This is a genomic window from Brevibacillus sp. HB1.1 (assembly GCF_013332445.1).
GTDB classification, from domain to species: Bacteria; Bacillota; Bacilli; order Brevibacillales; family Brevibacillaceae; genus Brevibacillus; species Brevibacillus porteri.
The window spans coordinates 1-57671 of sequence record NZ_JABMIV010000008.1; the positions used below are offsets into that span (position 1 = coordinate 1).

At 47.3% G+C, this 57671-nt stretch carries 58 protein-coding genes (1 of these 58 running past the window's edge); 6 read left to right on the forward strand and 52 right to left on the reverse strand.

Going from position 1 to position 57671, the window contains the following annotated elements:
* Window positions 1-197 precede the first annotated feature (197 nt).
* Window positions 198-878 carry an endonuclease/exonuclease/phosphatase family protein gene (locus HPY27_RS19645; RefSeq protein WP_173622534.1) on the forward strand — a complete coding sequence of 227 codons (681 nt, stop codon included), beginning with the start codon at window positions 198-200 and terminating at the stop codon, window positions 876-878.
* Here the strand turns inward: HPY27_RS19645 and HPY27_RS19650 are convergent.
* From HPY27_RS19650 to HPY27_RS19670, 5 genes are all read right to left on the reverse strand, one after another.
* On the reverse strand, window positions 832-2316 hold the full coding sequence (locus HPY27_RS19650) for an alkaline phosphatase family protein (RefSeq protein WP_174225769.1): 1485 nt from the start codon (window positions 2314-2316) through the stop codon (window positions 832-834). The two genes, HPY27_RS19645 and HPY27_RS19650, sit on opposite strands and share 47 nt — an antisense overlap.
* A gap of 134 nt (window positions 2317-2450) precedes the next feature.
* Window positions 2451-3947: a S41 family peptidase gene (locus HPY27_RS19655; protein WP_174225770.1), complete on the reverse strand. Its 1497-nt coding sequence runs from the start codon at window positions 3945-3947 to the stop codon at window positions 2451-2453.
* Window positions 3944-5944, reverse strand: coding sequence for an S-layer homology domain-containing protein (locus tag HPY27_RS19660; RefSeq protein ID WP_174225771.1), 2001 nt, complete (start codon window positions 5942-5944; stop codon window positions 3944-3946). Before HPY27_RS19660 ends, HPY27_RS19655 begins: the two co-directional genes overlap by 4 nt.
* Before the next feature lie 56 nt (window positions 5945-6000).
* Entirely contained in the window at window positions 6001-7116 is a 1116-nt protein-coding gene (locus tag HPY27_RS19665; RefSeq protein ID WP_174225772.1) for a Nif3-like dinuclear metal center hexameric protein, read from the reverse strand.
* On the reverse strand, window positions 7092-7826 hold the full coding sequence (locus HPY27_RS19670; protein ID WP_069850238.1) for a tRNA (adenine(22)-N(1))-methyltransferase: 735 nt from the start codon (window positions 7824-7826) through the stop codon (window positions 7092-7094). Before HPY27_RS19670 ends, HPY27_RS19665 begins: the two co-directional genes overlap by 25 nt.
* A gap of 383 nt (window positions 7827-8209) precedes the next feature.
* On the opposite strand from HPY27_RS19670, the gene HPY27_RS19675 reads away from it, so the two are divergent.
* On the forward strand, window positions 8210-9499 hold the full coding sequence (locus HPY27_RS19675; protein WP_017247758.1) for a S8 family peptidase: 1290 nt from the start codon (window positions 8210-8212) through the stop codon (window positions 9497-9499).
* Between the two features lie 79 nt (window positions 9500-9578).
* Here HPY27_RS19675 and HPY27_RS19680 read toward each other — a convergent pair whose 3' ends face one another.
* The 25 genes from HPY27_RS19680 to HPY27_RS19800 all read right to left on the reverse strand — a co-directional run bounded on the left by HPY27_RS19680 (window position 9579) and on the right by HPY27_RS19800 (window position 30871).
* Entirely contained in the window at window positions 9579-10718 is a 1140-nt protein-coding gene (locus tag HPY27_RS19680) for an acyl-CoA dehydrogenase family protein (protein ID WP_017247757.1), read from the reverse strand.
* A 137-nt stretch (window positions 10719-10855) separates the two neighbouring features.
* A complete protein-coding gene (locus HPY27_RS19685; protein ID WP_174225773.1) occupies window positions 10856-11020 on the reverse strand; it encodes a hypothetical protein in 165 nt (54 codons plus the stop codon).
* Window positions 11021-11096: 76 nt separating this feature from the next.
* Window positions 11097-12011, reverse strand: coding sequence for a hypothetical protein (locus tag HPY27_RS19690; protein ID WP_174225774.1), 915 nt, complete (start codon window positions 12009-12011; stop codon window positions 11097-11099).
* Window positions 12012-12104: 93 nt separating this feature from the next.
* Complete coding sequence (rpoD, locus tag HPY27_RS19695; protein WP_007727582.1) at window positions 12105-13235, reverse strand: RNA polymerase sigma factor RpoD; 1131 nt, start codon at window positions 13233-13235, stop codon at window positions 12105-12107.
* Window positions 13236-13269: 34 nt separating this feature from the next.
* Window positions 13270-15144, reverse strand: coding sequence for a DNA primase (gene dnaG / locus HPY27_RS19700; RefSeq protein WP_174225775.1), 1875 nt, complete (start codon window positions 15142-15144; stop codon window positions 13270-13272).
* Between the two features lie 204 nt (window positions 15145-15348).
* Complete coding sequence (locus HPY27_RS19705) at window positions 15349-16185, reverse strand: pyruvate, water dikinase regulatory protein (protein WP_017247752.1); 837 nt, start codon at window positions 16183-16185, stop codon at window positions 15349-15351.
* An 11-nt stretch (window positions 16186-16196) separates the two neighbouring features.
* Window positions 16197-16841, reverse strand: a complete 645-nt coding sequence (ccpN, locus tag HPY27_RS19710; protein ID WP_012685777.1) for a transcriptional regulator CcpN — start codon at window positions 16839-16841, stop codon at window positions 16197-16199.
* Between the two features lie 122 nt (window positions 16842-16963).
* On the reverse strand, window positions 16964-19033 hold the full coding sequence (gene glyS, locus HPY27_RS19715) for a glycine--tRNA ligase subunit beta (RefSeq protein WP_173622529.1): 2070 nt from the start codon (window positions 19031-19033) through the stop codon (window positions 16964-16966).
* A complete protein-coding gene (gene glyQ, locus HPY27_RS19720; RefSeq protein ID WP_371814348.1) occupies window positions 19026-19952 on the reverse strand; it encodes a glycine--tRNA ligase subunit alpha in 927 nt (308 codons plus the stop codon). Before glyQ ends, glyS begins: the two co-directional genes overlap by 8 nt.
* A gap of 317 nt (window positions 19953-20269) precedes the next feature.
* Entirely contained in the window at window positions 20270-21043 is a 774-nt protein-coding gene (recO, locus tag HPY27_RS19725) for a DNA repair protein RecO (protein WP_017247749.1), read from the reverse strand.
* A complete protein-coding gene (locus tag HPY27_RS19730) occupies window positions 21034-21189 on the reverse strand; it encodes a YqzL family protein (RefSeq protein WP_012685773.1) in 156 nt (51 codons plus the stop codon). The genes recO and HPY27_RS19730 overlap by 10 nt, the downstream gene beginning before the upstream one ends.
* A gap of 104 nt (window positions 21190-21293) precedes the next feature.
* Window positions 21294-22211 carry a GTPase Era gene (gene era / locus HPY27_RS19735; protein ID WP_069850248.1) on the reverse strand — a complete coding sequence of 306 codons (918 nt, stop codon included), beginning with the start codon at window positions 22209-22211 and terminating at the stop codon, window positions 21294-21296.
* The gene (locus HPY27_RS19740) at window positions 22204-22602 is read right to left on the reverse strand and encodes a cytidine deaminase (protein ID WP_174225777.1); all 399 of its coding nucleotides are present in this window, start codon (window positions 22600-22602) and stop codon (window positions 22204-22206) included. Before HPY27_RS19740 ends, era begins: the two co-directional genes overlap by 8 nt.
* Window positions 22603-22757: 155 nt before the next feature.
* Window positions 22758-23129: a diacylglycerol kinase family protein gene (locus HPY27_RS19745; RefSeq protein ID WP_174225778.1), complete on the reverse strand. Its 372-nt coding sequence runs from the start codon at window positions 23127-23129 to the stop codon at window positions 22758-22760.
* A 10-nt stretch (window positions 23130-23139) separates the two neighbouring features.
* A complete protein-coding gene (ybeY, locus tag HPY27_RS19750; RefSeq protein ID WP_173622527.1) occupies window positions 23140-23649 on the reverse strand; it encodes an rRNA maturation RNase YbeY in 510 nt (169 codons plus the stop codon).
* A 3-nt stretch (window positions 23650-23652) separates the two neighbouring features.
* Window positions 23653-24624 (reverse strand): PhoH family protein, encoded by a 972-nt coding sequence (locus HPY27_RS19755; protein ID WP_017247744.1) that lies wholly within the window; start codon window positions 24622-24624, stop codon window positions 23653-23655.
* Window positions 24625-24680: 56 nt separating this feature from the next.
* Entirely contained in the window at window positions 24681-25865 is a 1185-nt protein-coding gene (gene yqfD, locus HPY27_RS19760) for a sporulation protein YqfD (RefSeq protein ID WP_174225779.1), read from the reverse strand.
* A 28-nt stretch (window positions 25866-25893) separates the two neighbouring features.
* Window positions 25894-26190, reverse strand: a complete 297-nt coding sequence (yqfC, locus tag HPY27_RS19765) for a sporulation protein YqfC (protein WP_007727617.1) — start codon at window positions 26188-26190, stop codon at window positions 25894-25896.
* Between the two features lie 205 nt (window positions 26191-26395).
* Entirely contained in the window at window positions 26396-26593 is a 198-nt protein-coding gene (locus tag HPY27_RS19770) for a hypothetical protein (RefSeq protein WP_069850261.1), read from the reverse strand.
* Between the two features lie 162 nt (window positions 26594-26755).
* Entirely contained in the window at window positions 26756-27262 is a 507-nt protein-coding gene (locus tag HPY27_RS19775) for a hypothetical protein (RefSeq protein ID WP_017247741.1), read from the reverse strand.
* 11 nt (window positions 27263-27273) lie between these two features.
* Window positions 27274-28278: a flotillin-like protein FloA gene (gene floA, locus HPY27_RS19780; protein ID WP_017247740.1), complete on the reverse strand. Its 1005-nt coding sequence runs from the start codon at window positions 28276-28278 to the stop codon at window positions 27274-27276.
* 7 nt (window positions 28279-28285) lie between these two features.
* Window positions 28286-29629, reverse strand: coding sequence for an NfeD family protein (locus HPY27_RS19785; protein ID WP_174225780.1), 1344 nt, complete (start codon window positions 29627-29629; stop codon window positions 28286-28288).
* A gap of 167 nt (window positions 29630-29796) precedes the next feature.
* Window positions 29797-30243 (reverse strand): GatB/YqeY domain-containing protein, encoded by a 447-nt coding sequence (locus HPY27_RS19790; protein ID WP_017247738.1) that lies wholly within the window; start codon window positions 30241-30243, stop codon window positions 29797-29799.
* Window positions 30244-30260: 17 nt separating this feature from the next.
* Entirely contained in the window at window positions 30261-30434 is a 174-nt protein-coding gene (gene rpsU / locus HPY27_RS19795; protein ID WP_007727630.1) for a 30S ribosomal protein S21, read from the reverse strand.
* A gap of 113 nt (window positions 30435-30547) precedes the next feature.
* Complete coding sequence (locus HPY27_RS19800) at window positions 30548-30871, reverse strand: histidine triad nucleotide-binding protein (RefSeq protein WP_012685763.1); 324 nt, start codon at window positions 30869-30871, stop codon at window positions 30548-30550.
* Window positions 30872-31020: 149 nt separating this feature from the next.
* On the opposite strand from HPY27_RS19800, the gene HPY27_RS19805 reads away from it, so the two are divergent.
* A complete protein-coding gene (locus HPY27_RS19805) occupies window positions 31021-32403 on the forward strand; it encodes a UDP-N-acetylmuramoyl-tripeptide--D-alanyl-D-alanine ligase (protein ID WP_174225781.1) in 1383 nt (460 codons plus the stop codon).
* 51 nt (window positions 32404-32454) lie between these two features.
* Here HPY27_RS19805 and HPY27_RS19810 read toward each other — a convergent pair whose 3' ends face one another.
* The 9 genes from HPY27_RS19810 to HPY27_RS19850 all read right to left on the reverse strand — a co-directional run bounded on the left by HPY27_RS19810 (window position 32455) and on the right by HPY27_RS19850 (window position 43435).
* On the reverse strand, window positions 32455-33585 hold the full coding sequence (locus HPY27_RS19810; RefSeq protein WP_174225782.1) for a TolB-like translocation protein: 1131 nt from the start codon (window positions 33583-33585) through the stop codon (window positions 32455-32457).
* A gap of 108 nt (window positions 33586-33693) precedes the next feature.
* Entirely contained in the window at window positions 33694-34533 is an 840-nt protein-coding gene (locus HPY27_RS19815; RefSeq protein ID WP_174225783.1) for a sugar phosphate isomerase/epimerase family protein, read from the reverse strand.
* Window positions 34534-34540: 7 nt separating this feature from the next.
* A complete protein-coding gene (locus HPY27_RS19820) occupies window positions 34541-35524 on the reverse strand; it encodes a DUF6005 family protein (protein ID WP_069850273.1) in 984 nt (327 codons plus the stop codon).
* A gap of 32 nt (window positions 35525-35556) precedes the next feature.
* The gene (gene asbD, locus HPY27_RS19825) at window positions 35557-35823 is read right to left on the reverse strand and encodes a petrobactin biosynthesis protein AsbD (RefSeq protein WP_174225784.1); all 267 of its coding nucleotides are present in this window, start codon (window positions 35821-35823) and stop codon (window positions 35557-35559) included.
* Complete coding sequence (locus tag HPY27_RS19830) at window positions 35820-37064, reverse strand: AMP-binding protein (RefSeq protein ID WP_174225785.1); 1245 nt, start codon at window positions 37062-37064, stop codon at window positions 35820-35822. Before HPY27_RS19830 ends, asbD begins: the two co-directional genes overlap by 4 nt.
* 1 nt (window position 37065) lies before the next feature.
* Window positions 37066-38931 (reverse strand): IucA/IucC family protein, encoded by a 1866-nt coding sequence (locus HPY27_RS19835; protein WP_174225786.1) that lies wholly within the window; start codon window positions 38929-38931, stop codon window positions 37066-37068.
* Between the two features lie 40 nt (window positions 38932-38971).
* On the reverse strand, window positions 38972-40777 hold the full coding sequence (locus HPY27_RS19840) for an IucA/IucC family protein (protein ID WP_174225787.1): 1806 nt from the start codon (window positions 40775-40777) through the stop codon (window positions 38972-38974).
* 270 nt (window positions 40778-41047) lie between these two features.
* Entirely contained in the window at window positions 41048-42193 is a 1146-nt protein-coding gene (locus tag HPY27_RS19845; RefSeq protein WP_174225788.1) for a hypothetical protein, read from the reverse strand.
* A gap of 114 nt (window positions 42194-42307) precedes the next feature.
* On the reverse strand, window positions 42308-43435 hold the full coding sequence (locus HPY27_RS19850) for a D-alanine--D-alanine ligase (protein WP_174225875.1): 1128 nt from the start codon (window positions 43433-43435) through the stop codon (window positions 42308-42310).
* Window positions 43436-43668: 233 nt separating this feature from the next.
* Between HPY27_RS19850 and HPY27_RS19855 the strand changes: the two genes are divergently transcribed.
* Both HPY27_RS19855 and HPY27_RS19860 read left to right on the forward strand, forming a co-directional pair.
* The gene (locus HPY27_RS19855; protein WP_017247727.1) at window positions 43669-44160 is read left to right on the forward strand and encodes a hypothetical protein; all 492 of its coding nucleotides are present in this window, start codon (window positions 43669-43671) and stop codon (window positions 44158-44160) included.
* A gap of 102 nt (window positions 44161-44262) precedes the next feature.
* Complete coding sequence (locus HPY27_RS19860; protein WP_007727654.1) at window positions 44263-44451, forward strand: DUF4177 domain-containing protein; 189 nt, start codon at window positions 44263-44265, stop codon at window positions 44449-44451.
* 58 nt (window positions 44452-44509) lie between these two features.
* On the opposite strand, the gene HPY27_RS19865 is transcribed toward HPY27_RS19860, so the two are convergent.
* Window positions 44510-45805 carry a class I SAM-dependent rRNA methyltransferase gene (locus HPY27_RS19865; RefSeq protein WP_173622522.1) on the reverse strand — a complete coding sequence of 432 codons (1296 nt, stop codon included), beginning with the start codon at window positions 45803-45805 and terminating at the stop codon, window positions 44510-44512.
* An 89-nt stretch (window positions 45806-45894) separates the two neighbouring features.
* Between HPY27_RS19865 and HPY27_RS19870 the strand changes: the two genes are divergently transcribed.
* Complete coding sequence (locus HPY27_RS19870) at window positions 45895-46878, forward strand: Na/Pi cotransporter family protein (RefSeq protein WP_173622521.1); 984 nt, start codon at window positions 45895-45897, stop codon at window positions 46876-46878.
* On the opposite strand, the gene HPY27_RS19875 is transcribed toward HPY27_RS19870, so the two are convergent.
* From HPY27_RS19875 to hemW, 12 genes are all read right to left on the reverse strand, one after another.
* Window positions 46844-47509 (reverse strand): LrgB family protein, encoded by a 666-nt coding sequence (locus HPY27_RS19875; RefSeq protein ID WP_173622520.1) that lies wholly within the window; start codon window positions 47507-47509, stop codon window positions 46844-46846. The two genes, HPY27_RS19870 and HPY27_RS19875, sit on opposite strands and share 35 nt — an antisense overlap.
* A complete protein-coding gene (locus HPY27_RS19880; RefSeq protein ID WP_017247723.1) occupies window positions 47502-47897 on the reverse strand; it encodes a CidA/LrgA family protein in 396 nt (131 codons plus the stop codon). Before HPY27_RS19880 ends, HPY27_RS19875 begins: the two co-directional genes overlap by 8 nt.
* A 101-nt stretch (window positions 47898-47998) precedes the next feature.
* On the reverse strand, window positions 47999-48664 hold the full coding sequence (gene deoC, locus HPY27_RS19885; protein WP_174225789.1) for a deoxyribose-phosphate aldolase: 666 nt from the start codon (window positions 48662-48664) through the stop codon (window positions 47999-48001).
* 4 nt (window positions 48665-48668) lie between these two features.
* Window positions 48669-49097, reverse strand: a complete 429-nt coding sequence (locus tag HPY27_RS19890; RefSeq protein WP_017247721.1) for an NUDIX hydrolase — start codon at window positions 49095-49097, stop codon at window positions 48669-48671.
* Entirely contained in the window at window positions 49094-50452 is a 1359-nt protein-coding gene (gene mtaB, locus HPY27_RS19895; RefSeq protein WP_017247720.1) for a tRNA (N(6)-L-threonylcarbamoyladenosine(37)-C(2))-methylthiotransferase MtaB, read from the reverse strand. The genes HPY27_RS19890 and mtaB overlap by 4 nt, the downstream gene beginning before the upstream one ends.
* A gap of 101 nt (window positions 50453-50553) precedes the next feature.
* Window positions 50554-51312, reverse strand: a complete 759-nt coding sequence (locus HPY27_RS19900) for a 16S rRNA (uracil(1498)-N(3))-methyltransferase (protein WP_174225790.1) — start codon at window positions 51310-51312, stop codon at window positions 50554-50556.
* An 18-nt stretch (window positions 51313-51330) separates the two neighbouring features.
* Entirely contained in the window at window positions 51331-52272 is a 942-nt protein-coding gene (prmA, locus tag HPY27_RS19905; RefSeq protein WP_017247718.1) for a 50S ribosomal protein L11 methyltransferase, read from the reverse strand.
* 99 nt (window positions 52273-52371) lie between these two features.
* Complete coding sequence (dnaJ, locus tag HPY27_RS19910) at window positions 52372-53499, reverse strand: molecular chaperone DnaJ (RefSeq protein WP_017247717.1); 1128 nt, start codon at window positions 53497-53499, stop codon at window positions 52372-52374.
* Window positions 53500-53649: 150 nt separating this feature from the next.
* Complete coding sequence (gene dnaK / locus HPY27_RS19915) at window positions 53650-55476, reverse strand: molecular chaperone DnaK (RefSeq protein ID WP_017247716.1); 1827 nt, start codon at window positions 55474-55476, stop codon at window positions 53650-53652.
* A gap of 52 nt (window positions 55477-55528) precedes the next feature.
* Complete coding sequence (gene grpE, locus HPY27_RS19920; protein ID WP_173622517.1) at window positions 55529-56071, reverse strand: nucleotide exchange factor GrpE; 543 nt, start codon at window positions 56069-56071, stop codon at window positions 55529-55531.
* Between the two features lie 58 nt (window positions 56072-56129).
* The gene (gene hrcA / locus HPY27_RS19925; protein WP_017247715.1) at window positions 56130-57155 is read right to left on the reverse strand and encodes a heat-inducible transcriptional repressor HrcA; all 1026 of its coding nucleotides are present in this window, start codon (window positions 57153-57155) and stop codon (window positions 56130-56132) included.
* Between the two features lie 153 nt (window positions 57156-57308).
* Window positions 57309-57671 carry the 3' end of a radical SAM family heme chaperone HemW gene (gene hemW, locus HPY27_RS19930; protein ID WP_017247714.1) on the reverse strand. It continues 780 nt past the right edge of the window, so the window shows 363 of its 1143 coding nt (coding positions 781-1143); its start codon lies beyond the right edge, outside the window — the gene reads right to left on this strand; the stop codon is at window positions 57309-57311.

Here is a 57671-nt window from a genome sequence, read left to right on the forward strand (position 1 = left end):
AAGATGAATCTGACTTCAAGTAAAACACAAGCTTATTTTCACAGATTAATTCTATTCCGGTTTTCAAGGAGCATTTTATTCCATCTGTGCCTCAAGCAGAGGCGACGTTTTTTAATATAGCATAGACTAAAACCTAATGCAATAGGGAAAACTAAATAAGTTAAAAAAATGACGTCTAACAAAGGAAGTGAACGAGGGTGCGTGTAGTCAGCTACAACATTCATAGCGGCCGTGACCTCTGGTGGCGAAAACGTTTGAACGAAATGACTCTGACTTTAAAGGACTTGCAACCAGACATCATCGGTCTTCAGGAAGTCCACCAAAACGGGAAGTATGGGTATCAAGCGAGCTACATCGCCGATCAATTACAGTATCACCTAGCCTTCTCCCCTTCAATTGCGATAGGAGATGGGTATTACGGCAATGCACTGCTATCGAAGTACGCGCTTGAAAATGTCGACGCCATCGTTTTGCCAGCCAGAAAAGAGCAACGAACCCTCCTGTATGCATCCTTCCAAGGGTACGGTCGTACGATTACGCTTTGCGTTACACACTGCAGCTTGAATCAAGTAAGCAGACTGGCCCAGCTACAGCTCATGTCGACATTAATACAGCAACACGCAAAAGCCCCATTACTCCTAATGGGGGATTTCAACGCGAGTAATGTGTCCTTTACTCCACACCTGATGGACTGTGCTCTTGTCTCAGGTCAGGAAAAAATACCAACTCTTCCAGCCTTCCGCCGACGTCTGGACTATATTTTTGCTTCTCATCACTGGAATATTGAGCACTACGAGCTGCTTCCTGTCAATTGGTCCGATCATGTCCCGCTCATTGCCGATTTGAGACTGACGGAATCCCCAGCTCTCGAAGAATAAAATCTTTGACATCAACCAGTCTTGCTGGGAGTGGAAACATCTCCGAAGCACCTGCAATCACTAACGGAATCAGCGAATCTTGCTTATGCAGTGAGCCGTGACTTCCTCCACCTAAATGCGTGGGAGCACATTCCGATAAAAATTCATAGCTCTTGGCAGCAGTAACGACTACCACGTCAACGGTCTGCGAGAACAGCGACCCGTATAGTCGAGAAAAAGCATCCGGGTATGTATCAAAAGAAAGACACTCTCCATCATATTGCACATCCAGCACGGAAACGTCCCCTTCAACAGACCAAGAAGAACCATACGCATCTTGATACTCCCCATTGCGCCAAAAACACATTTCCTGTTGTGTTCCACCACGACGCACCTTTACCTTCTCTCCCTCTTTCCAAGCAATCAAATCAATTCTTTCTTCCACACTAACCGCTTCTACAATAGAAAGTGGATTCGTTCCATTCACTGGGTACAAAAAAGTCATACGCTCATTATTGCAAATGACCACTTCCACTTCTGGTGTCACCTCGGCACCAAGCGCATGGATCGAAAAATTCGCCAGGAGATGATTCAGTGGAATATTGTGGTCTTCACTTGCACCGATAACGGTTTGCCCATGATCACTAATCAAAATACATACGTTTCTTTCCAGCATTTGCTCCCATGACGCGAAGCTATCCAGCAAACGAGCCAATTGCTTGTCCACATCTGCCAAGTGCTGTACGGCATCCTCCGGGGAATTGTGGAGTTTATGATCATTCTCTGGCAAATAGACCAGCGTAAAATGCGGCTGCTGACCGCTGCGTATCACTTCGATCAAAACATCGATTGCATAGGCATCGTTAATCCCGTAGCCTTCTAAAGCGGATTGGGCGAAATCCCAAGGGACAGAGCGAAACAGTGCAGGACGGACTAACGTCCCCATGCTCATGATCGTTGGACCACTCACCTTTTCTCGCAAGGAAAAAGATGTGATTGTATCCAGCAAGGTTGGCATTTTCACCTTATGCTGCTTATGTCCGCGATGGGCAATCACATTGATGGAACCCGATACGAAATTGTTTTCTTCTAGTACCTCATGAATGGTTTTGACATCCTTGCTAAGATGACGTTCATTCAAATCAAAAAGGACATTTTCTGCACAGCTTAAGACTCCTATTTTTCGGATGGGATTGGCCCCATTTATATAATTCACCATCTTTTTCTGCTCTGCATCATACCAAACTAGCCCCGGTACTTTGTGCTGATCGGGGTATACCCCCGTTATGAGGGAGCAGTCTATCGAAGCCGTCATCGTAGGGAAAACAGTCACACAATCTGGTATGTACTGGCTATGCTCCATGAAAAACCGAAGTGCCGGTGCTTTATTGGCAGCAATGCATCGCTCCAGAACATCAGGCATCATGGAGTCGATCAGGAAAAGTATGACCTTTTTCATCCGGCTGCCACCCTTCTTGTCGTAGTAGACGTAGTAGTCATAGTCGCACCTGATAGTGTTCGATTTTCCATTACCGAGTATACGCCTGAAAAAGAAAAAGCCCCTGCTCGCCAAAAAGCGATAGGGGATCTTGCTTACGAAGTAAATGTGAGGGTGTTGACACCATTTTTCGTTTGCAGTTTGAGTGCAGGGTACTTTTTCAAATACGGAGCGAGTACCACATAATCTTTTTCACCAATGGACGGATCACCCAGCAAATGTGAGAGTATAGCAGCTCGGATTTGCAGCCCTTGAGGCGTTTGTTTAAAGAGAGGATCCACTGTCGGGAAAGGAATTCCATTGATGACTGTGTCGCCTTCTGCGTCACTCAGTTCCCACGTCCTGACGTTCAATGAGTGGAGAGCTTCTACTACTTGTGCTCCATAATCCTCCACAACCATATCTGGTTGAAGCCCTACGTGATTTACCACGGTATGCTTAGGAGTAAAATATTCATTCAGTGTAAGCTTGAGTGCGTCACCGTCTGACAACGGAATAACTTGTTGAGCACTCCCTTTTCCAAATGTTTTGGTACCCACAAGTTTGGCGATACCATGATCACGCAGCGCACCTGACAACAGCTCAGATGCAGAAGCTGTTCCGCCGTTTACCAAAATTCGCACTGGAATGCCGATATCCTGCCCATTTCGTACCCACGTCTCTACCTCTACCCCATTGCGATTCGTGGTGTACATAAGCAAGCCTTCTTCCATAAAGAGACTCGCGATGTCCCGCGCTGTGACCAAGTATCCCCCGCCATTATCACGCAGGTCTAACACCAATCCGGACAACGGTTTTTGCACACGGGAAAGTTCTGCGAGCTTATCCCTTACCTGGATAGCTCCTTCTGATCCGAATGTTTCAAGACTGATATAGCCAACCGCGCCTTTCGTAAACATCTGTCCTTCCGCTTCCGGCAAGGTCATGAAGGCACGCTTCAGCTTCACTTGGTGCTCCCGTTTGTCGGATGGACGATACACAGTAAGAACGGCTTCGGTCCCTTCGTTGCCCTTCAAATAAGCATACGCTTCTTCAAAAGTCTTTCCGACCAACGAGGTCTCATTGACATTGATCAATTGATCGCCTCGTTGCAAGGAAGATGCTGCTGCTGGAGAATTCGGAACGATTTCACGGATGATAATATGATCATTTTGCAGCCGCAGACGAAAGCCAAATCCAACAAATTGATTTTCAACGTCAGATTGGAACAGACGCAATTCGTCTTGGGTAAAAAATACGCTGTGCGGGTCATTGAGCGTGGAGAGCATTCCATCAATCGCCCAAATGTTCATCGTCGGCGTATCAAACCCGCCTTTCTTCTGCCATTCTGCAAGCCTCAATTCCAACTCGTCCCAAGTATCATCTTCTTCAGAAACTTCGAACTGAAGCTGTTTTTTCAGTTTGGCCTGCTCGCTGACCACCTCTAGAGCCCCTTTTACCAATTGTTTGGCTGCCGGCTTGCTCAAGTGGCTCTCCATGACGTGCAGGAACACTTCTTCCGTTTCTTCGTAAGGATACTCTGCCGCTTGCACAGGAAGAACAGTTGTAAATAGTAGGACAATTGCTATTGCCCATTGACTAATTCGCTTCATGGAGCCACCCCTTTTCGAACATCATCAGGTATCGAAAATACAACATTGCTTGTAAAGTCGTAATTGTCGGTACCCGAATAGGCTACATATCCGTCGCCCTCATAAATTTCTTCATAACGCCACGTATGTTTAACAATTTGGTCGCTGGCCCGATCAATATAATACTTGTTCATGAACAAAGGAACGTCTTTCACTTTTCCTTGTCCGAGCGTAACCTTCTTTGATTTCTCTACTAGCATAGAGCCCGGAATCCATTCCGTAATGACATCGTATTTCCCGTAAGATTGCTTGTAGTAGCGAGCATGAAGCTCCTTAGCACGATCGGTTACCTTGACAGCACCAACCCACTCGTGCAAAAAGTCAACTTTGTCCGTTCTATTCTTGTCCCATGTCTGCCGATCCGTATCGTACGAGTATTGCGTGTTTGTTTTCCCATCTGTATAAGAGAGCAGCTTGTCTGATATTAGTTTTTGAGGAGATTGATAAAAGCCGGATATTCTGCTTATTTGTTTTTCCTTGTTAATATCCTGCGTGTATGAGAACGTCAATCCACTCAACACCGCTTCGCCCTTCACTTGGTAGGTGTCGGCATTGTCCAACTGACGCAAAGAGTATCCCAAATCAGAAATAATAGCTGGCTGATCTTTTAAAGAGGCAAACTCTTGACGCAACATTTTGTCCAGTTGTTTCATTCTGCTGTCTGACGCTTTCGGTTTCATCGCAGCAAGAACTTCTTCTGCTTCCTGAATACGTCCTTCCTGCAAATAATAATAGGAAGTATTCAACAATGCTTCTGGGCTTCTGTCAGCAATTTGCTTGTAACGTGCCAACGCCAGGTCTATCTGACCACCCCTGATTTCTAGTGCCCCCAAATACACGGCAACCGATTCCCATTCTTTGGGATTTCGCTTGAATTTTTGTTCATAGACACTGAAGCGGTCGAGCACTTTTTGATACTGGCTTTGATCCGTGTTCCCTAGCTGCAAGGCAATATCGTACACATTGGCAGTTAATAGCCCGAGTGTGCCTGGGAGAATGATTCTGTCCTCGAGGTAAGCGTCGATAGCAAGAAAAGCTTCATCCAGATTGGTTTCAAGCGGTGTTTCAGGATTCCAGCTCAATAAATAGTGAACACCGACTTGATTGGGGAAGGAGGAATCGGCCAGCTTGCGTAACTGCGCAAATGTCTCTTCACTATCATTTCTACTGCGAATAGCGGCAGCCGCATCTACATAAATCTGTTCTTCGGTTGTTTTGGGATCTACATAGGTAGCGAATAACGGCAATACCTCTTCGATATCCGGGACCATCGGGAACTTTTTCCCATCATAATCCAACAGAGGCATGATTCCATCCTGAAGGAAATAATTCACCATGCGATCAGCTGCGACTGCAGCATCTCCCCGCTTCACCCGATCCGTTTTTTCTCCGTCTAGCCATCCCCATGAACGCACTTCTTCCCAAGCATTTTTACTATCTGGAGACATCGTGAACATTTGCAATATCTTGGCAGCTTCTTCGTTGGAGATCGGCTGATTCGGCTTCATCATCTCACCTGGAAAAATGTACTGAATCGCATTTGGCCCGTACAGTCTGTCCAAGATCGTGGAAATGCGCAACGTTGGTTTGTACATCCAGGTCAGGCGATCAACATCTTTATACGGCAAATACGGTTCCTGAAAACCTTCTGCTCTCGCCCACTCTGAATGCTCGGATAAGAAAGTAAGCGGATAGATCTGATACTGCCCACCGTAATAAAGACGATCGATCATCACGAGAAATTCCGCACGTGTCATGTCACGATTTGGGTAAAACTTCGGAACATTTGGACCAGCCTCAAACAAACCGAGCTGCACACCTTGAATGATTGCGTTTCTCGCCCAGTGCTTGTTGATGTCATTGTATGGCAATAAGCCCCCAGCCGCTGATGCGACGCCGGGGGTGAGTAAGCTTAACGTTAATAATCCACAAGAAATCGTTCGGATTAGTTTTTGCACATAAAATCCTCCTACACTTCATCTGGCAGGCAATCAAAGGTTGATCCTGCTACGTCTTATACAAACTGGAACGGATCTGTGTGCACGCGCGAAGGAATAACCTCTGTTTCGTAACCATTTGCCTGCAATTGTTCAAGCAAGATGGCCGCCAGCTTTTCCTTCATGATTTTTTCGATATTGTGACCAGCATCTACGATCGACAAGCCTTCTGCTTGTGCATCGTGTGCGGTGTGATACCCAATGTCTCCGGTTAAATAAACATCCGCGCCTTTAAAAATGGCTTTGGAAACAAAAGAGCTACCGTCTCCACCTACTACCGCTACTTTTTGGACTATCGCATCCAAGTCACCAACTACGCGAAGACCATGGAGGGAAAAACGTTCTTTGACGAGCAAAGCAAACTCACGCAGCGTCAGTGGTGCAGGAAGACTGCCAATACGTCCAATTCCATATGCAGTTCCGGACTGCTCCAAAGGAATGATGTCATAGGCGACTTCTTCGTAGGGATGAGCAGCAAGCATGGCTTTGACCACAGCCGACTGTCTGGAAGCAGGAACAATCATCTCGATGCGAACTTCCTCTGCTTTTTCCAACTGGCCTGTCGAACCGATATGGGGATTCGTTCCTTCTCCTGGTAAAAAGGTTCCAGTCCCTTCTGTCTGAAAAGAACAGTGGCTATAGTTGCCTACATGCCCTGCACCCGCTTCAGCAAGAGCGGAAAATACCGCTTCTCTATGGGTAGCGGGTACAAATACGACGAGCTTCTTCCAAGCCTCTCGTGAAAGAACATCCAGTACTTCTATGTCAGTGAGTCCAACCGCTTCTGCAAGCCAATCGTTCATCCCCCCGTACGCAACATCCAAATTAGTATGGGCTGTGTATACAGCAATGTCGTGCTTGATCAGCTTTTCGAACACACGTCCTGCGGCGAGATCCGTCCGGAGGTGTTTGAGTGGTCGATAAATGACGGCATGGTGAGCCACAATCAGGTCTACACCCTCTGCAATTGCTTCATCCACCACAGATTCCAACACGTCTAGTGCGATCATTACTTTTTTTACCTTTTTTTGCAAGGTGCCTACATGAAGGCCAATCTTGTCGCCTTCCATCGCCAACGATTTTGGCGCCAGACGTTCTACATACTGGATTACTGTTTGTCCGTGCGCAAGCATGCAATCACCTCATCGATCCATTTTACTTCTGCTTCGATTTCTTTAATTCGTTCTGCTGCTTCCGGCTTGTCCGAACGCTTTAATTGAACGATGACCTTTTGCCATTTTTCTTGCTCGCTCAGCCACTTCTCTTGTAATACGTCTGATTTTTCCTCCCAAAGAAATGGACCAATGCGCAGAAGCTCTTGCTGTGTACGATCTTTGCCCTCATAAGGCAAGGTAGGATTGCCTCGTTCTGCAACGAGAATCTCATAAATCACGCCGTCCTCCTGCAAAATGGACTCTGCGATTAACTGCCAACCATTCTCTATCATCCACAGGCGAACCGCTTCTTCCCCTACGTTTGGTTGCAGAATCAGGCGTTGTACACCTTCGAGTTTGTCTTTTCCTGCTTCCAAAATGGAAACGATCAGTTGTCCGCCCATCCCCGCAATGCAGATTACATCTGCTTCGCCAGGCTGTAATACTGCGAGTCCGTTTCCTTTACGCACCGAAGCGCGATCTTTTACCTGCAATGTATGTATTTGTTTTTGCGCCGCTTGAAAAGGCCCTTCATTCAATTCGCCTGCGATCACGAAGGAAGCCATTCCTTTTACAAGCAAATAAGAAGCCAACAACGCATGATCCGACCCGATGTCGGCGACGCGGGCTCCTTCTGGACAATAGCGGGCAATCGTTTGTAGCCGCTTGGATATTGATACTGATGTCATCTGTATATTCACCTTCCGTTGCCTCTATTCTACCCTATTTGGCAGCAATTGCGAAATGCTAATTCCCTAACAGATGATCAGCAAAGAACGACAAAATCCTCGCTGTTGCATCCAAGCAGGGACAATGCAACTAAGAGGGGCTCTTGGGTAGTAGTCGGGAGGCTTACAGGTAGCCATTCTGTTGGATGTAATGTTCGGAATAACAAGGAAAGTTTTTAAACATGACAATATTTTTGGTATTTTATGTAATTTAACTTAATTTTTACCAAATTGTGAACTTTATTTTAATAAATAAATATTTACAAATTTTTTACAGATATGTATATTAACGCCATGCACATCATGAACTACACAGACTAAATTTCTTTAAGGAGGAGAACAGTTTGAAAAAAAGAACCGGCAAGTGGTGGGCAATGGGTTTACTCTCTTCGGCGCTAGTGATGAGTGTCTTCACAGGTGCGGGGGCAGCCAGTAATGATTCAACCAGTGAATTCAGTGAACTTGGTACTGCACGGGTATTAATTCAGTCAGATTCGGATGTGAGAACTGGTTATTTTGCTGAACCACTGGATGTACGCCATGATTTTGGTCAAGAGGGCTTTACTCTCGATGTAAATAGCGATCAACTTAACCAGCTGAAAAGCGATCCCAATGTAAAAATTACCGTGTTGAAAAAATTTAAGATCGCTGAGTATATAGAAGAAGATCAGGCAAGCGAGCCAGAGTTCTCTCCTGCAGCAGTCGTTCCGTGGGGAATTAAAGCCATCTATAAGAACCAGTCCCTCTCTGCTGCGACTGGCGGTGCAGATGTTCGTGTTGCAGTCCTGGATACTGGCGTGTATACGCAGCACCCAGACCTAACCGCTAACGCAGAGCAGTGCAACGATTTCACACAAGCTTCTTCTCCTGTTGTTACCGGTGCTTGCAATGATGCGCATGGTCATGGAACACACGTCGCTGGAACTGTTCTCGCTGACGGCGGCGGTGGCGCAGGTATTTATGGTGTAGCACCAGATGCTAAGCTATGGGCATATAAAGTATTGGATGACTCAGGCTCCGGCTATGAGGATGACATTGCCTATGCCATTCGTTACGCTGCTGACCAGTCCGCTCAATTAGGCGTGAAAACGATCGTCTCTATGTCCCTTGGCTCTAGCAGTAAGAGCACCCTTATGGCAAATGCCATCACGTATGCAAACCAAAACGGTGTATTAGTCGTCGCTGCAGCCGGTAACTCTGGACCGACAGTGAATAGCATTGGCTATCCTGGCGCATTAGTGAATACAGTAGCCGTAGCAGCGTTAGAGAATGTTCAACAAAACGGTACCTACCGTGTAGCTGACTTCTCTTCTCGTGGCAAGAGCGGGCAAGCGGGAGACTACGTGATTCAAGAGCGCGATGTGGAAGTATCAGCACCAGGACGCGCTATTCAGTCTACATGGAATAACGGAGGCTATAACTCCATTAGCGGAACCTCCATGGCAACACCACACATTTCAGGTTTGGCTGCAAAAATCTGGGCATCCAATCCATCTTGGAGCAATCAAGATGTTCGCGTAGAATTGCAAAAACGTGCGACAGGAAATGACATCAAAGGTGGCTCCAACGCTGCTGTAGGTGACGATATCGCTAGTGGCTTTGGATTCCCAACTGTACAACCTGGCGATCAATAAAATAATAAGAAACAAAAAAAGAGCCATGGCTGTCAGTTTTCACTGGCAGTCATGCTCTTTCATTGTAAACATCGAAAGTCTAGCACCCGATTTCTCTAGCGATCACATTACGTAAAATCTCTGAAGTCCCCTCGCCGATCTCTAACAGACGGGCATCGCGGAAAAATCGTTCCACCTGATACTCCCGCATATAACCATAGCCACCGTGAATCTGAATGGCCTGATGAGTAGCAGACATGGCAATCTCTGAAGCATACAATTTTGCCATTGCTGCTTCTTTCGTAAATTTGCGACCATGATCCTTCAGCCAAGCTGCTTTATACACCATCGTTCTCGCCAGCTCTATTTGCATCGCCATATCCGCCAGCTTGTGCTGGATCGCTTGAAAATGACTTAAGGAATTACCAAATGCCGTACGCTGCTTGGAGTATTGCAGCGCTTTGTCGTAGGCAGCCTGTGCAATTCCTACTGCCATAGCGCCGATCCCGATTCGCCCACCATCAAGAGTAATGAGGAACTGCTTGAAGCCTTCGCCCCTTTTCCCAAGGATGTTTTCCTCAGGCACCCGGACATTTTCAAGAACGAGCTCGGTCGTATTGGAGCTGTGCAAGCCGAGCTTTTCATAGTTAGCCAGCACTTGAAAACCAGATGCATCAGTCGGAACGATAAAAGCAGTAATACCGCGTGAGCCCTGCTCTTTGTCCGTTACAGCTGTCAAGGCGAGAAACGAAGCATAGGAGGCATTGGTAATGAAGCACTTGGAGCCATTAATCGTCCACTCCCCATCAGCCAAGACCGCATTCGTCCTCGTACCACCTGCGTCAGACCCTGCATTCGGTTCCGTCAAGCCAAACGCACCAAAGCTTTCGCCCGAACAGATTTTGGTTAAATAGTTCAGCTTCTGCTCTTCTGTTCCAAACAAAGCAAGTGGAGCGCCACCTAACGAAATATGCGCCGAATACGTGATTCCTGTAGAACCGCATGCACGACTAAGCTCTTCTACCACGATCGCAAAACTCGTGGAATCGGCTCCGGCTCCCCCGTATTTCTCAGAGAAAGGAAGACCCATCAGGTTCAATTCGCTCATCTGCTTGAATATTTCGACAGGGAATTGTTTGGTTTGATCGCGTTCATCTGCTCCTGGTGCCACTACCTCATCAGCAAATTCGCGGATCATTTTTTTTAACATTTGCTGTTCTGAAGTCAAATCGAAGTTCATATCGCTGCCCCCTTGAAAACGCTTTAGTAAAGAACCATCAAGAAACACACAATTTTGACTGAGCGTTTGTTCAGAATACTCTTACCATTATACACCACGATTTGGATTCATGTGGTAATTTCTCAAAAAAAACACGCCTATGATCGGCGTGCTCCTAATAAAATCGCTCCCAAAAAAGATACAGTTGCTGCTATGAATCCGAGACTGTATGTATTTACACCCATAAACTTGGCAACTGTTTCTCCACCCAGAAAAATAGCCGCCAGCAAAATACCGATTAATACTTTCCACTTGTTGTTCATCTATTCACCCCGTTTGCTCTCTTCTGAAATTGTAACAGATAAGCAGGGAGAGGAAAACGAGAAGTCATGCAGAGTCCTATAGTCGCAACCACGCATACCAATATCCTCGCGTGAAGAAGAACAAAGTTGACGCGATGAACACCTTTATGAACAACAGTAATTGAATCATATCCCGCTTCGCTTCTGGAATATACAAAGCCTGTATCTCTGCACCAAAGAAAAAGGCAAGTCCACATACAGCAAATACTCCCGCCCATTTCGCATTGGCCTTATTCATCAAGAAGCCCATACCCGTGAGCAAGCACGCAAGCGGTACCCAGTACAACTCCGATGTCCACCATGTATAGTCCATCCCTACCCGATGAACGGTTGTAATGCCATACAAGATGGCCAAACCCAGTAACCCTGCATAGAGCAAATAAGCGTAGCCGAATACAATTGCGCTAATGCACAGTAACATGCAAACGAAGCCTAAGTAGAACAGGACAAACGGCATGCTACCATCCAGTTTTTGGATACAATACACGCCTCCCGCGATCAAGATCAAAAATGACAAAGCCAGGAATAAATGCGTCAATGGCGGGGCCGACCTTCGATAAACGAGTCCCAGAATATAGAAAACAAGAGCGAAACAGGCAAAGATGGTAATTTGCATTGGGGTTTGAAAACGGTTAAAATGAAAAGCAAGTAAGATCAAACCAGCAATAACAAAGGCACCAAGAAGCCATGCCACTACCATTTTCCCCGTCACTGGAGAGACAGTTCTAGGTGCATATGTATTTGTGACAGATGATGTTGAATTGACTTTTCCTGACAGCACACCCGGTGCCGTTCCCATTCGCTCATTCCCGCCTGCGGATGCCGGTGTATTTGGCCGATCCCCTTCTGTATACAGATTTAACAAGAAGATGCAGTAATGTTCAGGCAGTAAATGGTTGCGCCGCCAGTTTTCAATTTCGGCGATAATCGTGCGCTTGCGCTGGTCGTCCAACGCGGCCCCTCCTAACTACGACAAAAAGTGTTTACTTTCATGAATAAGAAAAGCCTACGTCGGCTAACGTAGGCCACATACTTCTTATATCGGTTATTCCAAGAAATCTTTTAAGCGTTTACTTCTACTCGGATGACGCAATTTGCGAAGCGCTTTTGCTTCGATCTGACGAATCCGTTCACGGGTTACGCCAAACACTTTCCCTACTTCTTCTAACGTCCGTGTACGACCGTCATCTAATCCAAAACGCAAACGCAGTACATTTTCTTCCCGGTCTGTTAATGTATCCAAAACGTCTTCCAACTGTTCTTTCAAGAGTTCATAGGCAGCTGCATCAGATGGCTCCAATGCATCCTGATCCTCAATGAAATCACCTAGGTGGGAATCGTCTTCCTCCCCAATTGGAGTCTCCAGGGATACTGGTTCTTGAGCAATCTTCATGATTTCCCGAACTTTTTCCGGAGTGAGATCCATTTTTTCAGCGATTTCTTCTGGCATAGGTTCACGACCTAGCTCTTGCAGAAGCTGACGGGAAACGCGGATTAACTTATTGATCGTTTCCACCATATGAACCGGAATACGGATCGTTCTAGCCTGGTCCGCAATGGCACGGGTAATCGCTTGGCGAATCCACCAGGTCGCATACGTACTGAACTTGTAGCCTTTGCGATAGTCAAACTTTTCCACCGCTTTAATCAGACCCATGTTCCCTTCTTGAATCAAGTCAAGGAATAGCATGCCGCGTCCTACATAACGCTTCGCAATCGATACAACCAATCGCAAGTTCGCCTCAGCCAGACGTCTTTTGGCTTCCTCATCACCTTGTTCAATTCGCTGTGCCAGTTTAATCTCCTCTTCTGCGGAGAGCAGAGGAACTCGACCAATTTCCTTCAGATACATCCGTACAGGGTCATTGATCTTGATTCCAGGCGGAACGGAGAGATCGTCATAATCGAATTCTTCGTTGTCCTCGTCCTTGATGATCATTTGATCGACTTCATCATCGTCATCTTCATTCTCATTGTTGTTAATCTCAATGCCTTGATCACCAAGATATTCAAAAAACTCATCCATTTGATCAGAATCCTGTTCGAAACCTGCCAGGCGAGCAGTAATCTCCTTATACGACAGTGCGCCGCGTTTCTTACCTAATTCGACCAGCTGTTCCTTCACTTGTTCGATGGACGTTGCTTCCATGTCGGAAGTGATATTTTGCTTGTTCATCTACTTTCCCTCCTTCCCCGGGAATGATCTGAAGCTACCCTTCTTTTAAAGCATTTTCCAATTCAAGAATCTTCATCCCTGTAACGGCTGCTTGAAGTTCAAGTTGTTTGCGCGCATCCTCGCTGTCCGCTGCGGCCGCTTGGAGGTGTAAGCTCCGCTGCTCATCGCGCAATCGTTCCAACTCGGCACGCTTCGGGTAGTTATTCACTTGTTTGATGTAGTCACCGATCTCTAATTCAGATACATCGTTGTTACACTCCATCATGGCCAATCCCGAGGCTAATTGCTTTAACAAATCGTCTTGCACGTAATGTATAAACTTTCCAGGGTCTTCCGGGTTTCCCTCTGCATAGTAGGCGTACAGGTAGGCAGCCAGCGCATCGTGTTCATCCACCTGAAAGTGGGCGCTGCATTCCTGTTGGACGCGGGCGGCTATTTCTTCGTTCCGCATCATGTAGTAAAGCAGCATGCGCTCAGCCGTGTGATAAGCGGGTGGCAGTGTTTTCGCGAGCGTAACTTTGCCATTATTTATACTATTATTCCATGCTGGCGTCACTTTATCCCTTTGGCGCTCACTTTTTTGCTGATTGTACGCGCGTTTGGACTCCCATTTGAGATCACCGAGAGTAAGGGAGTATTCTTCTGCCAATTGCCGTTGATACATGTCCCGTTCCACCGGGCTGCCCAACTCGTTGATGATCTCGACCGCCCTCGCGATTAAGCGAGCTTTGTCCGTCTCATCTTTTATTACGAACTGACTGCGTAAATGTTTCAGACGGAAAGCCGTAATTGGCATCGCCTGTAACAATACCTGCTGGGAAAATGCTTCAGCCCCATGCTGGCGGATGTAATCATCCGGGTCTACTCCTTGTGGAAGTGGAGCAACTCGAACGATCAAACCGGCTTGCTGCAAAACATGAATCGCTTTGCTCGTTGCTTCTTGTCCTGCAGCATCTCCGTCATAACAGAGTACGACAGACTCTGTATTGCGACGAAGAATTCTGGCCTGCTGCTCCGTCAAGGCTGTTCCCAAAGTGGCAATACCTTGCATAAAACCCGCCTGCCATGCCGATATGACATCGACATATCCTTCAAACAATAGCGCCTCTTTTCTCTTTCTAATAATGGGGCGCGCACGATGAAGATTAAACAGCGTAGCGCTTTTGTTGAACAAAAGGCTTTCCGGGCTATTCAGATACTTGGGTTGAGACTTTTGGTTGGAATTGGGCTTTGATCCTTGCAGTAAGCGTCCTCCAAATCCGATGACGTTACCTTGGGAATCCTGGATTGGAAACATGATACGACCTCGAAAGCGATCAAAGATTTTTCCTGAATCGCTTCTGGCCAAAAGCCCTGCTTCCACCATCAATTCCTGTGAAAATCCCCGCTTTGTCAACTGCTGCGTTACGAAATCCCAGGAATCCGGGGCGAATCCGATTTGATATTCGGCTATTGTCGCCTCAGACATTCCGCGCTTTGCGAGATACTTCATCGCTTCTGCGCCATAAGGGGTTTTCGTAAGCACGTAGTGGTAGAGGCGTGAAACGAACGTATGCGCTTCCTGCATCGCATGTTTCATCCGTTTTTCAGGTGAATCCTCTACTTGCTGCGGCTGGGGCACAGCTATCCCGGCACGCTCCGCCAATTTGTGCAGTGCCTCTGGAAAAGTCAATTGCTCCAGTTTCATTAAAAAGGAAAAGATATCCCCACCTGCTCCACAGCCAAAGCAATGAAAAAACTGTCGCTCTGCATTTACGTTGAAGGAAGGGCTCTTTTCAGAGTGAAACGGACATAGACCGAGAAAGGCACGACCGCTTTTTCTCAGTTGAACGTACTCTCCTACAACGTCTACGATGTCGACAGCGGCACGCACTTGATTTACAAATTCATCTGAAGTGGGACCAGTCATGTCTTTCCACCTTTATAAGGAGAATCGCACGTGAGAATATTTAGTTCGTCAAAATTCGTCAATTTCCTTCTTTACATCAAACTTCTTTTCTTCTTTTATTACTTTTCCACATTTCTAAGTGCAATAAACGCTGAGAAACTCACCTATGATAAGTACCCCGGCTAATTGATTTTCTACAAAAAACGTCAAATTCCTTCTTTCGGCCTATTTCCTTTCATTACGGAGATTGTTTTTTCTAATCATCTCCAAAATGATGTTTGCCGTTTCTTCCACTGCCTTGTTGGATACATCGATAACGGTACATCCAAGGCGCTCAATAATGCGCTTGGAATAAGCCAGTTCTTCAGCAATCCGTTCGAGATTGGCGTAATTGGCTTGGGCAGTCAATCCTAGTGCCTTCAGACGCTCTGTCCGAATGCCGTTCAGTTGCTCCGGATTGATGGTAAGCCCAATACACCTTTCTATTGGCAGTTGGAACAATTCTTCTGGTGGCTCTACCTCCGGGACAAGCGGAACATTGGCAACCTTAAGTCGCTTGTTAGCCAAATACATGGAAAGAGGCGTCTTGGAAGTACGCGAAACGCCGATCAAAACCACATCTGCGCGCAACAGGCCGCGTGGGTCCCGACCATCGTCATATTTGACGGCAAACTCGATGGCGTCTACTTTGCGGAAATACTCTTCATCCAGACGACGAACCAAGCCCGGTTTTCCTGTTGGTGGCTCTTTTAACATGCCCTGCAATGTATTCATCAGAGGCCCCATAACATCAAGAGCTGGAATTCCGTGAAGAGCAGCTTGTTGTGTAATATACGCATTCAGCTCCGGAATGACCAGAGTGAACACAATCATTGCCCGCGATTCTTTTGCCGAAGCAATAATTTCGTCAATCGATTCCTTGTCTTCTATATACGGATACTTTTGTACATCAAACAAAAAACGATCAAACTGACTAGCTCCTGCGCGAACGACAAGTTCGGCCGTTTCGCCGATGGAGTCTGAGACTACATAGATGAGCTGTCCTTGCTGATTACCTTGCATCGCTTCTCCTCCTACACTTTCGGTTCGCTACCCAATTCTACAAATGCTTTCGCGATCGTCGTCTTGGTGACGCGCCCCAACAGCTCCATTTGCTTCGGATCTTCCTCACTCGGCCTTACGACAGGCAGAGAATCGATCTGAAAATCAATCAGCTTTTTGGCGGCTGCGTACAAGGTCTCATCAGGTGCACATGTAATGATATTCGGCATCCTAGACATGATAATGCTGACCGGTACATCCTCCAGCGTCTTATTGCCTAAAGAAGCCCGCAGGAGGTCTTTTCGTGAGATCACGCCAGCCAAATATCCTTTTTGATTGACGACGAATAACGTGCCAACATCCTCCAAAAAGAGGGTAACGATGGCGTCGTATGCCGAGGCGGATTCGGAAACCACGATCGGTACCGCCTTGTAGTCATTGACGAGAAGCTTGTGAAGCCGTTCACTTATGACTGAGCTTGCGGGTCTGCCGGCATAAAAATACCCGACCCGAGGTCTGGCTTCTAGATATCCTGACATTGTGAGGATGGATAAATCAGGGCGTAGCGTCGCGCGAGTCAAATTCAGCCGCTCCGCGATATGCTCTCCTGTTATCGGTCCGTCATCCTTCACTATCTGTAAGATGTGCTCTTGTCGTTTGGTAAGCTCGATGACCAATCACCCCGGTTCTGTCTTTACCTCTTCCTAGTATTACTCTATTCGACGGGATATTCCTTCTTTCACGCGGAAAAAAGGTGCCCCCGCCTGATTTTCAGACGAAGGCACCGGTTTTATTTTGTTTACGCGAATACAACTTTGGAAAAATCTGCGTAGCGATAAAGCACACGAGAAAGCTGCAAGAGAAGCCCCAGACGATTCGCACGAACAGCCTGATCTTCGGCCATGACCATTACCTTATCAAAGAATGCGTTGATCGGCTGGCGCAAGGTTGACAAGGTTGCGAGCACCTTCTCTTGATCCTTCAGACCCTCTACATCCTTTTGAACAGCTTGGAATGCCTGATACAAAGCACGTTCCACATCTTCTGCGAACAGAGCTTCGCTGACTTGGTCTGCTTCCGCTTTTTGTGCCAGATTGTTCACCCGGTTAAACTGCTCCACAATCAGCTTGAATTCTTCTGTTTGTACCGCTCCCATCAGTGCTTTCGCTTTTGCCAGCACCTCTGGAACCAGTGTCAGGTCAGCAGCAAGAACGGCGTCGATGACATCGTAGCGAACGCCATGATCCTGCAAGACGTTTTTCAGACGGAGTGCGAAGAAGTCTACGAGGTCTTTTTTCACGTCTTCTGCCGCTCTCTTGTTTACGCCTTGTGCTACATAGCCTTCCATCGCGGCATTCCACAGGTCAGCAAGAGAAATTTGCCAGTCGCGCTCCACCAAAATAGTAACGATCCCCGCTGCCATACGGCGCAGACCATACGGGTCCTGTGAGCCAGTAGGCACAATCCCAATCGAGAAGCAGCCTACGATCGTGTCCATCTTGTCAGCCAGGCTGGCGATAGCGCCTTGGGCGGAAGCAGGCATTTTGTCCCCTGCAAAACGCGGGAGGTAATGCTCGAATACGCCACTTGCGACGAGGTCGGACTCACCCGCTTTGCGCGCGTAATCTTCACCCATAATCCCTTGCAGTTCAGGGAATTCACCTACCATGTTGGTAACGAGGTCAAATTTTGCGATTTCTGCAATGCGGTCAACTTGTTTCGTCTCTTCCGCGCTCACACTCAGCTTGCTTGCAATTTGCGCAGCTGTTTTGCGTACACGACGAACTTTATCACCGATTGTTCCCAGCTCTTCATGGTAAACGATTGTCTCCAAGCGTTTCAGGCAGCTCTCAATGGACAGCTTTTGGTCTTCCACGTAGAAGAAACGAGCATCAGACAGACGTGCGCGAAGAACTTTTTCATTTCCTTTCGCTACGTTATCCAGAGCGCGGCTGTCTCCGTTACGCACTGTCACAAAATGATTCAGCAATTGACCCTGTGCGTTTTCCACAGGGAAATAACGCTGGTGCTCACGCATGGAGGTAACCAAAACCTCACGTGGAATGGAAAGGAATTCTTGCTCAAACGTACCGTAAAGAGCGGTTGGATATTCTACAAGATGGACTACCTCATCCAGAAGTCCTTCGTCCATTGGAATCGTCCAGCCATGTTCCTTCTCCAAGCGATGAATCTGTTCTACAATGGCTGCTCTGCGCTCGTCGGGATTCACCATGACATATTGCTCAGCCAGCTTGCTCACGTATTCGCTTGGGTGATTCAACGTAACCTCTGTTCCCAAGAAGCGGTGTCCACGAGAAACGCGTCCGCTTTTTACGCCTGCAATCTCCAGATCGATCAATTCATCGCCGAACAAAGCAACCAGCCAACGAATCGGACGAACGTATTTCAAATCGCGTGCGCCCCAGCGCATGTTTTTCGGGAAGCTCATACCGGTGATCACTTCAGCCAGTTGCGGCAACAGCTCGGTAGTTGGTTTTCCCGCTTCGGATTTCCGCGCATGAACATACTCGATGCCGTTTACTTCTTTATAATACAGTTGGTCAGGCTCAACATTGTTGCTTCGTGCAAATCCGAGTGCTGCCTTGGACCAGTTCCCCGCTTCATCTTGTGCGATTTTGCGTGCAGGGCCTTTCGCTTCATCATTGCGATCAGGCTGCTTTTCTGCCAATCCATTGATCAACAGGGCAAAACGACGAGGTGTCTCCAATGCCGTAATTTGATCGAACGGCACGCGCTCAGCAGTCAGCCACTTTTCTACTTTTTCCTTGAATTGTGCCGCTGCCTGTGCGACAAAACGAGCAGGCATTTCTTCCAAACCAACCTCTACAAGTAGATCGCGCTTACTCATTTGTATCCTCTCCCTTCACCTGATTCACTTGATCCGCAGTGTCCGCGTTGCCTTTTTGCAAAAGCGGGAAACCGAGGCGCTCACGCTCTTTATAGTAGGTTTGTGCTACTTCACGAGACAGATTACGTACACGAGCGATGTAGCCAGTACGCTCCGTCACACTGATGGCTCCACGCGCATCAAGCAAGTTAAAGGTGTGGGAGCATTTCAGTACGTAGTCATAAGCCGGGTAAACCAGTCGCTCCGCCATCAGTCTCTTTGCTTCTGCCTCATACGTATTATAGAGAGAGAACAGCATGTCGACATCAGACAGCTCGAATGTGTATTTGGAATGCTCGTATTCTGGTTGCAAGAATACATCCCCGTACGTATACCCGTTGCACCATTCCAGATCGAACACATTTTCTTTCTCCTGAATATAGGAAGCCAAACGCTCCAGTCCGTAAGTCAACTCGACTGCCACTGGTTTACATTCCAGACCGCCCACTTGCTGGAAGTACGTGAATTGTGTGATCTCCATTCCATCCAGCCAAACTTCCCAGCCTAAGCCCCAAGCGCCAAGCCCTGGGTGCTCCCAGTTGTCCTCTACAAATCGGATATCATGCTCCAGTGGCTCGATACCGAGTTCGCGCAAGCTCTCCAGGTACAGCTCCTGAATGTTGTCCGGGGAAGGCTTCATGATTACTTGGAACTGGTGATGCTGATACAAACGGTTCGGGTTTTCCCCATAGCGTCCGTCAGCCGGGCGACGGGAAGGCTCAACATATGCCACATTCCACGGCTCAGGTCCAATGGAACGAAGGAAGGTCATTGGGTTTAGCGTACCTGCCCCTTTTTCAACGTCATACGGCTGGACAATGAGACAGTTGTGCTTTGCCCAAAAGTTTTGCAGCGTCAAAATGATGTCTTGAAATGTCATTTTCATGCTTTTTCCTCCTCTAAACTTATTAGAACTTGGCTTTAAGTCGAAACTAAAAAAACCTCCCGCCTCTACACTGCCTGAGCGACAGTGTAGGGACGAGAGGATTCTCGCGGTTCCACCCTACTTGGCGAATGACTTCTTCGCCCACCTTACAATCAAATTGCTCCAGAACGCCCTTCATCAGCATGGTGACCGGGCTCTCACTACCCCCGATTCGCTATTCACAGCCAGTGGCCGACTACTCTTTTCCTTCATGGCAACATTCGGTATACAAGTTTGGTTCTTATCATAACGAAAACAAATTCGTATGTCAATTAGTCCTGATCGGATTGCGTCATTCTTTCCATACGCTCCAGTTGTTCCAGAAATGCTCGACTTTTCAGCCTGAGATCCAGATACTCGTCCATAAAACTCCGCAGCACATGCTTGAGCTGGTTGCGTGTAGCCGGTTTTACTTCAATGTCACCAAGCCGCTCCAAATCAAATACCTGGAATAGCCGTAACAGCTTCCAGGTAGAGGGTGTAACTGCCATCGCATACGGATCGGAGGGCTGGCAAACTGGGCACAACAGGCCGCCCTGTCCAACACTGATAGCATAGGGCTCCCGCTGTTCGCCACAGTTTACACACGCCGTGAGCTGCGGGGAGATCCCCGCTACAATTAGCATCTTGGTCTCAAAAATACGACACAGGATCTCAGCATCTCGTCCTTCATCCAAATAGCGGAACGTATGAAGGAGTAGCTGAAACAAGTAGGGATTCGGCTCCCTTTCCTGCGTCAGTCGATCCAAAAGTTCTGCTATGTATGCAGCATAAGCCGTAGCAGTCAGGCTTTGCCGCATATCCCGGAACGAATCCAACATATCTCCCTGAGAGAGATCTGGCATTCCCGTACCGGGTCCTGCCTTGCATAGATAATAACTATGCGAAAACAACTGGGAGACGGCGGCAATGCGGCTTTTGGTCTTTTTAGCACCACGGGCCATCACGCCTAATTTGCCGTTCTCCCGGGTAAACAATGTCATCACTTTACTGGACTCACCATAGTCCACACTGCGAATGACAATCCCTTCCCACTTTACAAGCATGCCTGCGTGTCACCCAATTCTTCCTGGGCGAGATCAAACGAGGTTTCCTCGCTGGAAACATCCGTTTGATGGTGATCACGGTAGAGAAGGTAAGCATGGATATCACCGGTTGAAGCGAAAACTCTCCAAGAAAAGTCACGAAGCATGGAGCATCATCCTTTCCTATATCGGGTCTATCCACTTCCTTCTTAGAATCACCTTTGCCCGTTATTCTATGCCTTGGAAAAATTAACACATTGCGATGGGAATATTATTGCTCGTCGTAGAAACCGAAGTTACGCAGCATCCGCTCTTGGTTGCGCCAATCCTTTTTCACTTTGATCCAGAGCTCCAAAAATACTTGGTCGCCCATCAGTCGCTCGATATCCTTGCGCGCACGTTGACCGATTTCTTTGAGCATCTGACCTTTTTGCCCGATTAAAATACCGCGCTGGGAATCCCGCTCTACGTAAATGGCCGCGTAAATGTAAAGCGTTTTACCATTTTCGCCTCGCTTCATCTCTTCAATCACGACAGCGATGGAGTGAGGTACTTCTTCTCTCGTCAAATGCAGAACTTTTTCCCGAATCAACTCGGCTGCTACAAAACGCTCAGGATGATCCGTCACCTGATCCGCAGGATAATACATGGGGCCCTCTTCCATTTCGCCCAAAATAGCCTCCTGCAATGAACCTGTGTTGTTTCCTTCTAGCGCAGAGATTGGAACAATCTGCTTGAAATCATACAATTTGCGGTAATCGTCAATAATCGGCAGCAGTGCTTCCGGATGCACCTTGTCAATTTTGTTGATGACCAAAAATACTGGCGTTTTGACCTGCTTCAGACGCTCGATGATGTAGTCGTCCCCGGCTCCGCGTTTCTCTGTTGCGTCGACAACAAACAGAACAAGATCTACTTCGTTCAATGTATTTTCGGCAACGGAAACCATGTAGTTTCCGAGTTTGGACTGCGGCTTATGAATACCAGGTGTATCCAAGAAAATGATCTGACCCTCTTCTGTCGTATGAACAGCCGTAATTTTGTTGCGTGTCGTTTGCGGCTTATTCGACATGATGGCGATTTTATGTCCTACAATATGATTCAACAGTGTTGATTTTCCAACATTTGGCCGCCCCACAATGGAAACAAAGCCCGATTTAAACGATTGCTTGGTCTTGCGATTATCCACGTAAATCCTCCTTGGTGAATGCGCCTGGAAGCAGGGCAGATACTGTCGTTTCCAAAATGTCGCCTTTGAGATTTGTCAAAAATACAGGCATGTCCGGCGGGCACAGCTCTGCCATGACTTGTCGGCAAGCCCCGCACGGTGATACAGCTTGCGGCGTATCGGCAGCAACGGCTAATGCTTTGTAAGTCCGATCGCCTTCCGAGTACGCTTTAAAAAGAGCCGTACGCTCTGCGCAGTTGCACAGCGAGTACGCTGCATTTTCAATATTGCCTCCCAAATAAACCTTGCCACTCTCAGCTAAAAGAGCTGCTCCTACCTGAAACTTGGAGTACGGTACATAAGCGAGCTTTCTGGCTTCGATTGCTTGTGCTAATAATGCTTGTTTATCCATTCTCATCATTCCTCATATGATTGATCTTTAACATCATTTCACAACAGAATCTGTCCAATGAGACACGAAGAAACCAGACTGAAAGGTCAACTAGAATGACCCGTCCGGTACCTCATTTGACTATGAAAAAATCTCTTCTTCTCTACTAGTAAAAACTATCCCCATACTTTTTGCAACAGTGGTTGTCCAAATACGAGGACTCCGATGAAAAGGGACAGGATCGCCGCTACAAGCACAGCTCCTGCTCCCACATCTTTGGCAATCTTCGCCTTGGCGTGCCATTCCGGGGAAGCTAAATCAACGACTGCTTCAATCGCGGTATTTACCAGCTCAAGGGAGAAGACCAAACCGATAGAAAAAAGGACCAGCAAAACATCGCTGCGTGGTATCTGCAGCCACCACGCTGCCGCCAGCACTACAATGGCTGCGGCTACGTGGATTTGCATGTTTCGCTGTGTCCGTACGGTATAGGAAATTCCTTGTAGAGCGTAGGCGAAGCTGCGAGTCAATCGTCGCCATTCATTCAACTATAATCTCCTACCTCGTCAAGCCGATTTCTTCCAGCACCTTTTCTTGACGTGAAAACATTTCCTTCTCTTCTTCTGGCGTCCCATGATCATAGCCAAGAAGGTGAAGAAAACCATGAACCGTGAGAAATCCGAGTTCGCGTTCAAATGAATGGCCATAGTCTTCGGCCTGCTCTTGTGCTTTTGGCACGGAGATGATGATATCTCCAAGCATATTCGGAAACTCGCTAGCCTCATCCTCATCGATGAAGATTTCCATTTCCCCTTCACCCGGCTCGTTCATCGCAAAGGACAGAACATCCGTAGGCCGATCAACGCCTCGATAGTCGCGATTCAGCTCGTGGATGCGCTCGTTGTTCACCAGCGTGACAACGACTTCTCCTTGTACGTCTTCCAGCTTAGCCGCTGCTTCCAGGCAACGGACAAGCAGGTTTTGCAAATTCTCATCGATCGGCTCGATTTCTTCATGAAGGATTTCTACAGATAACACAGATAAACGATCTCCTTTTTGTGACGCCATTTATTAATAGCCGTGATCTACTTCTTCCTTGGCATAGGCAGCGATGATTTTTTGTACCAGACTGTGACGAACGACGTCTCCCTCTTGGAAATGAATAAAGGCTACATCGGAAATCGGATTTAAGATGCGCTGTGCTTCGCGCAATCCGGATTTCTTGCCTTTTGGCAAATCCACCTGGGTCACATCACCCGTAATGACCATTTTGGAACCAAAACCAAGCCTGGTCAAAAACATTTTCATTTGCTCGGGAGTTGTGTTCTGGGCTTCATCCAAAATGACAAAGGAATCTTCGAGCGTACGACCACGCATGTACGCCAAAGGTGCAACCTCAATGAGTCCACGTTCCATCATTTTGGCGACTTGTTCATTGCCCAGCATGTCGTACAAGGCATCATAGAGCGGACGCAGATAAGGGTCTACTTTTTCCTGCAAATCTCCTGGCAAAAATCCAAGGCTCTCCCCCGCTTCTACGGCCGGTCTGGTAAGAACGATCCGTTTGACACGCGCATTTTTCAACGCATTTACTGCTGTGACAACAGCCAAATACGTTTTGCCGGTACCAGCTGGTCCAATTCCAAACACAATGTCATGCTTCTTGATCGCAGACAAGTAATGACGCTGGCCCAATGTCTTTGCCCTGATTACTTTGCCACGTTGGGTACGAGCGACTTCTTCATCATACACATCGAGCAGTTGGGCACCTTCTCCCCGTTCAATCAACGACATCGCATAAGAGATGTCTCGTTCGGACAGGGCAATCCCTCTGCGAATCAACTGTAGCAGAATTTCAATCAACTCTGTCAGTTTGTCCACTTCCGGCTTATCCCCGCTAATAACCAGTTCGCCTTCTCGGGTCATAATTTTAGCGGAACTTCTTTGCTCGATCAGTGTTAGGTACGCGTCATGTGGTCCAAACAACAGCAAGGCCTCAGATGCGTCTGAAAACGGGATTCTTACCTCATCTTGTACGTGCAACAGGCTTCCATCTCCTTGCAACGGTAATCAGCAATGCGTCATTTGCTTGCCATCGCTCACTGCCCCACGAAAGGCTGTTCAATGGCAATATCTTCAATGACGGAAAAATGAATGCTTACGTAAACTTTACCATTCTCTGTTGTGACGTGCAAAACTTTTTCGTCCTGAATGAACGCATCTTTTCCAGCTTTTTGCAAGATATCCTCCCTGGCGAATTTTTTAGCCAGTTCCGTCGCTTCCTCCACGCTCATTTCTGTTTGAACGGGTTCTGTTTGCGCGTACGTTACTGTCTTCCAGCCAAGTGGTAAGGTATATCCCGCATACGAGGGCAAAAACCTTTGTTCTGCCATTTCAGCTTGTGCAAAGGACTGTTTTTCAAATGGCCACACGTATATCGCATAGGGGCCAACAAGCAGGTATTGCTGCTCCAGCTTTTCCCCCGTCAGACGGTGCATCGTTTGTTTTAGCGGGACCGATGTGTTGCTCATATACCACACTTCCCCTTGCACCTTGCCTCGCGCTGATACAGCTTGTTGACGGGCGTCATTGCCAATGATCCCAGAAATGAGCACTTGGCCTTTTTCCACCAATTGATTGCTCACAACCTGACTACGGCCAACCTCTGGGAGAATTTTATGGACGACAGCCCTCTTTTTGGCTACAAGATGACGGGGACCTGTTGCAAGCGGCTTAACGGGAGCCTCTTTTTCAACCACTTGAAGCATGACCTTGGTTCCTTGAATCTCGATTCCAACCCAGGACGCTTCAGGCAGCAGACTCAACAGCTCTTTTTGCAAAACCAACGGTTCCTTTAGTTTGACCTTCCATGCCCCTTCTTTAATCCCCACTTGTTCGGCAGCTTGAATCACCCGTCGTGGATCGACCATTTTTGTCCCACTTACCTCGACACTCCAGACAAAAGAGGAGAGCATGTACAATCCGATGAAAAAAAGAGCAGCCCCAATTGCCAGTCCAGTTCGTCTACGTAACCGCAGCAGCCAAAAAGGCAGCCCGTCTCTTGCCTCAACGTGACTACGACAGCCTGTCTCTTTTAAAAGCGGCCGTAAACGAAAATAATCACGAATCAAAATATCACAGCGAGTCACCTCTTCTCCTACCCTGCGAATATTCCAGATTCGAATTCCATCCCGTACGGCCATATTCAGCATCCGCTCAAATCGTTTTCCCCGAACGGTAATGGTTACATGTCCATCCACCCACTCCTTGATTCCATTCCGCATACGTGCCGCCCCCTCCCTCTAACAAAGATTACGAGCTCTGTGGTCCCGTCTCCAAAAATTTCACGCCACCGATTCTGCCTTCTAATAAAACCTCCTCAGGCAAAATCGCTCGGATGACAAGCTGTTCACCTGAAACAATCATTTGACCGTTCGTCAACAGCAGGCGAAGCTCTTTTTCGCTAAAATGCAAGACTCCTCGATGATTCTCTATATACATTTGCAAATGACCGATCATCGTGATACGCGGGACTTCCAGGACTACATCTTGCGGCAGATCCAACACCCCTCCGGCCAACTGGCGCAGACGGCGGCTCCAACGCTTCATGGATTAGCCCCCCTTCTCGTTCTATATATTGGCGAATATGACGATCTCATCTGTTTGCAGGTGCAAAACCATTCTTATCTATGCGTATGCGGGAGCATAAAGAGGCATTCATCAAAAACAGTCACAAAAAAAGAGCTCTCGTCGCTCGCAATTTCGCAAGCACTTGAGAACTCAGACTTTGGAATACTTCAACAAACTCCATTGATTATTTGCTTTCTTTTGCAGGAGAAACCAGCTCTTTTCCTTTTGTAAGCGCCTTCCATTTTTTCATGACTCGTTTTACTTTTTCAGCTGAACAACCGCACGCGATCGCCGTTTCATATATCGATTTGTTTTCGAAGATGGCAAGCCGAATCACTTTTTGACGAAACCGCCCCATTTGTTCAAAAATTTGTTGATTCATCGCTTGACCTCTACCCCTTCTTCTATTAGAAGAATTTTCTTTACATTCAGGATAGTCAACAAGGATACGAGAAACAAGACAAGTTATTCGATATATTTCGACACGAAAACATTGGTTTCCATAAAAAACAGGCGAACCGAGGTTCACCTGTTTAACTAGCTGCTATTCTATCATTTTTCTTTGCCGAACCTGCTGGGCGTACGGAGCTTTTGAGCGCGGCTCTCCAAAAATGAGCGCCCACTTCATACCATCACGCGGGTTGCCGTGTTTCGATGGGATTGTTCCCGCTCGTTCCGAATCAGCGACCTTCATCGTTTCCGATTGCTTCACTGTGATAGTTGGACCCGTTGAAGCACGCGCTGTACTGGAGAATGCCCATTCCTGCTCGACTCCAATCCCTTCCATCGATTCTTGCTGAAGTGGCTCGTATTTGGAGGATGCCCGCACCGTCTCTCTACCGTAATCCTCCGTTTCCCTAGGGATATCCGACGTTGTGGCCGGGGTAAGCGGAGGCATTTTTTTGCCTTGAGACATCTTTTTCTTTCCGGCTTTGCCAAGAGCTTTATATCCTAAGTAACCAAGGATGACAAACCAGAACTTGCCGATGAGCGGGATGATCCACTCGACTAAACCCAGTAAATCTACGACGAGATCCATGAGATCTTCCATGGCAATCGCCCTTATTCTTTCTCGTCTGGCATAGCAGGATCTTGTTTGTCACCTGCATGCCCGAAGGATTGACGCATTTGTGTATCAGCAGCAATGTTTTGCATGTTGTAATAATCCATTACGCCCATTTTGCCACTTTTCAATGCTTCGGACAAAGCGAGTGGTACTTGTGCTTCGGCTTCTACTACTTTTGCCTTCATTTCTTGTACGCGCGCAATCATTTCCTGCTCTTGGGCTACCGCCATGGCGCGACGCTCTTCCGCTTTCGCTTGGGCAATACGTTTATCTGCTTCTGCTTGGTCGGTTTGCAATTGTGCCCCGATGTTTTTCCCTACATCCACGTCCGCAATATCAATCGAGAGAATTTCAAAAGCAGTTCCGGCATCCAGACCTTTGTTTAATACCGTTTTAGAGATCAAATCTGGATTTTCCAATACGTCCTTATGTCCTTTTGACGAACCAATTGTCGATACGATCCCCTCACCTACGCGGGCGATAATCGTTTCTTCACCAGCACCACCGACCAATCGATCGATGTTGGCACGAACCGTTACTTTTGCACGAGTGCGCAGCTCGATACCGTCCTTTGCCATTGCTGCTACCACAGGTGTTTCAATCACTTTCGGGTTCACGCTCATTTGTACTGCTTCCAATACATCACGACCAGCCAGATCAATGGCTGCTGCTCGTTCGAAGCCAAGTGGAATATCTGCGCGTTGTGCTGCTACGAGCGCATCTACTACACGGTCTACGTTACCGCCTGCGAGATAATGGCTCTCCAATTGGTTTGTATCCAACTGCAAGCCGGCTTTACGCGCTTTAATCAAAGGATTCACAATACGAGATGGTACGACGCGACGCAAGCGCATAGCGACGAGGGTAATAATCCCGATATTCACACCGGAAGCCAGTGCAGAAATCCAGAGCATAACTGGTACGAACGAGAAGAAAATAGAAAGTACAACGATGGCTACTGCCACCATAAAAATAAGGGGAATCAAACCGCCTTCAAACATGAAGAACTCACTCCTTTTGTTCTATTTCGGCAACGACGATACGCGTGCCTTCTACTTGCACAACGGTGATGGCGGTACCCGCTTCAATGAAACCACCAACCGATACTGCATCCACACGTTTTCCTTCCACCTTGACGACCCCTGCCGGGCGCAATGTTGTAAGGGCGATGCCTGATTTTCCTTCCAGCTCACGCTGATCGCGCGGTGCTACGTAGCCTTCTTCATTGCGCTGCGTGTCACCCAAGACAAACTTGTTGAATAGACCTTTGACCCCGTATTTCTTCACTAACAGGAACGTTACAATTGCCGTGATCAATGCAGCTACACCCAGCGATGCGAGCCCTTGCTGTGTGTCATAGGCTGCCATAACAAGGCCTGTCACAATGCTCACGAAGCCAATCGCTCCGACAATGCCGCCCGGAAGAAAAATTTCCATAAGCATCAGTAAGATTCCGATAGCAAACAGGCCGATGTGCAACCAGCTGGCAAATCCCGCTACATAATGCCCGAAGAAATACAAACTGAACGCGACGAGCGAAATCGTCCCCGCAACACCAAAGCCAGGGGCAAACAGTTCTACTACAATTCCTCCAAGTCCAATGATGAGCAGCAGACTCATGACAATGGGACTCGTCACCCATCTAGCGACTAGCTCTCCACCTGTTGGCTCAATCGCCTGAAGGGAATCTGACTGAATGCCGAACTTTTTGAGCAGCGCTTCCTTATTGGACACCACATCATCTGCATAACCCAACTGCTTCGCTTGTTGGGCATCGAGAGAAAGCACCGTGCCTTTTGGCTTTAATCCTGGGAATTCTGTATCAATTTCCACCATCGCGCGAGCAACGTCAGGATTGCGATTGTTCAACTCCGCTGCCGCCTTCATTTTATTGCTCCAACCGGAAATGAACTTGATATCTGCTGCATTCCCTGCCAAGTCAATCGGTGCGGCTGCCCCCATGCTACTACCTGGAGTCATAATAATTTCATTTGCATTCAGGGCGATGTACGTTCCCGCTGAAAAAGCCTGGTTATCAATATAGGCTATCACATGCATGGGAGCCTGACGGATCAACTGACCAATCTGGTCGGCAGCATTCACTTCTCCACCTGGCGTATTGATATGCAGGATTACAAGATCTGCCTGCTGGTCCTGTGCGTCAGCAAATGCTCTTTCTAAAAAGCTCTCCAACCCTCGCTCGATCGTGCTATCTACTGGAATCCAGACAGCTTTTTGATAGGTCTGCGCTGTTGTGGATGCGGGAGCAAGAAGCATCGTCATTCCCATAATCAGGCAAAGAAGTGAAAAAAGCAATCGCACGCGGCTTTTTACTAGCCTTGTTGCACTCATTGCATGTACCTCCTTTCCATCTATCAGCTTCAACGTATGTGCAATAAGGTATACGAAAGAGTGAGGCAATTGTTTCATATTTATTTCACATCTGGGGAAAAAAAGAAAAACCCAACCTTTACAGGTTGAGTTTTTCTGTTCGTATCTATATGAGGTGTTACTCTCGTCTACGATGGTAGTTCCTCAGATACAATCTTTTGCACGAGGTTTCCGTCTGCTCTGCCTTTCACTTTCGGCATGATCGCACCCATCACTTTGCCCATCTCCTTTTTGGAGGAGGCATTGGTAGCTACGATACCTTCCCGAACGATATCGCGAATTTCGTCTTCGCTAAGCTGAGCGGGTAAGTAAGCGGAGAGCACGTCGATCTCTTCGCGCGTTTTCGAGGCAAGTTCCACGCGGCCTGCCTTCTCAAATTCGTGGAGGGATTCACGGCGTTGTTTTAACTCACGAGTCAAGATGGTCAGCACTTCGTCTTCAGACAAAAGTCTGCCCTTGTTAATCTCTTCGTTCTTTAATGCGGCTTTCACCATGCGAATAACAGAGAGTTTTAGAGCAGCTCTGTCCTTCATTGCTTGCTTCATATCTTGATCGAGTCGCTCCATTACACTCATGATGAGCCCTCCGTCAATTAAAACTTGCGCTTGCGAGCTGCTTCGGATTTCTTCTTGCGCTTAATGCTAGGCTTCTCAAAGTGGCGACGTTTACGCAGTTCCGCCATCACCCCGGATTTTGCGCTTTCACGCTTGAAGCGGCGAAGTGCGCTATCCAAAGACTCGTTTTTCTTGACTCGAATTTCTGCCATTTGTCTTCCCTCCCTCCGCTAAAACCGTGGGACGCCTGAGTCGAACGTACGAACAGACTGTCACACTTCATTATAGGATAGATGACTAAAGAAGGTCAACCTTTAGTTCAATTTTATTCGTAAAAACCGGACAAAAGATGATAATGAATGTGGAAAACCTCTTGTCCACCCTCTTTGCCGCAGTTGTTAATCAGGCGAAAACCTGGCAACTCCAGCTTTTTCGCCAAGAGTTGTGCTACATGATGGATATGCCCGATCAGCGGCAGGTCCTCGGCGCTTACATCCATGAGCGTGGGAATTGGCTTACGCGGGATAATCAACAAGTGAACGCGTGCTTTTGGTGCAATATCGTGGATGACAATGACGTGCTCATCCTCATACTCGATACGAGCAGGAATTTCACCGTCCATGATTTTGGTAAAAATACTTTTTTCCATGGGAGACTCCTTTCTTCCTCTGTATGTGGATCGTTATGTATGTAAGACTTGATCGTATCATATTCCCTCACTTTTGTCTTGCGGCGCTACCTAACGCATGGTAGCATGACTTCGAGGTTGAAACTGGATTACAGAAGGAGTTCGTGCAGATGAAACCAATTGCACTGGATCAGGCAGCAATCAACGCAGAAGGGATTTTGCTCACTGGTTCCCCAGGGCTTGCCTTGTCATCCGTTCACTTTGATACCCGCGAGTTGACTGCGGGATCTTTGTTTGTAGCGCTGACAGGCGGCGCACGGGATGGACATGATTTTTTGTTACAAGCAGCTGAACAAGGAGCTGTAGCTGCACTCGTTTCGAATCAGGAGAAGATTCCTGCGAACTTGCCAAACGATTTTGGGTTAATTCTCGTCAATGATACACTGCGTGGCTTTCAAAAGCTGGCTGCCGCTTATCGGAAAAGCTTTTCATTCCCTCGCATCGCCATTACAGGAAGTATCGGGAAAACAACCGTGAAGGACATCGTGGCACACGTACTTGCGAGCCGTTCGCCCGTATACAAGACGTATAAAAACTTCAACAACCACATCGGTGTGCCTTTGTCGCTCTTACAGATGGAAGAAAAACATCAAGCTGCTGTACTGGAGCTCGGGATGAACCACGCCGGGGAAATCGATCTGCTCGCTTCGCTGGTCCAGCCAGATATTAGCGTGATTACATTTATCGGTGAGTCCCATATTGAACATTTTGGCACGCGTGAAAAAATTGCTCTCGCAAAGGCAGAGCTGCTTCCACATACCGCTCTTGACGGGCTCGTACTGCTCAACAAAGATTCCGAATATCTGCGATTGGTAGCCCATCTGTATCCGGGTGAGGTCATGTACTACTCTGTTCATGAGAAGGCGGATATTTGGGCGGAGCAAATCGAATCGGTTGAAGGTGGAACCGGCTTCAAAGTGTGCTTTGCCTCCGGGGAGCATTTCGAGGCATTCCTGCCTCTGCACGGTCGGCATAGTGTCCTGAATGCTCTGCCTGCTGTTGCGATTGCCAAAAGGCTCGGGATGGATACGGAGCAAATTGTGCACGCCTTGTCTACCGTCCAGCTCTCAGCCATGCGATTTGAGCAGATCACATCCAAGCACGGTACGGTGTACATCAGTGACGCGTACAATGCCAGCCCTGTTTCCATGGAAGCTGCCGTCCGCACATTTGCTGACTTGTACCCTGATCGCGGGAGAGTCGTTATCTTAGGGGATATGTATGAGCTCGGGCCAGACAGTGCGGCTATGCATGCGGGCGTCGGAGCCTCGCTTCAAGACATCGCTGAGCGCTTCGAGCTGCTCGTGACAGTTGGTGAGAATACTCGCCATCTCCATGCTGCTTACACGGGGAACAAGCTGCATTTCGCCACAAAAGCAGAGGCACTGCGTGCATTACTGCCGCTACGCGATGACAAACACGCTTTCCTGTTTAAAGCCTCCAAAGGTATGTCATTATGGACGCTTATCACTGATTTGGAAGGTCACGAATAATAGATAAAGAACAGCCGCCTCTCGTATATACGGGAGACGGCTTCTTTTTTATCATCGTAGTTCAATGACATTGTTGGAAGGACCCAATTTTTCAAGCGGAAAATCGGTATAGTGGATCGATGCGAGATCAGCTACATAGTATGACTTCCCGTCCTTCGCCCAGCCGATGATGCGATGATTGTCACTTGAACGATAATAACCAGGCATTCCCTTGTCAGGAGAACCGAATGGATAGCCGCACTTTGTGACTTGTTTGCATGTTTGAATATACATATACGAATCCTGAGAATTAGAAGTACGAGAGTGCTGTTCTACTGCCATCTGATTTCCTGATGGCGACCAAACAATTTTGTCCAAGTGTCTCTCAGTGAACACGGGATCCTTCAAATTGTTCTTTTTCCCTGTCTGCAAATCCAACATGTATTCTTCTGTCATCGTTCGGATATAACGGTACTTCATATCGTTGGAGTAAGAAGGAAATGTGGTCATATTGTGATCGTATTTTAGGCCAGTCGGTAAGTCTAACTCCTTATATGCGGTTTGCGTTCTGTAAAACAGCTTTTTCGAATTCGGCACCCAGTAATACATTTCTTCGTCTGTTCCACTCCGCCACTCATACTGGTCATTCTTTTTCATTTTGAGTGTAGGCAGATGCTGCAAGATCAGGTGGGCGCTTACCTTGGTATTGGATGAAAGCATGTCCATACGGGTAAAGACCATGTACTGTTCATCCGGTGAAACGGAAAAATCAAGGACGGGATACTGAGCTTCTGCCGGGACGAGTACCGTTTTTTTGCCGTCTGGCAGACTGAGCTTCACGATACCGCCATTTTCACGAACGTAGAGCGCGTCCTGATTCGGTGACCATTTGCCAAAACCGGATAGCTGCGTCATCTTTTTTGTTTGCATATCGTACAAGTACGGTATGGTTGGGTCTGCCTTCCCGTATCCGATTCTCTCCCCGTATACAAACCTGCTCGATGGCGACATGCTCGCCCGGTGGATCAAGGGCATGTTCGTAACGGTTTTTGTCACTTTTCCATCTACCGTTACTTTATAGATGACGACCGGCTCTGGCTTGCGAGGGTCTGCCTTCGCAGGAGCAGAGGCATTGATTTGCCCAGGGACAAGGATACCCAGCAAGGAAATCAGCAAGCATGAGAGCAATATGCGTTTTTTCATCTAGGGTCCTCCTGAATAAGTGATCAATACGAAGACGTTCACTGAAGGCATTTGGTTTCTTTTGGAATAAAAAAAGATCGGAAGCATCCCTCGCTCCCGACCTTTCTTTCACTTACGGACTAGCAACATACCCTTCCGCAGCCATTCTACCTCTTCAGCTAACACAAGCTTCGGATTCTGACCAAACCATTCGATAGAACCAAAATAATCGGTATCTGCAATCTTCTCTAAAATAGGTCCATAATCTACAGCACCCTCACCGAGTGGTACCATTCCCTCACGATCCCCGTTAGGGGCATATACATTATGCGGAGCGAATACCGACAGATGATTCGATGAAGAGATATTTTTCAAATGATAATGAGCCACCCACGGCTTCAATTGGTTGTATACGTCGATTGGATCAGCACCTGATTCCCAGACATGAAGAAAATCAAGATTAACTTTTAGTGGAGGATGATTGACTTCCTGCAACAGAGCAAGTGTCGAACTCATAGAATCCGTGAGCGTATTCGGATGTGTTTCGACCAAGAGCTGAATTCCGTGCTCCTGACACATCTGACATAAGATGTACAAATGATGTACATAACGCGCCCGCTCTTCTGGCCCAACTTCCTTACTCGCCTTCTGTCCAGCGAACGTCCTAATTTGCTTTACATTTAGCCATTTCGCCAATGAAATGAGTCTTTTTGCTTTTTCCAGTGTACGATGAAATCCAGATGAGGTCGTAATATCCAGATAATCGCTAAGCATAGAGATACACATGCCTTGATCCCTGAGTATTCCTAGCTGTTCCTCCATCTCTATTCGATCATGATCGTACAGATCTTGAGCGTGAATTCCCCACAACTCTATTCCATCAAAATGATGACGATGAGCAAACCGAACAATTTCCGCAAACGAAATCAACTGGTGGCGAAAAGTGATTGTGCACAATGAGAGTTTCATTTGGCCTTTACCTCCACCCTTTTTCGTCTACAGTGACGAGACTTTTATCCATTTGGGTCCACAGAACAAACTGACGTTCCAACTCTTTTTTCACTTCAAGTTCAATCAGATCAATCTCTTCTAACGCCTCGATAATCGGAGGTAACAACGCCATATTCTTGGTCATCGCCATTTTGACAGACAAGTACTGCGCTGTCGTAAACCCTTGGTAGATGTCCTCCACTTTATAGGCAATGCGCAAAAACTCATCACGATGGTATTGCAGGTAATCTTGCAGATATAGAAATGCATACTCATAGCTGTATTTACGGATCGCAATCACTTTAACCTGAGTCACTGCTGGGAGTAACATATCCAAGTTGTATCCATTGCGCCCTTCTGCCATGTCCGTAATCAATTGCTTCAATTCAACCGTAAACGGATTATGATCACGTTTGAGTGCTGCGTAGAAGTAGTCGTGGATCATTTCATAGGTTGGTTCCTTAATTTCACTCGCATCCACCATAAAGCCGCCACCAAACGGATTTTCTAAGAAGGCTTTGATCACCGTCTCCTTCTTCACATTGCCTTCCCAACGAAAATCCGGGTCAAACATAAACCACTCATCTTCATTCTCCGTTTTTGAAATCATCAAAAAATGCGGGAATGGCTTCAACGCAAATTTATTATCTCGCTCTGGAACCAGCGACATGTCTATCTGAACAAGGACAAACTGATCCTCGGTACGCTTATCAATTAGCTCTAAGAACATGTCCAGATTGGAGGCTTTATCTTTGGAATGATCATACCATTCCGTTACGTTCGCTCGAAAAAGTCGTTCATATCCCTTGATAATCTCCTCATGGTTATCAATGTAGTACGTAACCACACCTTGATCCGTTATGGAGTACTCGGCATCCCATATGCCAAAGTAATAGGGACGATAATCAATTTTTGTGCGACGCTTAATCACTTCGCATAGGCATGAAATAATGCAATGAACCTTAACCATTCTGTATCCTCCACTCGATGTTTGTATAGTCGCTAATTCGATACATGCTGCGGTTCCAGCTGTTCAACAAAAGTAAGGAGTGATCCAACCGTTTGGAAGATTCGCGGATCTAACTCATGAACAGGTACTACCAATTTCAAATCTTCCTCGATATAAACAATCAGTTGTAACAGCATAATTGAATCAATATGTAGATCCTCATTCAATCGCATGGACTCCTCCAGCGTGAGGATATGCGATAATTTTAATTTTTCGGTCATGATCGTATGGATTTGCTTCATTCTTTCTGTTCGAATCATTTGCTGATCGTCTCCATTTCTAATAATCGACGGCTGATTTTTCCTGTGGCTGTCTTAGGAATGCTCGTCACACATTGGATTTCGAATGGGACTTTATAGCCTGGCAAACGATCTTGGCACCATTCCCTGATTTGTTCAGGAGTAGTTCCTCCCTCTGTAATAACCTGCGTCTTCACAATCTCTCCCATGACCGGATGACGTCCGCGATACACAACCACTTCTTTTGTCCCATTCATTTTCAAGATGACGTCCTCAACCTCTAAAGGAAATACCTTTAAGCCAGAGACGTTAATCACATCATCCATCCTCGACACAAATTGAATATGGCCTTCTCCCGTCCAGAAACCTAAATCCTGCGTCGCTATTTCGTTCTGTCCAATTCGAATGACTATTTCCGCAGGTTGTTCTTCATTTTCACCTGCTGTCATTTTCACATGGGAAAGGGGGACACCCAGATCTGTATGCGTCCGCATCTGTTTACTCATACTGACGCATCCCGCCTCGGAGCATCCATATTGTTGCATCAAGATGTCGCTCATGCCTTGCAGCTTTTGAAACAAGCCTTCTGGCATTGGAGCGCCAGATGTCATTAACCGGTGAAAGCGTACCTGCTCTCGCGTAAAGCTTGATAAGATGTGATAAAAGACTGGCAGACCATAAACAATATGCTGGGGAGTATCTTGAATCACTTGCAGAGCAAACTTCGGATTTTTGTGCGTCACAATCGAAGGCTTACTTCCCCGTTCCAGTGCTGCCAAAACGCCACATATCAATCCATACGAATGTGTCACCGATGCCAGCACGATCGGGGTTAACGCTTCCTCTCCCTGAAACAATTGGTTGTAGGCATGAATTTCGGTTTGGATATCATCCCAGCTTCTCCCGATTAGCTTCGCGTCCCCCGTAGTACCTGAGCTATATTGGTAGAGCGATGGTTTCTCGCTCTTTTGTTTTTCCGTGATGGATAAGAAGTGCTTCGTCTCCTGAAAAACAAGCCCATAACATCTTGCCTTCACTGCCATTTGATAGGCGGTTTCCATTGGGGTTTCCCCATGAATTAATAGCACCGAAGCGTTATGCTCACGTAAATATTGAACAAGACTAATCACGTCAAGAGGGTCAGCTATGCAGACTGCGTACCTCTTTCCTTCCGGCTGTCGAAAATGATCCATACTTTCGAACCCTTGCTCATGTCTCTCCATTTCATGCACAGAAATCTCATTTTGATTCACAATGATCATGCTAGTAACCTCCAGCCATGGAATGAAGCTTTTTCCTTGCCTCGAACAAAGGATTGGGAACTTCATGTAAATGATAATTCTCGTTTGTTGTATATAGCTTTTTCTTGGTCAATTTCTCTACCTGCACGCTTGGAACAAACAGATCAAATCGCTTAAATCGCTCCGCCAATTCCGGGAATCGTTGTTCGTGACCCTCCAATACCTTTACGGCCATCTCCCAGAATTGCTCTTCGGCATATCCGTAATGCTCCTCTAACACCCGTGCGAGTTGCCCCAGATTGATTAGAAATAAAGTCTCTAACGTCAAATCTCTGACTGTTGATGTTTCATTCATGTGGAACATTACATCATCTGGCTTCGTTGCGTAATATTCATGCACGTCCGCGAAGTTCGGGCATTTGTCTGGCTCACTCAAGAACGGTTGGCAAAAAATCAAATCTTCATGAAAATCCTTTAATGCCACCCGAGTAGGGACACCATCCCGATGCACCAAGACCATATTCTGCCCGTGGGATTCCATCGCAATCCCGTGTTTCACCAATATATGAACGACCGGCACTACACTGTTTTCCAATAATCGCGCAAGCCAATTCTCTAGCCCTTGCTCACGAATCCAACGATCAATGAATGGCACCCCATCCACCTCTACTGCCGCTAATGCGTTATAAGGTACCGCATCTTCTCCCGCTTCGAGATGAGGGATGAGACTTTCTCTCCACATGCACCCAATTACTCCGAATGTAACCATTTCCACCAGATCAGAAGCAGGTGGAGGATCGTATGCCACTGCCGCAAACTCTTGGAGCATGATCACCTTTTGTACGTCTCGTAAATACGAATCTGCGTCCGTAATCTCCTTGAGCCACCTCGAAACAATGGGGGCACTTGCCAGTGAATGGGGAGTGAGGTGACGTGGCGCTGATGTATTCACCACGTTGATCGAGAGTTTCAGATACGGTTTATGCGGATTACTTTTGTTAGCAAAGGTTCGGATGGATTGTTGTGGACGATGACCATCAGCCCCTACTCCTAACACAATGATCTCTTTGCGATGGATATCGTCCAGGAATCCTGGCACAACATGATTACGCCACTGCCAAGGATGGACAGGCACGAAGGCATACTGCTCAGGATCGCATCCATGATTGACGATGATTTGCTGAAAGATTTCTTTTTGTTCCCGTCCTATTTCCTCCAAAAGAAGGTCATCGAAATTTTTCCCTTGATCAATGGACACTTGAGAATATTGTTTTTTTATCGCTAACCAAAGAAAACGAACTTCCTGCTTAAATTCAGGACCATAAGCAAAATGATCTATGTAGGTAAATCCAACACGTGATTTATAGCTAGGGTGGTAAGGGTGACCGTCCATCAGATCACCTTCGAGCTCATCGTACGATTTGCCCTGCATCCGAATATCATTTTGTACCCGATAGTATTGGGACAATGTATCCTTTAACAACGTTTGTTCCAAATCATTGGCAAATAGCTTCAGTCTTTGTTCATCTACCGTATTCATTCGGAAGACTTCCACTAAAAAACGAGTGAGGGATATCGCTTCAAATTCTTGCTGGGCAACTCCGCTTTGATCGTAAACAACACGAGTAACAGGGTCGTTTCCTAAGCGAACAAGCCCAAAACTAGCACTCCTCCGCCCTCGGCAACGATAGCGAACAGGCAGGTCACCCTCATCAAGTCCATGTAGGGTGTAAATCGTCTCGTCACCTTCTTGTAGGGACTCAGGAATCACAATTCCCTCATATAACAAAGACTCTATGCATTGTCGAAACACCCTTCTTCTCACCTGCACGTACTGTGTCGAGTGAAGTGCCTCTTCAATCGAGAAATCCTGTAAAGTTAACTCCATACCTTATCCTCCAAATCTCTTCAAGCTAGACGCTAGTAAGCTATCCAAAAGCATGCAGCCCTGCCTTTTCGGTCTGCTTTACTTTTGCTAAAGGATTATCTATGTAAACAAAAACAGATGATCGCTCTTCCGGTTGGGTTAATTCATCCAGATCATAGAAGCGCGTGAGCAGATTCGCCTTACACGGAAGCTGTTCACGAGTAAGTAGATTATCCAGAAACTTCGACGCCTCTCGATTCATTGGTAAAAATTCCGTCAAAACCTCATGCATCTCTGCCAATAAGATTTTTTCATCAATTAATCCTTCCGTTCCAAATCCATTGATGAGTCCAAACATATGGTTAAAAACCATGTAATAGGTGATTCGCTCGTCTACAAGATGATCTTTGTAGATGTTTTTACTCGCCTTGCCAATCCCAGGCAATTCTGTCTCTAATACGTCTTGCATCGATTCTGAGAAATAGTAGCCTTGATTATCACGATAAAAGAACTGAGCGGGGTATCCCTCTTTCAGAGTGACAACACTATTCTGTTGATGGGCTTCCAAGCCGATTCCGTATTTTAGATAGAGCCATACCATTGGCTTCAAAGAAATATCTACATAGCGCTTAAACCATTCCAAACTAACTACTTCCAGTGTCTTCCCTTCTTTTTGTGCCAGATGGTGAATGAGCGTTGCCAACCTACTCTTGTACCCAGGAAGTGGATCTTGTACGAGCGCAGCGATTTGGGTGACCTGACGAGCATGACTCCCCATAAAGGGATTGTCACGCAGGATTACTTCAAATCCCGTTTCTTCCGCCTGATCCAACGTGATCGTAATGTAAGCCGGATCAGAGATAAAACCAAAGCCTGGATACTTGCGACTTACCTCACCAATCCCTGTTTCAAAAAGTTGCTTCGCCTCTAAACCAATCTCCATTTCACTTAACTTATTGATCCGTAAAGAATTCGTAACTTTGATTGGGACGGACAGCTTGAGCATGTATTTCTTTTCAGGATGATAAACCGTTCTGAGAGAAGATGTTGCCATATACTCCTCACCTGCTGGCCCTATGTAAAGAAGTAATCCTTTCTCGATCAAGGATTGAACGGCTACCTGTTCAAGCAACCATTCTGCTTGAAGCGGATGTATCGGGACGATTGAAAATGATGGATCGACATCAGATATCGAAGGAAACTCACCCTTCAGTAATTGCGTAGCGGATTCTGTTAGCCCAGATTTTTCGTGAACAATCGACGGATGGGCAGCAAACAAGTGGAGTTGAAACCTCCCGCAACACTCCGGGGCATACAACGCTTGCTTGGTCTCAGGAATTCCTTGCTGACTCTTCGGTGTTGGATGGAACAAGTGACCGAACAAAAGCGCCTGCTCTGCTTCGATGAAGCTTTGTTCCACTCCGTATAAAATCTCCGCATTACTTTGGCGAGTCCGTACAAATTTCTCAATGCTTTGGCAGCTTTGAATCATACGCAAGACTAATTCATCTGGAACGGCATTTTCCCCATGCTGAAGCGTTAGTTCTTTAATCAAAAGAACCGCTAATGTCAAATAGTCCGCCTGAACGAAACGCGTACAGTCACCACTTCGGTAGCAAGCTGGATAATGAAACAAATGCCTGCCAGTCACCGAATGATATTTGACACCGACATAGAGGGAAATCCCCTGATGCGGGAGTTCGCAATGAAGGTACTTACCTGTTGTACTCGGCTGTATGATTTTCGTTAGTTGCTTCGTAATCTCGTCTTTCCGATCGATCCACTCGCCCCTACCTGTTTCTCGGAGATAACAATTGAGAAAGCTCTGCATCGTTGCATGCTCTGCGATATGCTTGACTACGAACATGTTACCTCTCCTCTTGCTTGATCCAATTTTTTATCCAAGCATTGTGACTTACATAACTGGTAAAACGTCCCATAAATAATGTAAACGATTATCATTCTCATTTCAAGCAGTAATATTCATCTTGTACAGTTAAGAGAGATGAGCTGACAGAAATTAGTTCCTCCCTCCTACATAAAAAGAAAAAAGATGCCCATTTATCAGCATCTTTTTTCTCATGGTTCGTCCATCTGTTCTGCATAGACAAAGACTATCTCCCGGCGTGCTTACAAGCTAACGTTTTTCATAAAATTCATACGTTTCCCAGTTAATCTTGCCCGGACCAAAATCGTAAATATGAGTGGAAGCAAGATCAGCAAAATAAAATGATTTTCCATCACCTGCCCACCCAATCAGTTGATAATTGTCCTTATCCTGCATGTAGGTGTTCAACAGCCCGGGATTTACATGATTGCCGAAAGGATTTCCGTATTTGTTCGGTTCATTGAAGACGAACATCAACATGTAATTATCCTGGGAACTGGACCAGCTCAAAAGTTGTTCAGCCGCAAACTGATGGCCAATTGGCGACCATAGGATTCTTCGCAGGGCTGCTGTGTACTCCTCTACGACCTTTAAAAAGTTCTTTTTCCCCGTTTTTAAATCCAGCACATATTCTTCTTGTTCTGTTTTGATATACTGATACTTCATATCGCTGGAGTAAGAGGGAAGAGCGGTCGTTTTCTGATCCGTTTTCATCCCTGTGGACATGTCCAATTCTTTGGAAGCTTCTTTCGTTAAGTAAAACAGCTTTTTGGAATTTGGCATCCAATAATACTTCTCTTCTAGTTCAGCTTTGTCTTGTCTCCACTCATATTGATCATGCTTTTTGATTTGAAGCGTTGGCAGATGTTGAATGTAGAGATGAGCACTTCCTTTTGAATCAGCAGCTTTTTCATCTTTGCGGGTAAAAGCCAAGTACTGTTCATCCGGTGAAATCGCAAAATCCAGCACTGGATACTGGACAATGCCCGGAACGAGCACGGTCTTTTTACCGTCTGTCGTTGTCAGCCTGACGATTCCGTCATTTTCACGGATGTAGAGTACGTCCTGCTTGATTGACCACTTGGCAATGCCCGACAATTGCATCAGCTTTTTCGTCTGAATGTCGTACAGGAAAGGGATTGTCGGATCTTCCTTACCATACCCGATTCGTTCTCCGTACACAAATCTCCCTGAGGGTGACATGCTGGCGCGATGAATCAAGGGCATGTTGGTCTGGATTTTTTTCGTCTTTCCATCCGGGGTCGCATGATAAATCGTCACCATGTCAGGTTTTCGCGGGTCCTGCGATGTAGGAATGGCTGCACCCGTCTGTCCAGGAAAAAAGGAACTTAGCAGAGTAGCTAGCAAACATGAGAGCAAGAACTGTTTTTTCATTAAGATCCTCCTAATCGGTTATCAATACTCAGACGTGCCCCATTACCATTTGGTTACCAAATTTTATACAAAAAGAAAAAAGATGCCGATTCATCAGCATCTTTTTTCTCATGATTAGTCCAACTCTTCCGCATCTACGACATTGCGACCTTTATCCGCATGTCGCTCGATACCGAGTTGCACCAGACGATCGATCAGCTCGCTGTAGCTCACACCCGCAGCTTGGAAAAGCATTGGATACATACTAAACGGCGTAAAGCCTGGCATCGTATTCACTTCGTTGATATAGAGCTTGTCGTTTTTCTCATCCCAGAAAAAGTCTATGCGGGAAAGGCCAGAGCCATCAAGTGCTTGGAAGGCCTGCTTGGCTATATCCGCGATTTGTTCGGATACATGCTCGGGAACGATCGCAGGAATGGAGAGCTCTGTTCCCGCCCCTTTGTACTTGGCTTCGTAATCGTAAAATTCTTTAGCAGCAATGACTTCCCCAACGACAGATGTCATCAGCTCTTCATTCCCCAAAACGCCAATCTCCAACTCACGTACGTGAACGAACTCTTCCACAATCAATCTGCGGTCAAATTTGGCAGCTACCTCTAATGCGTGCTTGAGCTCCTCACGATTTTTCGCTTTGCTAATCCCTACACTGGAACCCATATTCGCTGGTTTGACGAAACATGGATAGCCAAGTTCACTCTCGATCCGATCCATGACATCGTCCTGGCCTTTTTCCCATTGCGAGCGCAGAAAGCCTACATATTTCACTTGCGGGAGTCCAGCCTGTGCAAAGACAGTCTTCATCATCCATTTATCCATTCCGATAGCGGAAGCCATTACTCCGGTTCCCACGTACGGGATATTCGCCAATTCCAACAATCCCTGGATCGTCCCATCCTCGCCAAATGGTCCGTGAACCACAGGGAAAATAACATCCAATTGCTCATTCATAGCAAACAGCGGCCCTGGCTGGCTTGCGACCGCCAGCTCTTTCCCTGTCTCTGTTGCCTCAGTAATGGCTGGCGTTTTTGCCGATAAGCGCAACGCTTCGATCGTCTCCGGCAGTTGACCAGCCAGTGTTTCTCCAGTCACCCAAGAGCCATCCAATTGAACGTACACAGGGGTTACCTCATATTTATTTGCATCCACAGCCTGCATAATGGACATGGCCGTACGCAATGAAACTTCATGCTCTGAGGATTTTCCTCCATAAATAATGCCCAGTCGAATCTTTTGATTTCCCATCTGTGTCATGCTCCTTTCCCCTCCGTACGAAACCGAAGAGTCTACCCAGTTTCTACTCTCTCCTATGCTATGCAAAAGCCCAACATCTGCTCTATTTACCGGGCCGAGCCCGTCATTTAGCATACACAAACCAAACGCCAAAAACAAGAGAAGCAAGTATCACCTGCTCACGTTTTTTCTCATACATATAAATAAAAATCCTGTCATGGAGCTATTTTTCTGGAGGGATTTCCATGAGAGATTACTTGTTGTACTGCACATATTGCTCTTCTTACACATTATTGCACAGCTATGATAAGGAAAGCGGGTCTTTCTTGGGGGAATACTCCCTGCTGCATAACAACTACACCCGAGACGCAATCGTCTTGAACAAATTTCTCCTCGCCCATCTCGGTCACACCATCCGTACCATTCCCTCTAAGACGGATGACTACCGCCATATCATCTGCAATGCCTCCCATTTTTTGGAGAATGATATCGACAAGTACGTGGAGGAAAGTCAGCAACGGGCTAAGTTTAAGGAGCGTGATCGGAAAAGCGAACGGGAAATTGGTCAGGTACAGCTGTATTTGGTCGAGCATCTCTTGAACCACGAGCTTCAGAACTTAAGCCAGGCCCGCGCTTCTACCCCCGCCGAAGGACAAGTCTTTTTAGGCAAGGAGCTCGGGTTCAAGCAGGCTCTCGATCTCGTCAGGCGTGTAAAAAATGACAAGCAATTGTCATGAGCACTTATTTCTTTATTCGAAATGATTCACATTCTTTTGCAACTCTTTCCGCTCATCGCGCGTATAAAAAGAGAGACGATGATACAAGCGGGGGGAAAGAACATGTTTGAATACAAATTCGTCCGAGTTGAGCTGTCCTCTTTTCGACGCCAACCAAAAGAAGATTATCAGACCGTCGTCCACGAGCATGCCAAGGAAGGCTGGCGTTTGGTGCAAATCTTTGCTCCAAGCATCGGGGGCGACGGTATGGCCAAATACTTCGAATTGATTTTTGAAAAACCAAAGTCTTAAATCAGAATGAAGCCGAATAGAAAAACAGCGCCGTAGCGGACGCTGTTTTTCTTTTTCTCTATCGACGATCTCTTACTTCAAAGATGGCAAATTTCAAGTAATGAGCCTCATCAGCCCCACTAATTTGCGGATGATCCTTGCCCGCGCCTCGCCATTCAATCAGGCGCAATATCTTTTTCGCATCGACCGCTGCCTCTTGAATCGTTTGCAGGAACAGCTCAGGAGACATATGGTACGAGCAAGACGCGGTAACGAGAAATCCGCCTGGACGAACGAGCTTCATCCCGTTTAAGTTAATGTCTTTGTAACCGCGGCAAGCGCCTTTCACTGCTCCACGCGATTTTGCGAATGCTGGTGGATCAAGAATGACCACATCCCAGTTCTTACCTGCCTCTACATTTTCACGCAAGTAATCAAACGCATTAGCCACAACAAAATCTACGCGATGCAAGAAGCCATTGAGTGTAATGTTTCGCTTCGCTGTTTCGATGGCGTGATCGGAAATATCGAGGGCTGTCACCTTTTTCGCACCGTGCTTGCAAGCATTCAGGGTGAAGGAACCAGTGTGTGTAAAGCATTCCAATACCTCAGCGCCATCCCAAAACGGATTTTTGACCACTTTACCTCGCTTGTCTACAGGCACCTGCTTTGTCTCGCCGTCTACTTCCATGCTCGTCAGGGTAATGCCGTGCTTTTCGCCCCAACCTCTCATCAAAGGCGCGATGGAAGCACGATTTTCCCTCTGATCATAGAAAAAGCCGGTCTTTTGCCCCTCTACGATATCCACATAGTATTTCAATCCGTTTTCTTCGATCAACACCTCACGTGGGCACTCTCCATACAGGACTTCTTTGCCCTGTGACAGTCCTTCCAGTTCACGGACATGTACATCATTGCGCAAATAAATACCGGTCGGTGCAAATACCTCTACGAGTGCATCCCGAATCCAATCGATGCGCTTCTCCATCCCCAATGAGAGGACTTGGACAACCAATGTGTCTTCGTAGCGGTCGACGATGAGTCCTGGCAAAAAGTCAGCTTCCCCGTAAATGACGCGGCAAGCCCGCGGATTGTCCACAAATCTCGTCCGGAATTCTGCCGCCTGCTTGATTTTGCGCAAGAAAAAGTCATAGTCGATCTCTTCCTTTTGGTCATAACTCAGAATGCGCACGATCATTTGGGAAGCTGGGTTGATGTAGCCCTTTGCCAAAAAATACCCTTTGTGATTGGTGACCTCGACGATTTCACCTGGTTCTACATCCCCTTGAATTTCTAATACCTCCGATTGAAAAACCCACGGATGTCCTACCTCTAGCCGCTTTTTCCGATGTTGATTCAATAGCACACGTGCCATGCAGCTATTCCTCCTCTTGTCATGCTTGCCCTTGTACAGGCATAGCGTTATAGTAACTTTCTAAAAATGGACAGGGAGGAACGTATCTTGTGATAGTCTCCATCCTCGCCCCTTTTACCTTTGGGCTCACTTTTTTTCTTTTCGGTATGTACGCCATGCGCTCCGGCTTTCAAAACCTCGCCGGCAAAAAAATGGAAGAATGGATGGGGCGCTTTACACGTACCCCGCTCCATAGCTTCTGGATTGGTCTCTTCGCTACTTTTGTCTTGCAAAGCTCCAGTGCGGTAACCGTCCTGACAATTGGGCTGACGAACGCAGGCATCATCCAGTTCACACAAACCGTCGGCATCATTTTGGGAACCAATCTGGGCACGACAGTGACAACGGAGCTGGTTGCGCTCAAGCTCGAGTCCTTTGCCATTCCCATGCTTCTCATCGGAGTCGCTCTGTGGCTGATGCCGCGCCGAAACATTCGTTGCATTGGTCTCGTCGTCGCCGGCTTCGGACTGATCTTCCTCGGAATCGATACATTGAAAGTCATGGCGAAGCCTTTGGAGCAGTCTGAGACGTTTCGTTCCCTTTTTCTGGAGAGCAGTCATTCCATCTGGATCGGTTTGATCACCGGGATCATTTTCACCGCTCTCATTCATAGCGGTTCCGCTACGACCGTGATCACGATGGGCCTGCTCAGTCATCAAATTCTTTCGATGGAAACGGCACTCGCCATCGTATTGGGCGCGAACGTCGGAACTTGCTTTACCGCTGTCATCGCTGCCATTGGCACGAATACGGCATCCAAACAGGTCGCATGGTGCCATACGCTCTTCAACGTCGCAGGCGCGATTGTTTTTTTACCGTTTCTTTCCCAGCTTGCCCTCGTCAGTGCATTTTTAACGGATAGTCCTTCTATGCAGATCGCCCATTCACAGACGATCTTCAATCTCGTCTGCTCGTTGGTCGCGCTGCCATTCGTGCCGCAGATAGCCCGGTTTATTCAATGGCTGATCCCTGATAGGCGTCGTCCTGCTGACCTCACCTTCAGAAAGAAAATGGTATCAAGTAGATGGAAGTAATGACGCCTGCCACGATCATTGCGACACTGGACGCTGCCGTTTGAACGGGAGAAACGCGGTTCAAGCTAGCCGTACCAATGGCGTGTGCACTCGTACCAATGGCGATACCGATTGCCCAATCATCGGTGATTTTTCCCCATTTGAGAACAGGACGGGCAATCATTACACCGACCATCCCTGTCAGCGCGGTAAAAAAGGCTGCAAGCGCAGGTTCCCCACCTATGGAACGACTCAGCTCCAACGCAATCGGGGTGGTCACGGATTTGCTCAGCATGCTTTTGTATACGAGCTCATCTGATCCCAGACACCAATGAACCGCGATAACGACGATGATTGCAACTGCACAGCCTGCACAGACACCAAGTAATACACCACGCCAAATATGAGCAAACTCCTTGATCTGTTTAGCCAGCGGAATAGCGAGTGCAACTGTTGCAGGGCCTAGCCAAAAGGAAATCCACTGGCCTCCAGCTGCAAACGCCTCCCAATCGCCGCTGAACGCCCACCACATGGTCCAGACCAAGATCACAGCCACCAGGAGAGGCTGCAATCGTTGGAATCGGGCGTTGATCATTGTTGCACCTTTGTACCCTGCTATCGATACCAAAATGGCGAAAAATTGACTAAGCATCCAGAGTCCTCCTCTCTTGCTGCGAGGACGATTCTGATTTTTGTTTATGATGCTTCAAATACCATTGCACGACCACACCCGTCACAAGCATGACTAACAATGGACCGAGTACCATCGATAGTATAATTGGCAATGGATTTTGCGTGAATACGTTTAAATAGGAAGCAACTCCGACGATGATCGGTACGAAAAAGAGCAACATGTGTCGGATTAGAAAAGTACCCGCTTGTTCCACCCAATCCATTCGTATCCATCCCATACAAAGTCCCAGAGTTAACAGCAGCATTCCCACCAAGTTACCGGGCAGGGGAATATGCAGCCATTTGCTCGCAGCTACGCCTACTCCATAAAAAGCCAACAGGATGACGATTCCTTTAACAAATTTCATTTTGCTAATCTCCTCCCCGCTCCCTATCCTCTCTCTATAGGAACATCAGCATGCAGGACGGAAAAAGCCCGGCCTTTCCTCGGCCAGGCTTTTCTTTCGTATTAGTATCCGCTGCCTGTTGTTTTTGCTCCAGTTACAATGGAAACACCGGAGCTTGTACCGACACGACTCGCGCCTGCTTCGATCATCGCAACCGCTGCTTCGCCGTCACGAACGCCACCAGACGCTTTTACACCTACATTTGGTCCTACGGTTTTACGCATCAGGGCGATATCTTCAACCGTTGCTCCACCTGTTGAAAATCCTGTGGAGGTTTTTACGTAATCAGCACCAGCCTCTACGGAGAGCTTGCACGCAACTACTTTTTCTTCTTCGGTCAAGAGGCAAGTCTCCAGAATCACTTTCAAGAGAATATCGCCAGCAGCTTGCTTCACAGCAACGATGTCTTTTTTGACAGTTTCCAGGTCGCCGGATTTCAGGGCACCTACGTTCAGTACCATATCTACCTCAGTCGCTCCGTTTGCAATCGCATCGCGGGTTTCGGCTGCTTTGGACTCGATCGTGCTCGCTCCCAGAGGGAATCCGATAACCGTGCACACTTTTACATCAGAACCTGCCAGGAGTTCAGCAGAGCGTTTCACCCAGTAAGGGTTTACGCATACAGACATGAAATCGTGCTCTCTTGCTTCTTGGCACAGCTTGTCAATCATCTCTTGTGTAGCATCAGGCTTCAATAGCGTGTGGTCGATAAATTTGTTCATGTTCATAGAACTACACCTCTATCCCTAATTGTTCGAATGCAAGGCGAAAAATGCTGTCATTGTTTCGGTATCCTCGTTGCAGTTGCAAATCCCAAGCTTCCTTTGCTGAATGCCAATGAACATCATTGATTTCTTCTAGCTGTACGGTGATTTCTGTGTTGTAAGCTTCTACTAAATAATAATGGACTTCTTTGTCGATGGATTCGCCCGTCACCGGATGCGTATATACGTAGGTGATCATGTCGAGCTTGGACCCCAATCGTCCTGCTACGCCTGTTTCTTCCAAAACTTCGCGCAGAGCCGTTTCTTCGATGGTCTCGCCCATCTCCTGCTTCCCTTTTGCGAGTGTTACTTTGCCATAGCGGTCTTCAATCAATAGGAGCATGTACTCTGTGTCTTGCTTCTGGTATACAACGCCTCCTGCCGATATCTCCCTCATATAGCTCGCTCCTTCAGGTAAGGCAGCGCCTCTGTTTCCACTACGCGGACAAAAGTCCCTTTGCAGTATTCCGAGCCTGGTTCATCCAGTCTGACCTTGCAAATCTTGCCGATCATGCTCTCATCGCCAGGGAAGACGACGTTCAGGTAGTTGTCCGAATAGCCCATCAGAAGACCACTATCAGGTGCTTCTTTAAATGGACGCTCCGGAATGACTTCCAGTACATCCCCTACGAATTTCTTGGAGTATGCCAAGGTCAATTCCTGATTGAGCTCCAGAAGCTTCGCTACACGCTCGTTCTTTTCCTCTTCAGGAATTTGATCCGTCATACGCGCTGCTGGTGTACCTGTACGCATGGAGTACGGGAATACGTGCATCTCGGCAAAACCGATTTTCTTCATAAACTCGTATCCGTTCCAGAATTGCTCTTCGGACTCACCCGGGAAGCCTACGATGACGTCTGTTGTAATCGCTGCTCCTGGCAATGCTTCGCGTACTTTGACCATTCTTTCGTAAAACTCAGCTGTCGTATACTTTCGGCGCATGCGTTTCAACACTTCGTCATCGCCCGCTTGCAGCGGTACATGCAGATGGCGCACGACACGATCGGAGTTGTTGATGACCTCGATCACTTCATCGGTGATTTGGCTCGCCTCGATCGAACTGATACGGATGCGCTTGAGGCCTTCTACTTGATGAAGGTCAAGCAACAGCTTGGCCAAATTGTAGTCTTCCAAATCCTCGCCGTATCCACCCGTATGAATCCCAGTCAAAACGATTTCCAGATAGCCCGCTTCCACCAGCTTTTGGGCCTGTTCGACGACGCTTTCCGGTTTGCGGGAACGCATCAGACCGCGCGCCCAAGGAATAATACAAAACGTACAAAAGTTGTTGCAGCCCTCTTGAATCTTGAGGGAAGCACGTGTGCGATCCGTAAAGTTAGGGACATCTAGCTCTTCGAATTCGCGTGCTTTCATGATGTTGCCAACTGCATTAATCGGCTGACGCTCTGTACGAATTTGATCCACGTACTCGATCAGCTTCTCGCGCCCTTGTGTACCTACTACGATATCCACACCGGGAATTTGCGCAATCTCACTTGGAGAGGTTTGCGCATAGCAGCCAGTTACGGCTACGATCGCCTCAGGATTACGACGAATCGCACGACGAATCACTTGGCGACTCTTCTTATCTCCCGTGTTCGTCACGGTACAAGTATTAATGACGTAAACATCTGCATCATCTTGTTCAAAGTCGACTCTCTCGTAGCCATCTGCCTTGAACAATTGCCAGATGGCCTCTGTTTCATAGCTGTTTACTTTGCAGCCCAATGTATGAAAAGCAACGGTAGACATTGCCATTCCTCCTTTTCCGTGAAAAACGTCTCGACGTTTTTCATAAAAGTGGATGTGACCGCTTGCGGTCAACCAAACGGTCATAACCGTTTGATTCCTGCTCATCCTTTGCGAAGTGATGAAGCCTTTCGTTCAAACTGATAGGAAGCGCAGGCCAAAACGTACTGGCTTGCCGTTTCCGTGCGCAAAATGCGCGGGCCGAGGGAAACCGTCAGGAACCCTTTGCTCTCTGCTTGGGCCACTTCCTCAGGAGAGAAGCCTCCCTCTGGTCCAACGAGGACGAGAAGTGAATCGTCCACAGTCATCTCTTCTAGCACTTGATGAATCGTCGTACTGCCTTCTTTTTCATAGGCAATGGCGCAATGCGTATAAGACTGGCCAGCTTGAAGTATCTCACGAAATGAAACAGGAGATAAAAGCTCTGGCAAAACAGTACGATGAGACTGTTCAGCAGCCTCTTTGACAATCTTGCGCCAACGCTCCAGTTTTTTTGCTTCTTTTTTGGCATCCAGCTTTACGATGGTTCGCTCAGAAGAAAACGGGAAAAAAGAGTACGCCCCAAGTTCCGTCCCCTTTTGCAAAATCCACTCCAGCTTCTCGCCTTTTGGAAGCCCCTGACCAATTGTGATCCGGATCGGCAGTTCTCGTTCTTCTTGAAGCATTTCCATTACATCTGCCCGCACTTCCTTGGCAGAAAGGTAGACAAGTTTGGCCCGTGCAGACCTGCCCGCTCCATCAGAAACGATGATTTCTTCGCCTTCCCGAGCACGCATTACATTTACGATATGGTGTACATCGTCTCCGACAATCGTTAGCTCATTCTCACTAAAGGAATGTGGCTCGACAAAATATCGTTGCATCTCGCCAACCCCACTATTCTATCGTTTTTTTGCTACAATTGCTACCCAGTCATCGATGAAAATGGTTTCCACGACCTCAAGACCTGAAGTCGCCAACGCCGCTTTTACATCCGCTTCACGTGCAGCAATAATACCAGAAGAGATAAAGGTGCCACCTGGCTTCAACACGCGGAATACATCGTCGGTGAAACGCACGATGACTTCTGCCAAAATGTTAGCCACGACCACTTCCACCTGCTCCTCGATGCCGTCGAGCAAGTTGTTTTGTCTCACGTTGATATGCTCATGCACACCATTCAGTTCGGTATTGGCCTGTGCAGAGCGTACGGCTACTTCATCCAAGTCCATCGCCAGCACATCTTTTGCTCCGAGCTTGATCGCAGCAATACTCAAAATAGCTGTGCCTGTCCCAACATCATACACCTGATCGCCTTTTGCCATGTACTTCTCGAGTGCACGCAGACAAAGGATGGTCGTCGGATGTGTACCTGTTCCAAATGCCATGCCTGGGTCCATCTCGATAATAATCTCATCGGAATTCTTCGGTTCGTACTCTTCCCATACTGGCTTGATAGTCATGCGATCAGACACATGAACCGGTTTGTAATATTTTTTCCAGGCGTGGGCCCATTCATCTTCGTGGACATCGTTTACAGCAATCGATGCCTTGCCGATATCCAGACCGTACTCGATCAACTGCGCCAATTGCTCTTTCAGCTCTTCTACTACATCAAGCAGCTCGCTGCTGTCAACCGGCAGGTATGCTTTAACGAATACGCCCTCGGCTGGAAAATCATCAGGAGAAAGCTGGTAGATTTCGCCAAAGGGGGTATCCCACTCACGATAAAGCACCTCCGGGTCTTCAATTACGACACCATTGGCACCCAATTCATACAAGAGGCTCGACACCGCCTCCGTAGCCTCCGCTGTAGTATGGATACTGATTTCTGACCATTTCACGAATCTACCACTCCCCACATAAGCTCCCAATCGGGCTTTTCATTTAATCGACTTCGCTACATGAAACTTTAGACAGAAAGCGGACAAAACCGCGACGGATTACTCGCCGCGGAATGCCCGTTTCATTTTTTCGAAAAAGCTTTCGTCTTCTCCCCCATGCTGCCCTGGCTTTTCTCCAGACAGTTCGGCGAGCTCACGCAACAATTCCTTTTGTTTATCGCTTAGCTTGGTCGGTGTAATGACGCGCACTTTCACATGCTGATCACCACGGCCGTTTCCACGCAAATGCGGAACACCTTTACCACGCAAGCGGAAGAATGTTTCTGTTTGGGTACCTGCCGGGATCTTCAACTTCACGCGACCATCGACAGTCGGCACTTCGATCTCATCTCCAAGTGCTGCCTGTGCGTAAGTAAGCGGAACCTCACAGTAAATATCATTTCCTTCACGCTCAAAAAACTCATGACTTTTCACACGCAATACGACGTACAAATCTCCAGGAGGTCCACCGTTTGCGCCCGGTTCTCCCTCGCCGGTTACGCGCAATTGTGCTCCATCGTCCACACCTGCTGGGATGTTGAGATGAATTTTGCGGCGTACCTTGACACGTCCATTGCCACGGCAAGTTGAACATTTTTCTTTGACGACTTTCCCTTTGCCTTCGCAAGTCGAGCAAACACGGCGATTGACGATTCTGCCGAATGGCGTGTTCGCCACCACTTCTTGTTGTCCAGTTCCGCTACAAGTCTTACATGTATCTACACCGGAACCAGGCTTCGCGCCAGAACCAAGGCATGTATCGCATTCTGCTTCTTTTGGAATTTCCACGTCGGTTTCTTTTCCAAAAATCGCGTCGATAAAGTCAATGCTGAGGCCAAATTGCAGATCAGATCCTTTGCGTGGTGCATTTGGATTCGAACGTCTGCCGCCACCACCGAAGAACATATCAAAAATATCTCCGAAGCCGCCCATGCCTGATCCATCAAAACCTCCGCCACCGAAGCCCTGATTCGGGTCTTGGTGACCAAAACGGTCATACTGCGCACGCTTTTGTGGCTCGGACAGGATGTCGTACGCATCCTTTACTTCTTTGAACTTTTCTTCCGCGTCAGCCTCTTTATTTACATCCGGATGGTACTGGCGAGCCAGCTTGCGATACGCTTTTTTAATTTCATCAGCGTCCGCGTCCTTGGCAACGCCCAGAACCTCGTATAAATCACGTTTCATCTCCTACATCACTCCCATGACAGTCAACTGTTATCATAGCATGTGACAGACTTGAAAAAAAGTCAAAGTCAGCATTCCGTGACTTTGACTTTCATGGGTCACATCGTGGGAAGTGAGGGAAGAAATCTCTCCCCTCACAGTTCCAGCGTGTTACTTTTTATCGTCTACCACTTCGTAGTCAGCATCAACAACATTGTCTTTCTTCGGCTCTTGACCTTCAGCGCCGCCTTGTGCTGCTTGCGCTTGAGCAGCCTGCTCGTAGAGCTTCACAGAAATTTGTTGGATGATCTCGGACAGTTCATCTTTCGCTGTCTTGATCTCTTCGATGTTGCCGCCTTCCAGAGCAGCTTTCACTTTATCTTTTGCAGCGTTAGCGCGGTCGATTTCAGCTTGATCGATCTTGCCTTCTACTTCTTTCAGTGTTTTCTCAGTCGTGAATACAAGCTGATCAGCTTCGTTGCGAACTTCCACTTGCTCTTTGCGTTGTTTGTCCGCTTCTGCATTCAACTCGGCATCTTTTACCATGCGATCGATATCATCGTCGGACAGGCCGGAGTTGGAAGTAATCGTGATACGTTGCTCTTTTCCTGTACCCAGGTCTTTTGCACGTACATTTACGATACCGTTCGCGTCAATATCGAAGGAAACTTCGATTTGCGGGATGCCGCGTGGCGCTGGCGGGATATCAGACAGGTTGAAGCGACCGAGAGATTTATTGTCGTTCGCCATTTGACGCTCCCCTTGGAGAACGTGGATTTCTACAGATGTTTGGTTGTCAGCAGCTGTAGAGAACACTTGGGATTTGCTTGTTGGGATCGTCGTGTTACGATCGATCAACTTGGTGAATACGCCACCCAATGTTTCGATACCGAGGGACAGTGGAGTTACGTCGAGAAGAACGACGTCTTTCACGTCACCAGTCAGTACGCCCGCTTGAACAGCCGCTCCCAGTGCTACTACTTCGTCTGGGTTTACACCTTTATGTGGTTCTTTTCCTGTAAATTTCTTGATTGCTTCTTGTACCGCTGGGATACGAGTAGAACCACCAACCAGGATAACGCGATCCAGTTCGCTTGGAGTCAGACCAGCATCTTTTAGCGCTTGACGAGTTGGGCCCATCGTACGCTCTACCAAATCAGCGGAGATCTCTTCGAATTTTGCGCGAGTCAGGTTCATCTCCAAGTGTTTTGGACCTGTTGCATCTGCTGTAATGAACGGCAGAGAAATAGTCGTAGTCAGAACACCGGACAGATCTTTCTTCGCTTTTTCAGCAGCGTCTTTCAAACGTTGTTGTGCCATACGATCCTTGGACAAGTCGATGCCATGTTCTTTTTTGAATTCGCTCACCAGGTAGTTCATCACTACATCGTCGAAGTCGTCTCCACCCAGCTTGTTATCACCGGAGGTCGCTTTTACTTCGAAGAAGCCGTCGGACAATTCGAGAATGGATACGTCAAAGGTACCGCCACCCAAGTCGAATACGAGAACGGTTTGATCTTCTGTTTTCTCCATACCGTATGCAAGTGCAGCTGCGGTTGGTTCGTTCACGATACGCAGTACTTCCAAGCCAGCAATTTTACCAGCATCTTTTGTTGCTTGGCGTTGGCTGTCATTGAAGTATGCAGGAACCGTAATCACTGCCTGCGTCACAGGTTGACCAAGGTAGCTTTCCGCGTCTGCTTTCAGCTTTTGCAGAATCATAGCAGAAATCTGCTCAGGGGAGTATGCATTACCTTCAAGCGTTTCTTTATGAGCAGTACCCATGTGGCGCTTGATGGAGATTACGGTATTGTCTGGATTCGTGATAGCTTGGCGTTTTGCCGCTTCCCCAACGATGCGCTCGCCGTTTTTGAATGCTACTACGGATGGTGTAGTGCGGTTACCTTCCGCATTGGCAATAACGACAGGCTCTCCGCCTTCCATTACTGCTACACAAGAGTTGGTTGTTCCCAAGTCAATTCCGATTACGCGACTCATACAAAATGTCCTCCTAACACTATGCTTCTAGTGAATTTACGTTTTTTTGAGATTACTCGTTCACTTGAACCATCGCCGGACGAACGACGCGGTCTTTGAACATATATCCTTTTTGCAGCTCGGCTACCACAACACCTGATTCAAACTCAGGGTCTTGTGTTTGCATAACCGCCTGGTGGATGTGAGGGTCAAATGGTTTTCCTTGAGCCTCGATTGCGGCCAAGCCTTCTTTATCGAAAACTTGGACCATCTGACGATATACCATATTTACGCCCTCCAAGAGGGAGTCTACCGTCATGGAATCCTTGTCAGCGGCAAGTGCTCGCTCGAAGTTATCGAGAACTGGCAGAAGCTCTTCCACGATTTTAAGAGAAGCGTATTTAGCCAGATCTTCCTGCTCTTTGCGAACACGGCGGCGAAGGTTATCCATATCGGCCATGGCGCGCAGCATGCGGTTTTGGTGATCCTCAGCCTGAGCCTTCCAGTGAGCAGCCTCTTGCTCCAAGTTCATCTCTGTTACTTCCGCTTGGTCTACATCCTTTGCTACTTGTTCTTCTTCGAGAATCGGGTCTTGCGCTACTTTTTCCTCGCTCAACTTCACTACCTCCTGACGGCCTTTCCCAGTCAAAAGACTGCTTAGCCATTCACTCCATTTATTTCTCAAACTGCGAAGTCAGCATGCGCGATAGGCCTTCCGCTAAATGGTTGAGCACCGTAATGACCTTGCCGTATTCCATTCGCGTCGGACCAAGTATCCCCACCATTCCTACCGGCTTGCCTCCAAGCGAATAAGAAGTGGTAATAATACTGCATTGCTTAATCGCGTCTAGCTGGTTTTCCTGTCCGATGCGTACCGTTAAACCATCACCCTGCATGCCGATCACATTCAGCAATTGATCGTGCTGCTCCAATAGCTCCAGAATATCCTTGACTTTATCCACGTCTCGGAATTCCGGCTGGTTCAAGATCTTGGTCGCACCGCGTAAGTATACTCGTTCTTCTTCTTGTGTCAGCGAGTTGTTGAGGAGCTGAAGAATTTCTTCATACTGTTCCGTATGACGTTGCATTTCACCGGAAATCTCTTGATAAAGACGTTGCCGAAGCTGCCATAACGGCACGTCGGTCAGCTTTGCATTCAACAGATTGACGAGTCTCTCGATTTCCCCGGCACCAATGCCTTCTGGAAGATCGATCAGCTTGTTCTCCACTCGTCCGGTATGGGTCACCACAATCGCGACAGCCTGTGCAGCATTGAGAGGAACGATTTGAATATGTTTTAACCGATGCTCAAAAATCTCTGGACCCAAGACAATCGCCGTGTAGTTTGTCAGCTGAGAGAGAATTTGGGCAGTGTACTCTACCACTTGTTCTGAGTGGAGAATACGTTCGGCAAACAACTGTTTTAGTTTACCCAACTCAGTTTCCTCCAAAAGATGAGGCTGAATCAAGTTATCGACGTAGAAGCGGTATCCTTTTGTAGAAGGAACGCGTCCCGCCGATGTGTGGGGCTGTTCTAGGTATCCCAGCTCTTCCAAGTCAGACATCTCGTTGCGTATCGTTGCCGAAGAGAATCCGATGTCCTCCCGTTTGGAAATGGTTCGGGAGCCAACAGGTTCGGCAGAATGAATGTAATTATCGACAATCGCGTTTAAAATCATTTGTTGACGGTCTGATAACATGGATGTCGCTCGCCTCCTGTTGGATTGTTAGCACTCATGCTTATCGAGTGCTAAATCTATATACTAAGGTATCAATAGTAGAAGGATTTGTCAACGAACTTGAGCGAGTTCTCCAGACAAAAAATCTCATTTTTCGCGAGTTTTGCTTTATCCTTAACGGAGAAAGCGCGCAAATACCTCATTTCCGAGCGGAAGCCCCTGTTTCGTCAGCTTCAAAAACCCGTCCTGTTCTTCCAGCATTCCTTTGGCTACCTCCTCTTCTATTATTGTCCCAAAAACATCATGAACAGTTGCACCAAAACGGGATGCAAACGCCGAAAGGTCAACTCCTTCTCTCAACCTCAGCCCCAAAATCATCTGTTCCTCCATGGCATCCTCGCGCGGCACCTCGAATTGTTCAACACGCGGCAGCCCTTCCTTGCACTTCTGCATGTAAATCGCAAGCGGGCCAGCATTCACGTGTCGATGGCCGCACACATAGCCGTGGGCACCTGCACCCACCCCATAATATTCACG

What these genes read in the sequence shown, in the direction of transcription:
- HPY27_RS19650 (WP_174225769.1), bottom strand. Translation starts at nt 2,316, where the DNA reads ATGAAAAAGGTCATACTTTTCCTGATCGACTCCATGATGCCTGATGTT.
- HPY27_RS19655 (WP_174225770.1), bottom strand. Translation starts at nt 3,947, where the DNA reads ATGAAGCGAATTAGTCAATGGGCAATAGCAATTGTCCTACTATTTACA.
- HPY27_RS19665 (WP_174225772.1), bottom strand. Translation starts at nt 7,116, where the DNA reads ATGCTTGCGCACGGACAAACAGTAATCCAGTATGTAGAACGTCTGGCG.
- HPY27_RS19670 (WP_069850238.1), bottom strand. Translation starts at nt 7,826, where the DNA reads ATGACATCAGTATCAATATCCAAGCGGCTACAAACGATTGCCCGCTAT.
- HPY27_RS19680 (WP_017247757.1), bottom strand. Translation starts at nt 10,718, where the DNA reads ATGAACTTCGATTTGACTTCAGAACAGCAAATGTTAAAAAAAATGATC.
- HPY27_RS19685 (WP_174225773.1), bottom strand. Translation starts at nt 11,020, where the DNA reads ATGAACAACAAGTGGAAAGTATTAATCGGTATTTTGCTGGCGGCTATT.
- rpoD (WP_007727582.1), bottom strand. Translation starts at nt 13,235, where the DNA reads ATGAACAAGCAAAATATCACTTCCGACATGGAAGCAACGTCCATCGAA.
- dnaG (WP_174225775.1), bottom strand. Translation starts at nt 15,144, where the DNA reads ATGACTGGTCCCACTTCAGATGAATTTGTAAATCAAGTGCGTGCCGCT.
- HPY27_RS19705 (WP_017247752.1), bottom strand. Translation starts at nt 16,185, where the DNA reads ATGCAAGGTAATCAGCAAGGACAGCTCATCTATGTAGTCTCAGACTCC.
- glyS (WP_173622529.1), bottom strand. Translation starts at nt 19,033, where the DNA reads ATGAGTAAGCGCGATCTACTTGTAGAGGTTGGTTTGGAAGAAATGCCT.
- glyQ (WP_371814348.1), bottom strand. Translation starts at nt 19,952, where the DNA reads ATGACATTTCAAGACATCATTTTGACGCTGCAAAACTTTTGGGCAAAG.
- recO (WP_017247749.1), bottom strand. Translation starts at nt 21,043, where the DNA reads ATGCTTGTAAAGTGGGAAGGGATTGTCATTCGCAGTGTGGACTATGGT.
- HPY27_RS19730 (WP_012685773.1), bottom strand. Translation starts at nt 21,189, where the DNA reads ATGCTTCGTGACTTTTCTTGGAGAGTTTTCGCTTCAACCGGTGATATC.
- HPY27_RS19740 (WP_174225777.1), bottom strand. Translation starts at nt 22,602, where the DNA reads ATGGATAAACAAGCATTATTAGCACAAGCAATCGAAGCCAGAAAGCTC.
- ybeY (WP_173622527.1), bottom strand. Translation starts at nt 23,649, where the DNA reads ATGGCGTCACAAAAAGGAGATCGTTTATCTGTGTTATCTGTAGAAATC.
- yqfD (WP_174225779.1), bottom strand. Translation starts at nt 25,865, where the DNA reads ATGCGGAATGGAATCAAGGAGTGGGTGGATGGACATGTAACCATTACC.
- yqfC (WP_007727617.1), bottom strand. Translation starts at nt 26,190, where the DNA reads ATGAAGCGTTGGAGCCGCCGTCTGCGCCAGTTGGCCGGAGGGGTGTTG.
- HPY27_RS19770 (WP_069850261.1), bottom strand. Translation starts at nt 26,593, where the DNA reads ATGAATCAACAAATTTTTGAACAAATGGGGCGGTTTCGTCAAAAAGTG.
- HPY27_RS19775 (WP_017247741.1), bottom strand. Translation starts at nt 27,262, where the DNA reads ATGGAAGATCTCATGGATCTCGTCGTAGATTTACTGGGTTTAGTCGAG.
- floA (WP_017247740.1), bottom strand. Translation starts at nt 28,278, where the DNA reads ATGTTTGAAGGCGGTTTGATTCCCCTTATTTTTATGGTGGCAGTAGCC.
- HPY27_RS19785 (WP_174225780.1), bottom strand. Translation starts at nt 29,629, where the DNA reads ATGAGTGCAACAAGGCTAGTAAAAAGCCGCGTGCGATTGCTTTTTTCA.
- HPY27_RS19790 (WP_017247738.1), bottom strand. Translation starts at nt 30,243, where the DNA reads ATGAGTGTAATGGAGCGACTCGATCAAGATATGAAGCAAGCAATGAAG.
- rpsU (WP_007727630.1), bottom strand. Translation starts at nt 30,434, where the DNA reads ATGGCAGAAATTCGAGTCAAGAAAAACGAGTCTTTGGATAGCGCACTT.
- HPY27_RS19800 (WP_012685763.1), bottom strand. Translation starts at nt 30,871, where the DNA reads ATGGAAAAAAGTATTTTTACCAAAATCATGGACGGTGAAATTCCTGCT.
- HPY27_RS19805 (WP_174225781.1), top strand. Translation starts at nt 31,021, where the DNA reads ATGAAACCAATTGCACTGGATCAGGCAGCAATCAACGCAGAAGGGATT.
- HPY27_RS19810 (WP_174225782.1), bottom strand. Translation starts at nt 33,585, where the DNA reads ATGAAAAAACGCATATTGCTCTCATGCTTGCTGATTTCCTTGCTGGGT.
- HPY27_RS19815 (WP_174225783.1), bottom strand. Translation starts at nt 34,533, where the DNA reads ATGAAACTCTCATTGTGCACAATCACTTTTCGCCACCAGTTGATTTCG.
- HPY27_RS19820 (WP_069850273.1), bottom strand. Translation starts at nt 35,524, where the DNA reads ATGGTTAAGGTTCATTGCATTATTTCATGCCTATGCGAAGTGATTAAG.
- asbD (WP_174225784.1), bottom strand. Translation starts at nt 35,823, where the DNA reads ATGATTCGAACAGAAAGAATGAAGCAAATCCATACGATCATGACCGAA.
- HPY27_RS19830 (WP_174225785.1), bottom strand. Translation starts at nt 37,064, where the DNA reads ATGATCATTGTGAATCAAAATGAGATTTCTGTGCATGAAATGGAGAGA.
- HPY27_RS19835 (WP_174225786.1), bottom strand. Translation starts at nt 38,931, where the DNA reads ATGGAGTTAACTTTACAGGATTTCTCGATTGAAGAGGCACTTCACTCG.
- HPY27_RS19840 (WP_174225787.1), bottom strand. Translation starts at nt 40,777, where the DNA reads ATGTTCGTAGTCAAGCATATCGCAGAGCATGCAACGATGCAGAGCTTT.
- HPY27_RS19845 (WP_174225788.1), bottom strand. Translation starts at nt 42,193, where the DNA reads ATGAAAAAACAGTTCTTGCTCTCATGTTTGCTAGCTACTCTGCTAAGT.
- HPY27_RS19850 (WP_174225875.1), bottom strand. Translation starts at nt 43,435, where the DNA reads ATGGGAAATCAAAAGATTCGACTGGGCATTATTTATGGAGGAAAATCC.
- HPY27_RS19855 (WP_017247727.1), top strand. Translation starts at nt 43,669, where the DNA reads ATGAGAGATTACTTGTTGTACTGCACATATTGCTCTTCTTACACATTA.
- HPY27_RS19860 (WP_007727654.1), top strand. Translation starts at nt 44,263, where the DNA reads ATGTTTGAATACAAATTCGTCCGAGTTGAGCTGTCCTCTTTTCGACGC.
- HPY27_RS19865 (WP_173622522.1), bottom strand. Translation starts at nt 45,805, where the DNA reads ATGGCACGTGTGCTATTGAATCAACATCGGAAAAAGCGGCTAGAGGTA.
- HPY27_RS19875 (WP_173622520.1), bottom strand. Translation starts at nt 47,509, where the DNA reads ATGCTTAGTCAATTTTTCGCCATTTTGGTATCGATAGCAGGGTACAAA.
- HPY27_RS19880 (WP_017247723.1), bottom strand. Translation starts at nt 47,897, where the DNA reads ATGAAATTTGTTAAAGGAATCGTCATCCTGTTGGCTTTTTATGGAGTA.
- deoC (WP_174225789.1), bottom strand. Translation starts at nt 48,664, where the DNA reads ATGAACATGAACAAATTTATCGACCACACGCTATTGAAGCCTGATGCT.
- HPY27_RS19890 (WP_017247721.1), bottom strand. Translation starts at nt 49,097, where the DNA reads ATGAGGGAGATATCGGCAGGAGGCGTTGTATACCAGAAGCAAGACACA.
- mtaB (WP_017247720.1), bottom strand. Translation starts at nt 50,452, where the DNA reads ATGTCTACCGTTGCTTTTCATACATTGGGCTGCAAAGTAAACAGCTAT.
- HPY27_RS19900 (WP_174225790.1), bottom strand. Translation starts at nt 51,312, where the DNA reads ATGCAACGATATTTTGTCGAGCCACATTCCTTTAGTGAGAATGAGCTA.
- dnaJ (WP_017247717.1), bottom strand. Translation starts at nt 53,499, where the DNA reads ATGAAACGTGATTTATACGAGGTTCTGGGCGTTGCCAAGGACGCGGAC.
- dnaK (WP_017247716.1), bottom strand. Translation starts at nt 55,476, where the DNA reads ATGAGTCGCGTAATCGGAATTGACTTGGGAACAACCAACTCTTGTGTA.
- hrcA (WP_017247715.1), bottom strand. Translation starts at nt 57,155, where the DNA reads ATGTTATCAGACCGTCAACAAATGATTTTAAACGCGATTGTCGATAAT.